General features: G+C 60.8%; 54 protein-coding genes (1 of these 54 only partly in view). 21 read left to right on the top strand and 33 right to left on the bottom strand.

Going from position 1 to position 56753, the window contains the following annotated elements:
* The 5 genes from ACP7BV_RS13080 to ACP7BV_RS13060 all read right to left on the bottom strand — a co-directional run.
* Positions 1-977, bottom strand: partial view of a methyl-accepting chemotaxis protein gene (locus ACP7BV_RS13080; RefSeq protein ID WP_426104293.1) — the beginning only. Its footprint begins 1414 nt before the window's first position; only the first 977 of its 2391 coding nucleotides appear in the window; it begins with the start codon at positions 975-977; its stop codon lies beyond the left edge, outside the window.
* A gap of 48 nt (positions 978-1025) precedes the next feature.
* Entirely contained in the window at positions 1026-1562 is a 537-nt protein-coding gene (locus ACP7BV_RS13075; RefSeq protein WP_426104291.1) for a chemotaxis protein CheW, read from the bottom strand.
* Between the two features lie 4 nt (positions 1563-1566).
* Positions 1567-1935, bottom strand: coding sequence for a response regulator (locus ACP7BV_RS13070; protein ID WP_426104290.1), 369 nt, complete (start codon positions 1933-1935; stop codon positions 1567-1569).
* Between the two features lie 14 nt (positions 1936-1949).
* Positions 1950-2348, bottom strand: coding sequence for a response regulator (locus ACP7BV_RS13065; RefSeq protein WP_426104320.1), 399 nt, complete (start codon positions 2346-2348; stop codon positions 1950-1952).
* Positions 2349-2452: 104 nt separating this feature from the next.
* Entirely contained in the window at positions 2453-2605 is a 153-nt protein-coding gene (locus tag ACP7BV_RS13060) for a rubredoxin (RefSeq protein ID WP_426104318.1), read from the bottom strand.
* A gap of 109 nt (positions 2606-2714) precedes the next feature.
* Between ACP7BV_RS13060 and thiD the strand changes: the two genes are divergently transcribed.
* Both thiD and hemL read left to right on the top strand, forming a co-directional pair.
* The gene (gene thiD, locus ACP7BV_RS13055; protein WP_426104289.1) at positions 2715-3551 is read left to right on the top strand and encodes a bifunctional hydroxymethylpyrimidine kinase/phosphomethylpyrimidine kinase; all 837 of its coding nucleotides are present in this window, start codon (positions 2715-2717) and stop codon (positions 3549-3551) included.
* Complete coding sequence (hemL, locus tag ACP7BV_RS13050) at positions 3548-4843, top strand: glutamate-1-semialdehyde 2,1-aminomutase (protein ID WP_426104287.1); 1296 nt, start codon at positions 3548-3550, stop codon at positions 4841-4843. The genes thiD and hemL overlap by 4 nt, the downstream gene beginning before the upstream one ends.
* 179 nt (positions 4844-5022) lie before the next feature.
* Here the strand turns inward: hemL and corA are convergent, their stop codons facing one another.
* The 10 genes from corA to ACP7BV_RS13000 form a co-directional block, all read right to left on the bottom strand.
* Positions 5023-5988 carry a magnesium/cobalt transporter CorA gene (corA, locus tag ACP7BV_RS13045; protein ID WP_426104286.1) on the bottom strand — a complete coding sequence of 322 codons (966 nt, stop codon included), beginning with the start codon at positions 5986-5988 and terminating at the stop codon, positions 5023-5025.
* Between the two features lie 83 nt (positions 5989-6071).
* Entirely contained in the window at positions 6072-6479 is a 408-nt protein-coding gene (locus tag ACP7BV_RS13040; RefSeq protein WP_426104285.1) for a hypothetical protein, read from the bottom strand.
* 20 nt (positions 6480-6499) lie between these two features.
* Positions 6500-7204, bottom strand: a complete 705-nt coding sequence (mtgA, locus tag ACP7BV_RS13035) for a monofunctional biosynthetic peptidoglycan transglycosylase (RefSeq protein ID WP_426104283.1) — start codon at positions 7202-7204, stop codon at positions 6500-6502.
* Entirely contained in the window at positions 7201-8025 is an 825-nt protein-coding gene (gene aroE, locus ACP7BV_RS13030) for a shikimate dehydrogenase (protein ID WP_426104282.1), read from the bottom strand. The genes mtgA and aroE overlap by 4 nt, the downstream gene beginning before the upstream one ends.
* A complete protein-coding gene (locus ACP7BV_RS13025; protein ID WP_426104280.1) occupies positions 8022-8903 on the bottom strand; it encodes a TonB C-terminal domain-containing protein in 882 nt (293 codons plus the stop codon). The genes aroE and ACP7BV_RS13025 overlap by 4 nt, the downstream gene beginning before the upstream one ends.
* Before the next feature lie 295 nt (positions 8904-9198).
* Complete coding sequence (locus ACP7BV_RS13020; RefSeq protein ID WP_426104279.1) at positions 9199-11223, bottom strand: ribonuclease catalytic domain-containing protein; 2025 nt, start codon at positions 11221-11223, stop codon at positions 9199-9201.
* A gap of 3 nt (positions 11224-11226) precedes the next feature.
* On the bottom strand, positions 11227-11817 hold the full coding sequence (locus ACP7BV_RS13015) for a chorismate--pyruvate lyase family protein (RefSeq protein WP_426104277.1): 591 nt from the start codon (positions 11815-11817) through the stop codon (positions 11227-11229).
* On the bottom strand, positions 11814-12395 hold the full coding sequence (locus tag ACP7BV_RS13010) for a YqiA/YcfP family alpha/beta fold hydrolase (RefSeq protein WP_426104276.1): 582 nt from the start codon (positions 12393-12395) through the stop codon (positions 11814-11816). Before ACP7BV_RS13010 ends, ACP7BV_RS13015 begins: the two co-directional genes overlap by 4 nt.
* Positions 12392-13768: a UDP-N-acetylmuramate:L-alanyl-gamma-D-glutamyl-meso-diaminopimelate ligase gene (gene mpl / locus ACP7BV_RS13005; protein ID WP_426104274.1), complete on the bottom strand. Its 1377-nt coding sequence runs from the start codon at positions 13766-13768 to the stop codon at positions 12392-12394. The genes ACP7BV_RS13010 and mpl overlap by 4 nt, the downstream gene beginning before the upstream one ends.
* A 35-nt stretch (positions 13769-13803) precedes the next feature.
* The gene (locus tag ACP7BV_RS13000; protein WP_426104273.1) at positions 13804-13932 is read right to left on the bottom strand and encodes a hypothetical protein; all 129 of its coding nucleotides are present in this window, start codon (positions 13930-13932) and stop codon (positions 13804-13806) included.
* Between ACP7BV_RS13000 and ACP7BV_RS12995 the strand changes: the two genes are divergently transcribed.
* The 8 genes from ACP7BV_RS12995 to ACP7BV_RS12960 all read left to right on the top strand — a co-directional run bounded on the left by ACP7BV_RS12995 (position 13931) and on the right by ACP7BV_RS12960 (position 20804).
* Positions 13931-14584: a hypothetical protein gene (locus tag ACP7BV_RS12995; protein ID WP_426104271.1), complete on the top strand. Its 654-nt coding sequence runs from the start codon at positions 13931-13933 to the stop codon at positions 14582-14584. The two genes, ACP7BV_RS13000 and ACP7BV_RS12995, sit on opposite strands and share 2 nt — an antisense overlap.
* The gene (locus ACP7BV_RS12990) at positions 14581-15153 is read left to right on the top strand and encodes a TlpA family protein disulfide reductase (protein WP_426104269.1); all 573 of its coding nucleotides are present in this window, start codon (positions 14581-14583) and stop codon (positions 15151-15153) included. The genes ACP7BV_RS12995 and ACP7BV_RS12990 overlap by 4 nt, the downstream gene beginning before the upstream one ends.
* Before the next feature lie 129 nt (positions 15154-15282).
* Positions 15283-15720 (top strand): type II 3-dehydroquinate dehydratase, encoded by a 438-nt coding sequence (gene aroQ, locus ACP7BV_RS12985; RefSeq protein ID WP_426104268.1) that lies wholly within the window; start codon positions 15283-15285, stop codon positions 15718-15720.
* A gap of 89 nt (positions 15721-15809) precedes the next feature.
* The gene (accB, locus tag ACP7BV_RS12980; protein WP_426104266.1) at positions 15810-16268 is read left to right on the top strand and encodes an acetyl-CoA carboxylase biotin carboxyl carrier protein; all 459 of its coding nucleotides are present in this window, start codon (positions 15810-15812) and stop codon (positions 16266-16268) included.
* A 9-nt stretch (positions 16269-16277) separates the two neighbouring features.
* Entirely contained in the window at positions 16278-17678 is a 1401-nt protein-coding gene (gene accC, locus ACP7BV_RS12975; RefSeq protein ID WP_426104265.1) for an acetyl-CoA carboxylase biotin carboxylase subunit, read from the top strand.
* Positions 17675-18622, top strand: coding sequence for a 50S ribosomal protein L11 methyltransferase (gene prmA, locus ACP7BV_RS12970; RefSeq protein ID WP_426104263.1), 948 nt, complete (start codon positions 17675-17677; stop codon positions 18620-18622). The genes accC and prmA overlap by 4 nt, the downstream gene beginning before the upstream one ends.
* A 4-nt stretch (positions 18623-18626) precedes the next feature.
* Complete coding sequence (locus ACP7BV_RS12965) at positions 18627-19856, top strand: DUF3426 domain-containing protein (protein ID WP_426104262.1); 1230 nt, start codon at positions 18627-18629, stop codon at positions 19854-19856.
* A 9-nt stretch (positions 19857-19865) separates the two neighbouring features.
* Positions 19866-20804 (top strand): carbohydrate kinase family protein, encoded by a 939-nt coding sequence (locus ACP7BV_RS12960; RefSeq protein WP_426104260.1) that lies wholly within the window; start codon positions 19866-19868, stop codon positions 20802-20804.
* 53 nt (positions 20805-20857) lie between these two features.
* On the opposite strand, the gene ACP7BV_RS12955 is transcribed toward ACP7BV_RS12960, so the two are convergent.
* Together ACP7BV_RS12955 and ACP7BV_RS12950 are read right to left on the bottom strand one after the other, a co-directional pair.
* Entirely contained in the window at positions 20858-21133 is a 276-nt protein-coding gene (locus ACP7BV_RS12955; RefSeq protein ID WP_426104316.1) for a DUF167 domain-containing protein, read from the bottom strand.
* A 17-nt stretch (positions 21134-21150) separates the two neighbouring features.
* Positions 21151-21684, bottom strand: coding sequence for a YggT family protein (locus ACP7BV_RS12950; RefSeq protein WP_426104258.1), 534 nt, complete (start codon positions 21682-21684; stop codon positions 21151-21153).
* A gap of 107 nt (positions 21685-21791) precedes the next feature.
* On the opposite strand from ACP7BV_RS12950, the gene ACP7BV_RS12945 reads away from it, so the two are divergent.
* Both ACP7BV_RS12945 and ACP7BV_RS12940 read left to right on the top strand, forming a co-directional pair.
* A complete protein-coding gene (locus tag ACP7BV_RS12945; protein WP_426104257.1) occupies positions 21792-21920 on the top strand; it encodes a hypothetical protein in 129 nt (42 codons plus the stop codon).
* 62 nt (positions 21921-21982) lie between these two features.
* On the top strand, positions 21983-22675 hold the full coding sequence (locus ACP7BV_RS12940; RefSeq protein ID WP_426104256.1) for a hypothetical protein: 693 nt from the start codon (positions 21983-21985) through the stop codon (positions 22673-22675).
* 619 nt (positions 22676-23294) lie between these two features.
* Here the strand turns inward: ACP7BV_RS12940 and ACP7BV_RS12935 are convergent.
* The 3 genes from ACP7BV_RS12935 to ACP7BV_RS12925 form a co-directional block, all read right to left on the bottom strand.
* Complete coding sequence (locus tag ACP7BV_RS12935) at positions 23295-23564, bottom strand: hypothetical protein (protein ID WP_426104255.1); 270 nt, start codon at positions 23562-23564, stop codon at positions 23295-23297.
* The gene (locus ACP7BV_RS12930) at positions 23561-23968 is read right to left on the bottom strand and encodes a hypothetical protein (RefSeq protein WP_426104253.1); all 408 of its coding nucleotides are present in this window, start codon (positions 23966-23968) and stop codon (positions 23561-23563) included. Before ACP7BV_RS12930 ends, ACP7BV_RS12935 begins: the two co-directional genes overlap by 4 nt.
* A 234-nt stretch (positions 23969-24202) precedes the next feature.
* Complete coding sequence (locus ACP7BV_RS12925) at positions 24203-25102, bottom strand: response regulator (RefSeq protein ID WP_426104314.1); 900 nt, start codon at positions 25100-25102, stop codon at positions 24203-24205.
* 90 nt (positions 25103-25192) lie between these two features.
* Here ACP7BV_RS12925 and ACP7BV_RS12920 point away from each other — a divergent pair, with 90 nt between their 5' ends.
* The 4 genes from ACP7BV_RS12920 to ACP7BV_RS12905 all read left to right on the top strand — a co-directional run bounded on the left by ACP7BV_RS12920 (position 25193) and on the right by ACP7BV_RS12905 (position 29058).
* A complete protein-coding gene (locus ACP7BV_RS12920; RefSeq protein WP_426104252.1) occupies positions 25193-25411 on the top strand; it encodes a hypothetical protein in 219 nt (72 codons plus the stop codon).
* Between the two features lie 144 nt (positions 25412-25555).
* Positions 25556-25705: a hypothetical protein gene (locus tag ACP7BV_RS12915; RefSeq protein ID WP_426104251.1), complete on the top strand. Its 150-nt coding sequence runs from the start codon at positions 25556-25558 to the stop codon at positions 25703-25705.
* A gap of 427 nt (positions 25706-26132) precedes the next feature.
* Positions 26133-27737, top strand: coding sequence for a chlorophyllase/cutinase-like alpha/beta fold protein (locus ACP7BV_RS12910; protein WP_426104250.1), 1605 nt, complete (start codon positions 26133-26135; stop codon positions 27735-27737).
* Between the two features lie 97 nt (positions 27738-27834).
* Positions 27835-29058, top strand: a complete 1224-nt coding sequence (locus ACP7BV_RS12905) for an alpha/beta hydrolase family protein (protein ID WP_426104249.1) — start codon at positions 27835-27837, stop codon at positions 29056-29058.
* Between the two features lie 866 nt (positions 29059-29924).
* On the opposite strand, the gene ACP7BV_RS12900 is transcribed toward ACP7BV_RS12905, so the two are convergent.
* From ACP7BV_RS12900 to ACP7BV_RS12880, 5 genes are all read right to left on the bottom strand, one after another.
* Positions 29925-32843 (bottom strand): EAL domain-containing protein, encoded by a 2919-nt coding sequence (locus ACP7BV_RS12900; RefSeq protein ID WP_426104248.1) that lies wholly within the window; start codon positions 32841-32843, stop codon positions 29925-29927.
* 471 nt (positions 32844-33314) lie between these two features.
* Positions 33315-33569, bottom strand: coding sequence for a hypothetical protein (locus ACP7BV_RS12895; RefSeq protein ID WP_426104246.1), 255 nt, complete (start codon positions 33567-33569; stop codon positions 33315-33317).
* 21 nt (positions 33570-33590) lie between these two features.
* On the bottom strand, positions 33591-35126 hold the full coding sequence (locus ACP7BV_RS12890; protein WP_426104245.1) for a DUF4331 domain-containing protein: 1536 nt from the start codon (positions 35124-35126) through the stop codon (positions 33591-33593).
* A 258-nt stretch (positions 35127-35384) separates the two neighbouring features.
* Entirely contained in the window at positions 35385-37922 is a 2538-nt protein-coding gene (locus ACP7BV_RS12885; RefSeq protein WP_426104244.1) for a YbcC family protein, read from the bottom strand.
* A gap of 21 nt (positions 37923-37943) precedes the next feature.
* Positions 37944-39509, bottom strand: coding sequence for an NADH-quinone oxidoreductase subunit L (locus ACP7BV_RS12880; protein ID WP_426104312.1), 1566 nt, complete (start codon positions 39507-39509; stop codon positions 37944-37946).
* Between the two features lie 98 nt (positions 39510-39607).
* Here ACP7BV_RS12880 and ACP7BV_RS12875 point away from each other — a divergent pair, with 98 nt between their 5' ends.
* Complete coding sequence (locus tag ACP7BV_RS12875) at positions 39608-40510, top strand: LysR family transcriptional regulator (RefSeq protein WP_426104242.1); 903 nt, start codon at positions 39608-39610, stop codon at positions 40508-40510.
* 162 nt (positions 40511-40672) lie between these two features.
* Here the strand turns inward: ACP7BV_RS12875 and ACP7BV_RS12870 are convergent, their stop codons facing one another.
* The 4 genes from ACP7BV_RS12870 to ACP7BV_RS12855 all read right to left on the bottom strand — a co-directional run bounded on the left by ACP7BV_RS12870 (position 40673) and on the right by ACP7BV_RS12855 (position 45421).
* A complete protein-coding gene (locus ACP7BV_RS12870) occupies positions 40673-41875 on the bottom strand; it encodes an ATP-binding protein (protein ID WP_426104240.1) in 1203 nt (400 codons plus the stop codon).
* A 428-nt stretch (positions 41876-42303) separates the two neighbouring features.
* Positions 42304-42771: a response regulator gene (locus ACP7BV_RS12865; RefSeq protein ID WP_426104239.1), complete on the bottom strand. Its 468-nt coding sequence runs from the start codon at positions 42769-42771 to the stop codon at positions 42304-42306.
* The gene (locus tag ACP7BV_RS12860) at positions 42768-44648 is read right to left on the bottom strand and encodes an ATP-binding protein (protein ID WP_426104237.1); all 1881 of its coding nucleotides are present in this window, start codon (positions 44646-44648) and stop codon (positions 42768-42770) included. The genes ACP7BV_RS12865 and ACP7BV_RS12860 overlap by 4 nt, the downstream gene beginning before the upstream one ends.
* Positions 44645-45421: a LuxR C-terminal-related transcriptional regulator gene (locus tag ACP7BV_RS12855; RefSeq protein WP_426104236.1), complete on the bottom strand. Its 777-nt coding sequence runs from the start codon at positions 45419-45421 to the stop codon at positions 44645-44647. The genes ACP7BV_RS12860 and ACP7BV_RS12855 overlap by 4 nt, the downstream gene beginning before the upstream one ends.
* 413 nt (positions 45422-45834) lie before the next feature.
* On the opposite strand from ACP7BV_RS12855, the gene ACP7BV_RS12850 reads away from it, so the two are divergent.
* Positions 45835-46254: a nuclear transport factor 2 family protein gene (locus tag ACP7BV_RS12850; RefSeq protein ID WP_426104235.1), complete on the top strand. Its 420-nt coding sequence runs from the start codon at positions 45835-45837 to the stop codon at positions 46252-46254.
* Positions 46255-46496: 242 nt separating this feature from the next.
* On the opposite strand, the gene ACP7BV_RS12845 is transcribed toward ACP7BV_RS12850, so the two are convergent.
* Together ACP7BV_RS12845 and ACP7BV_RS12840 are read right to left on the bottom strand one after the other, a co-directional pair.
* Positions 46497-47609, bottom strand: coding sequence for a ribonucleotide-diphosphate reductase subunit beta (locus ACP7BV_RS12845; RefSeq protein WP_426104234.1), 1113 nt, complete (start codon positions 47607-47609; stop codon positions 46497-46499).
* A 119-nt stretch (positions 47610-47728) separates the two neighbouring features.
* On the bottom strand, positions 47729-50635 hold the full coding sequence (locus tag ACP7BV_RS12840; RefSeq protein ID WP_426104310.1) for a ribonucleoside-diphosphate reductase subunit alpha: 2907 nt from the start codon (positions 50633-50635) through the stop codon (positions 47729-47731).
* A gap of 675 nt (positions 50636-51310) precedes the next feature.
* On the opposite strand from ACP7BV_RS12840, the gene tnpA reads away from it, so the two are divergent.
* The 3 genes from tnpA (at position 51311) to tnpC (ending at position 53640) form a co-directional block, all read left to right on the top strand.
* Positions 51311-51607 carry an IS66 family insertion sequence element accessory protein TnpA gene (gene tnpA / locus ACP7BV_RS12835; RefSeq protein ID WP_426104233.1) on the top strand — a complete coding sequence of 99 codons (297 nt, stop codon included), beginning with the start codon at positions 51311-51313 and terminating at the stop codon, positions 51605-51607.
* Positions 51607-51963, top strand: a complete 357-nt coding sequence (gene tnpB, locus ACP7BV_RS12830; RefSeq protein WP_426104232.1) for an IS66 family insertion sequence element accessory protein TnpB — start codon at positions 51607-51609, stop codon at positions 51961-51963. Before tnpA ends, tnpB begins: the two co-directional genes overlap by 1 nt.
* 69 nt (positions 51964-52032) lie before the next feature.
* On the top strand, positions 52033-53640 hold the full coding sequence (gene tnpC / locus ACP7BV_RS12825; RefSeq protein WP_426104230.1) for an IS66 family transposase: 1608 nt from the start codon (positions 52033-52035) through the stop codon (positions 53638-53640).
* 363 nt (positions 53641-54003) lie between these two features.
* On the opposite strand, the gene ACP7BV_RS12820 is transcribed toward tnpC, so the two are convergent.
* Positions 54004-54876 (bottom strand): CPBP family intramembrane glutamic endopeptidase, encoded by an 873-nt coding sequence (locus tag ACP7BV_RS12820; protein WP_426104228.1) that lies wholly within the window; start codon positions 54874-54876, stop codon positions 54004-54006.
* 468 nt (positions 54877-55344) lie between these two features.
* The gene (locus tag ACP7BV_RS12815; RefSeq protein ID WP_426104227.1) at positions 55345-56745 is read right to left on the bottom strand and encodes a sigma-54-dependent transcriptional regulator; all 1401 of its coding nucleotides are present in this window, start codon (positions 56743-56745) and stop codon (positions 55345-55347) included.
* Between the last annotated feature and the right edge of the window lie 8 nt (positions 56746-56753).

Here is a 56753-nt window from a genome sequence, read left to right as displayed (position 1 = left end):
TTCAAAAAGCCGTCGATGGTGGTGCGGAACGTGGTGGCGTCGCGGCCCAGCTGGAATGCCGTCTCGGGACGAATACCACCCGAAGTCAGGAACTCGCTGGCGCTGCGCGAGAGGCGCTGGGTCAGCATGGTCATGCGGCCGATGGCGGCCAGTTCGCGTGGCGTGGCGCCCTTCTGGACCTTTTGGTTCAGCAGTTCTTCGGTCATCGACAGCAGTTCCGGCGACAGGATGTCGAGTTGACGCAGGATCTTTTCAAAGCCGGTCAGCTCGGGCTTCATCTTCATGATGGTGCCGGCCGCGTTGTCGGTGCTGATCCACTTGCTGCGGGCGGCTCCCAGCATCTTCTTCATGCTGTTAGGGGCCGACGGCACGCTGGCGCCGCCGAATTTGCCGCCCTTTTCGAGCAGGTTCAAGTCGCTGTTGAGCATCGCGCGGCTCTCTTCAAGCTGCGCAAACGCTTCCGGGTTACCCTGGATCGCGTTAGGCGCCGCTTTACCGATTCGCTGCGAGTGCATCAGCGCGTCCGACGCAATCTGCGTCTGGTCGGACGAGGTGGCGTTGGCGCGGGCGTTCATCCACAGCGCCAGCACCGTCACCAAAACGCTCACGCCAAAGACGATGAACAGGATGCGCAGCTGGCGCGGCAGCGACAGCTCGCCGATGAAGGGCAGTTTGATGTCGGAGTCGCCGTCGTCGTCCAGGGTCACGGCGCTGCTGCCGAAGTGCGATGGCGCCTCGTCAACCGGAGCGGTGACGGTGTCGCCGAAGCCGCCATTCGCGTAGGCCGCGGGGGGCGCATCGTACGGCGCCGGCACCTGGGCCGGCACGTGCGCCAACCCGTGCGCCGCCTCGTGGCCCGGCTCGTCGCCGGAGCCCAGTTCAGGTCCGAATTCGGTGTCGGGGGCCGCCAGCACGCCCACATTGTCGTCACCACCCTTGGGGGCCAGCCCCAGCGAACTCTTCCAAGCAAATCCCATTACAGCTCCCAATCCCTAAGGTAGATATGGATACCACGCGTGCGTGGTTTAAAATCCGACGTGCAAAAAGCGTGTTTCGGCAACCAGCGCCGCCAAGTCGAGCGGCGTCCATTCGACGGCGTCGGCGTCGCGCAGCCGCTCGCCCGAGGTCTCCATGCCGGCCGCATGGCGCAGGCCGTACACGCGCGAGACCAACAGGGCGCAGTTGAAACCGAGACCGTTGGCAAACGTAATGAGGCGGCTGTCGGAACCGATCGCCGTCTCTGAATCCATCTGGTAGCGCGCCAGGTCGATCACGCTAATCAGGTTACCGCGCACATTGGCCAGGCCAAGGTACCAGCTCTGGGTCAGCGGGACGACCGTCACCGACGGCACCGGGACGATTTCGCCGACCTGCGTCAGGTCGAGCAGAAAGCGCTCGGGGCCCATTTGCACGCCGAGCTGGTTGACGCGGGCGCCGGCATTGTTGCGCGCCGCCTGCATGCGTTCGAGCAGCTGCACCTGGTACTGGCGCAAACGGGTACGCCGGCCGGCCCCATCGGACTGGACGGCTCTCTGTGGCGTGCTGTGGGCGGCAGCGCTCATGGGATCAGACGTTGAGTGCGGCGATTTTCGCCAGCAGCAGTTCAGGGTCGACCGGCTTGACCAGGTACTCGCGCGCGCCCTGGCGCAAGCCCCAGACGCGGTCCGTTTCCTGGTTTTTCGACGAGCAGATAATGATCGGCACGTCCGCCAGTTCCGGGTCTTTCGAGATGGCGCGCGTGACCTGGAAGCCGTTCGCTCCCGGCATCACCACGTCCATCAGGATCAGGTGCGGCTTGTCGGCCTTGATCTTGATGAAGGCTTCTTCGCCATTGTCGGCGGTGGTGACGGTAAAACCGTTCTTGACCAGGATGTCGGTCAGGTAGTAACGCTCTGTAGGAGAGTCGTCGACGATAAGAATTTTTGTAATGGCCACGGGGTTCTCCAGGATTATTTTGACGCGTCGGCGGTGTGCTCGCGCACAGCGGCCAGCAGGCTGTCTTTGCTAAAAGGTTTGGTAAGGTAGGCCGAGGAACCAACCATGGCGCCGCGGGCGCGGTCGAACAAGCCGTCTTTCGAGGAAAGCATCACGACCGGCGTGGCGTGAAACTTCGCGCTCTTTTTGATCAGGGCGCAGGTCTGGTAACCATCCAGGCGGGGCATCAAAATGTCGCAGAACACCAGCGCAGGATGGTGGTCGTTGATCTTGGCCAGAGCGTCGAAGCCATCGTCGGCCAGCACAACCTGATAGCCGGCCTGCGTGAGAAAAATCTCTGCGGAGCGACGAATCGTGCTGCTGTCGTCGATCACCATGATTTTCAAGACTGTGGTTTGCGGCGTCATTGTCATTTTCAGTTTACTCGGCGTGAAACTGAACGATACCATAGGGCAAGCAACTTGTGCGATATCTGTTGCATTCATTCAACTTCTGTATTAAAAACGCCGCGTTCCAATTAGATAACTGTCATTTCGAAATCGTCCTTGCGGGCGCCGCACTCCGGGCAGGTCCAGTTCATCGGCACATCTAGCCAGCGCGTTCCCGGCGCGATGCCTTCGTCGGGCAAGCCGTGTTCTTCCTCGTAGACCCAGCCGCAGATCAGGCACATCCAGGTCTGGAATGGGGTGGCGCGCGCGCCGCTGCTATCAATACTACTCACGTTGTCGTTCCTTCTATCTAGTAAAATGCGGGCAATCAGGTATCTTAATCTACCAGTCGTGCAAATCCAAACAACTCCCCTTATCCTTACATTCGGCGTCTCCGATCCGGTCGGCGCCATCGGCATCCAGGCCGACCTTGCCGCCTTTGGCGCGCTCGGTTGCCATGGCCTGTCGGTCACCACCGGCCTGTTGATCGCCGACAGCGCGCGCGTCGAAGACACTTTCGATATCGAAGCCGACTGGCTGGTCGACCAGGCCCGCCTGATCCTCGAAGACATGCCGGTGGCCGCCTTTAAGGTGGGCGCCCTGACCAGCATCGAGCAGGCCACGGCGATCGCCGAAATCGTCTCCGACTATCCGGACGTGCCGCTGATCCTCGATCCATTTTTGTCCAGCCTGCCAGACTCCGGCCTGTCCGACGACGACATGCTGATCGCGATTCGTCAGATCCTGGTGCCGCAAACGACGATTTTGTTATTGTCGCAAGTGGAGCTGGCGCGCATGGCCGAAACGTGGCGCGAAGGCGGCGCCGACATGTTGCTGGAAGACGTGGCCGAGCTGACCGGCGACGGCTGCGGCTACGTGCTCGTCACTTCAACCTGCCTGGCCGGCGGCGCCAACCCGGCCCTGCGCGCAAATACTTTGTTCAACGACGAGGGCGTGTGCGCCAGCTTCGAGTGGCGCCACCTGCCTGGCCCGTTCACGGGGGCCGGCAGCACCATGTCGGCGGCGATCGCCGCGTTCATGGCGCACGGTTTGGAACCAATGGACGCGGTCCGGCGCGCGCAGGAGTACACTGCCTCGGCACTGGCGCATGCCCAGCGTTTCGGCATGGGGCGCCTGATACCCAACAAATTTTTTGCCCATACTTTTCACGGATCGACTACGTCATGACCATTCCCGACACTTCCCGCAACGACACGCTGTTCGCGCGCGCCCAGAAGACGACGCCGGGCGGCGTCAACTCGCCCGTGCGCGCCTTTAAATCCGTGGGCGGCACGCCGCGCTTTATCACGCGCGCCGAGGGCCCCTACTTCTGGGACGCCGACGGCAAGCGCTATATCGACTACATCGGCTCGTGGGGCCCTGCCATCGTCGGCCACGCCCATCCCGAGGTGGTGACGGCGGTGCAGCAAGCGGCCGCGCGCGGCCTGTCGTTCGGCGCGCCGACCGAAGGCGAAGTGCTGATGGCCGAAGAAATCTGCCGCCTGGTGCCGTCGATCGAGCAGGTGCGGCTGGTCTCGTCCGGCACCGAGGCCACCATGAGCGCCCTGCGCCTGGCGCGCGGCGCCACGGGGCGCGACAAGATCGTCAAGTTCGAAGGCTGCTACCACGGCCACGCGGACTCGCTGCTGGTCAAGGCCGGCAGCGGCCTGCTCACCTTCGGCAACCCGACCTCGGCCGGCGTGCCGGAAGACTTTGTCAAGCACACGCTGGTGCTTGACTACAACAACGTGGCGCAGCTCGAAGACGCTTTTGAAACCATGGGCGAGACCATCGCCTGCGTGATCGTCGAGCCGGTGGCCGGCAACATGAACTTGATTCGCGCCACGCCCGAGTTTTTGCTCACCATGCGCGAGCTGTGCACGCGCCATGGCGCAATCCTGATCTTCGACGAAGTCATGTCCGGCTTTCGGGTGGCGCTGGGCGGCGCGCAAGCGCTGTACGACATCACGCCCGACCTGACGGCGCTGGGCAAGGTGATCGGCGGCGGCTTGCCGGTGGCCGCCTTTGGCGGGCGCGCGGAACTGATGCAGCACATGGCCCCGATCGGCGCGGTCTACCAGGCCGGCACCTTGTCGGGCAATCCGGTGGCGGTGGCGGCGGGCATGGCCACGCTCAAGCTGATCCAACAGGAAGGCTTTTACGAGCAGTTGACGGCGCAGACGGCCAAGCTGGCGGCCGGTCTGGCGGCGGCGGCGGCCGAGGCAGGCGTGACTTTCTGCGCCGATTCGGTGGGCGGCATGTTCGGGATTTACTTCAGCGAAGACGTGCCGGGCACCTATGCCGAGATGATGGCGGGCGACAAAACGCGCTTCAATGCGTTTTTCCACGCCATGCTCGACGAAGGCGTGTATTTTGCGCCGGCCGCGTTCGAAGCGGGGTTTGTCTCGGCGCAGCACGACGACGCGGTGATTGAAGAGACCATCGACGCGGCGCGCAGGGTGTTTGCGAAACTGAAATAAGGATCAAGATGGCGCCGTTGCAACAGTGTTGCGAGGGCGCCATCTGGTGTTAAATGACTAATGGAATGCGCAGCATGATATTGCCGAATAGCAATATTTAAAGCATTGAATGGCTCTGCAGATCCGCCCATCCTGAGGACGGACCCAGCTCCCCGCAATTTATTTTGCTGTGCCGGTAATTAGCGCAGCCAGCCCCGCCGGCGAAAATACCAGAACGGCGCAATGGCCGACGTCACCATCAACAGCAATGACAGCGGATAGCCGAAACGCCAGTCCAGCTCCGGCATGATCTTGAAATTCATACCGTACAAACTGGCGATCAGGGTCGGCGGCAGGAAGGCGACCGAGGCCACCGAGAACATCTTGATGATCTTGTTCTGGTTAATGTTGATAAAACCGACCGTGGCGTCCATCAGGAAGTTGATCTTGTCGAACAAAAAGGAAGTGTGGCCGTCGAGCGACTCAATGTCGCGCAAAATCTGGCGCGCTTCCTCGAACTGCTCGGCATTGAGCAAGCGGCCGCGCATCAGAAAGCTGACGGCGCGCCGCGTATCCATCATATTGCGCCGGATCCGGCCATTCAAATCCTCCTCGTGCGCGATCGAATTGAGGGCCGCCGCAGCGTCCTGGTCGGTAAATTCCTTTTGCAGCACACGCTGGCTGACGCCTTCCAGGCTCTCGTAAATACCTTCGAGCGCATCGGCCGAATACTCGGCGTCGGTGGCGTACAGGTCGAGCAGCACGTCCATGTAGTCGGCGATGGAACCGGGCCGCGAGCGTGCGCGCATGCGCACCAGCCGGAACACGGGCAAGTCGTCGGTATGGACCGAAAACAGCATTTTGCGGGCCAGGATGAAGGCGACCGTGACCACGCGCGACGGGCCGTCGTCTTCCTCCAGCAAAAAGTCGGTGCGCAGGTGCAAGTCGCCGTTTTCCGCTTCGTAGTAGCGGGCCGACGCTTCGATATCCTTGACTTCATCTTCGCCGGGCAAAATCACGCCGTAGATGGTCTTGACCCAGGCCCGCTCGTCGTCGTTCGGATCGGTCAGGTCGACCCATACCGGCGCGACGCTTTCCAGGTCTTCCCGGCTTTCGATCGGAACCTGGTTGAGACGGCCATTTTGTAAGACGAATACGTTGATCATGCGCTTTTCTCGGCCGGGATTCAAAACAGCGCAAGTGTACCCGTAAGCCCTGGGGCCGACCACCCCGAAACGAACATTTCGCTCTACTGCAACTGTTTTTCGATCATTTTGTCGATTGCCGCGTTGGACGTGGCGTGCCCGGCCGGCGTGACCGGCGCCTTGACTGCCTGCGCAACATTGCCTTCCCGGATGACGACCAGCTTGGTGCTCTTGTTGGTGTCGGGACAATCCGTGTTGGAAATGACCTTCTTGCCATGAATGACGCAGCTTTTCATGCGGCTGTCGACGCCGGTCACGCTGTCGCGGGCCGCTTGCAGCGCCTGTTGCGCGCCGCTGTCGGCAGCCAGTTTTTTTGCCTCGTCGGCGCCGGCGGCGAACAGGTTGCGCTCACCCTTCATCGACATCAGGGCGGCCATGGCCAGCGCCGCCGCAGCGGCCGAGATAATGGCGACCCAGTAAAGACTGAGCGCGCCGCGTTGACGATATAACATGGACAGCCTCTGCGATGAAGTTAAGGGAGTTCGGACGCAGCCATGCGCCGAACGATCAAATTGGTGCGCCGCGCCAGGTAGCTGGTATCGCGGTGCTTGTCGTAAAAGCGCGGATTGGGCAGCATTACCGCCAGCCTGGCCGCCTGCGCCGAGCCCAAGGCTGCGGCGCTGGTATGGTAGTAGTAGCGCGCCGCCGCTTCGGCGCCGAAAATGCCGCTGCCGTATTCCACCACGTTCAAGTACAGCTCCAGAATGCGGCGCTTGCTGAGCACTGATTCAAGCATGTAGGCGATGACCAGTTCCTGGCCCTTGCGAACATAGCTGCGCGAGCCGGACAAAAACAGGTTTTTGGCCAGCTGCTGGGTGATGGTGGAGCCGCCGCCCACCACCTTGTGGCGCTTGTTGTTGCGCTCGTAGGCTTTTTGCAGCGCTTCCCAGTCGACGCCGTCATGGTCGGCGAAATTGGCGTCTTCCGAGGCGATCACCGCGCGTTTCAGATTGGGCGAAATGCGCTCGTAGGCAACCCACTCGTACTTGAGCTGTGCGTTCGGGTTCTTTTCGCGCAGGGAGGCGAGCTGGTCGCTCATCATGTTGGTCTGATGCGGGTTGAACCGCGCATACCAGCACACCATCAGGAAAAAATAGAGCTGGACGGCAAATAGGATCAGCAACGTTCCCAGCAGCAGCATCAGGATCGGGCGGCGAGCGGGTTTGCCCCGGCTCATAGGGACGAGCGCATCTGTTCCAGGACCATGGCTGTCTCGGGGCGCACGCCGCGCCAGATGGCGAAAGCTTCCGCCGCCTGCTCAACGAGCATGCCCAAGCCGTCGCGCGCGGTGGCGCCGTGGGCGCTGGCAAAATCCATGAACACGGTCGGCTCTTTCCCGTACATCATGTCGAGCGCGAGCGTAGCGCTGGTAAATACCGTGGCGGGCAGCGGCGGCATGGCCGCGCTCAGGCTGGCCGAAGTGGCGTTGACCACCAGGTCGAACGGTCCGTCCAGATCGGCAAATTCGCAGGCCGACAGCAGGCCGCTCTGCCCCGCAAAATGCTGGACCAGCGCATCGGCCGTGGCGCGGGTACGATTGGCAATGACCAGCTGTGCGGGGCTTTCGCCCAGCAACGGCAGCATGGCGCCGCGCGCCGCGCCGCCCGCGCCCAGCAGCAGCACGCGCTTGCCGGCAATTGAAAAGAGCGCATTGCGCACGATATCGTTCACCAGGCCGGCGCCGTCGGTGTTGTCGCCGGCAATGGCGCCCTCGGTGAAGCTGAGCGTGTTGACGGCCCAGGCCGCCTGGGCGCGGGCGCTTAGCGTCGTCGCCAGCGCGGCCGCGTCGAGCTTGAAGGGAACGGTGACGTTGGCGCCCCGGCAGCCGGAGGCGATCAGCGCGGCGACTGTGGCGGCAAAACCGTCCAGCGGCGCCAGGCAGCGCTCGTACACCATATCCTGCCCCGTTTGCAGCGCAAACGCGGCGTGGATGGCCGGCGACTTGCTATGGGCGATCGGATTGCCGATGACGCAATAAGGGGCGATCTTCGGGCTCACTTGGCGCCACTCAATTCAGCCTCGAGCTTTTCTTCCCGGGTAAAGTTAAAGCGCGTGATGATGACCCACAGGTCATCCTTGTCGGTCGAGAGCATCTTGGGCGGGAAGCGGCCGAACGGGGCCGAGCGGCGCACGATGGCCAGCGCCGCTTTGTCGAGTTCGGCGTTGCCGGAGCTCTTTTCCACCCGCACGCCGCCATCCTTCATGTAGATGCTGCCATCCTGAAAGATGGGAATATAGACGACCAGCTCGCCGTACATTTTCTTGCCGTTTTTTTGGGGAAAGTTGAGCGTGCCGACTTCCTCGACCTTGCGCTGCATTTCCTTGTAATACTGGGCGTAACCGACTTCGCGCGTGCTCGGCGTGATGAACGTCTTGCGCGGACGCTTGTTCTGGTCCTCGATGCGCTGGTCGATTTCGGCGGCGGTGCGGGCGATGGCCTTGCTGCTGTCGAGCATATCGTTCCCGGTGCGGGCCGGGTCCGGCTTGTCTTTTTCGGTGATGCGCGCTGCGTTGAAGTTCGATGCGCGGCTGCGCGTGAGCAGGTTTTGCTGCTGCTCTTCGAGTTCGGCGACGCGGCGCTGGGTGGCTTTCACGGAGTCGCCCACCTCCATGCGGCGCATGTCCGGCAGCGGCGACTTGGAGCGGCCGGCGTCGGCCTGGCCGCCGCCGTCGAGATTGGCCTGGGCCAGCGCGTCCGCGTTGAGCGGCGCCTTGGCGTGCTTGGCGTTAACCAGGATGACTTCGAGGCCCGGGTCGGCCGGTTTCACCTCGAACACTTCAGGGGCGACGAAACGCACGGTCAACAAGGCAGCGTGCAGCGCAACGGAGGCTGCGACGGCGATAGTGAGCGGACTGAGTTGGCTAAAGTGCTTCACGCGATAACGGGAATGAACTGTTGTATCAAGGAACGGCCATTTTACATACTAATAGCCGGGATGGGGATGCTGTGTGGGCACAGTGGTGGGGGAAGGGGCGCCAGGGCTTTTTTAGACCGGGGTGACGGAGTGATATGGGGCCGGTGGCGACTTTTGGCGCAATGCGCTGGCGCTTTTCCGCCCTACGGTCCGAGGCAAACGTAACCGTTAGGGCGGAAAAGCGGCAGCGCATTGCGCCATGCGTCGTCCGTAGGGCGGAAAAACGAAGTGCATTCCGCCAAGCGTCGCCTGCGACCTACGGCGCTTCACCCTCCGGCTGAGGCGCAACCACCGCCACCACACCCTCGGCCTCGACCGCTTCCTCGGCCGCTGCCTGCCCGCTGTCTTCTTCCTCGTATTCCAGATCGGCGTCGGCCGCCGCGGCGGCCACTTCCAGCAAGCGCGCCTCGATCGTCAAGTCCACCTCGTCCCAGCGCAAGATATCGAGCTTGACCTGCGCCCCGCGCGCCACCGGCGGCATGCCCGGCAGCCGGACGATCAGTGGAATGTCGGCCAAACGCAGCACTTCATCTTTCAACACCACCGCCTCCACCTTCCGCTCATCTTGCTGCCCCAGCCAGCGCAGGCACCAGTAGCGCTCCATGTTTTGCTGATGGTCGTTGTAGGCGCCATACGCCGCGTCGAACGCCGACACGATCGCAAACAGGTTCGCGTCGCGCGGCTTGAACGGGGCCACCAGCGGCGCGGTCACGCCATGCCCGGCGCAGGCCAAAATCTGCCACTGGTTCACCAGGTCCGTGTAGCGGCGCAAGGGCGAGGTACTCCACGCGTACTGGTCCACGCCCAAACCCTGGTGCGGCGCGGCATGGGTCACCATGCGCACCTGCATCTTGGCCGCCCAGCCACCCACGCCTTGACCTTGCGAGCGGTAAATGCCCGGCACGCCGCTGTCGTGCATCAGCTTGCCCCAGGTGCTGTTGGCAAAAATCATCAGCTCGGCGACGATCTTGTCGAGCGGGGCGCCGCGCTTGCGCCGCACCACCGAGACCACGTCGTCATCCACATAAAAATTGAAGTCGACGCGATTGTTTTGCTCAGGCTTCAAGCCAAATTGCTCGCGCTTTTTCATGCGCCCCGCTTCCAGCTGCAAGGCCCATTGCCACAGCACGGCCAGCTCGGCCTTGTGCGGATACTCGCCTTCGCCGCTGGCCAGCGTCTCTTCATTAACCAGCTCGTCCAGGTCGTTATGGCGCAAATTGCTCTTGATCGGCACCATTTCAGCGCGCGTGACGGTCGACTTCACGCTCCAGTCGGCCGGGTCGAGCGTGGCATACAGGCACAGCGCCGGGCACGTCTTGCCCTCGGCCAGCGTAAAGGCATTCACGACTTCATCCGGCAACATGGTGATCTTGTCGCCCGGCATGTAGACGGTGGACATGCGGCTGCGCGCCATCTTGTCGACCGCGTCGTCCGGTTTGATGCCAAGACCGGGCGCGGCAATGTGGATGCCGACCCGGATCATGCCGTCGGGCAGCGTGACGACCGAGAAGGCATCGTCGATTTCGGTGGTGGTAACGTCGTCGATCGAGAACGCGGCCACGTCGGCCAGCGGCAAGCCGCCCGGCGTGGCGGGTACGGGCACGTTGGGGAAACCGGCGCCGCGCGGGAAATTGTCGAACAAAAAGCGCGCCATGTGCAACTCTTTAGCTGAAGCAATGGCGCCGGTGGCCAGCATCAGGCGCGGCGCGCTGGTGTGCAGTTCGTTGCAGGCCGCGTCCAGCGCCTTGTATTCGAGACTGTTCTTGTCCGGTTTAAACAGCAACTGGTGCACCAGCGGCGTCATCGCGTCGGGCATCTGGTTGTTTTTTAGCATCTCGACATAAGCATCCTGGATCAGCCCCTGCTGCCGTTTCTTTTCAATGCCGGCCTGCGCCGCGCGCAGCGACGCTTCCGGCGCGGCCTTGTAGCGCCCGCGTCCTTTTTTGTAAAAGTAGATCGGTGCGCCGTGCAGCGCCAGAATCAGCCCGGCAGCCTCGAACGGTTGCGGCGCATGGCCGAAGTATTCGGCGCCCAGCTCGGCAAAGCCAAACTCTTCCTGGCCCGCCACTTCCCACAGGAACTCGAAGTCCACGTCGGCGGCGATCGCCTTGGCCGCGTCCAGCAATTCCTGGGCGGGCGGCTTTTCATACTGGACCAGCACGTCTTTGACCTTGACCTTGGTGCGCTTGCCACTTGGCATTTCAACCTGATACGCCTCGCCAGCTTGCGACAGCACGGTGCCGACCTTGAAGTCGCCGGATTCTTCGAAAAATAGATTCATTGTTTACTTTGTGTTGTTACTTTGTTTGGTCGGTGTGCACGCTGCCAGTTCCAGGACCGCGGGCAAAAATACCTCGGTCACCAGCAGCGTTCCTCGATGGCGGCGATACAGGCAGCGCCGCGCAAAAAAAATCGTGTCTTCAGTTACGCCCAGCGCCGCGCGGGCGCGCTGCATCAGCGGGTGGCCGGCGCGGATGCGGGCAAATTCCAGTTCGCCCCGGACCACGCGCGGGTCATAAAACAAGGTGCTGCCAAGGGAGCGTTCGCCCAGCGCGTTGAACAATGGCCAGTCGGCGGCGGTGGCCGACATCGGCACCACCGTATGCGCGAACACCACCGGCGCGCCGTCGCAGCGCAGCAGCACTTCGCGCTCCCATACCCGCCCGGGGCGCTGCATGCCGATCGCGCGCGCCTCGTCGAACAGGCAGCGCGCGGTGCGCTGGTGCAGCCGCTGGACCCGGAAAGCAGTGCTGTGCGCGGTGAGGCGCGCGGTCAGCGAACCGCCGGCCGTCAGCCAGGCGCGCATCGCCCCCGGCGCATTGACGGCGTTAACGTGACCATGCCAGCGGGCCTGGCGCAGCGTGGCCACGCTCACAGGGTGGGGCCCATCGGCAGGCAGAATGCCAGCACCTCGTCGACATAGGCGGAAAACTCGGAAATGGCGTGGTCGCTCCCGTCGATCACGTGCCTGCGCGCGCCCTCGTAATGGGCCAGCATGGTGCGGTAGTCGAGCACTTCGTCGCCGCTCGCGGCCAGCAGGTAGTAGCGTTCAGGCTGCGTGATGCGTTCGACCTTGAGCGCGCGCAGCTCGTCAAAATATTCGGCCTTGAATTCGAACGGTTCGTCGGAGTGGTACTGCGTGGTGACCAGCGCATGGCCGTCCAGGCTTGCGAGCGGATCGACCGCGGGGTTGAGCAGCACCGCGCGGCAGCCCAGCTGCTCGGCCAGCCAGGTCGCGTAATAGCCGCCCAGCGACGAGCCGATGATCGAGAGCTGGTCGGCCTGCACCCCTTCGACCAGCTTCAAGGCCAGTGCGATGGCCGCCTTGGGGGACGCGGGCAGCTGCGGGCAGCGCAGTTCGGCGTCCAGCCCCATTTCCAGCATGCGCACGCCCACCACCCGCGCCTTCATCGACTTGGGCGAAGAACGAAAGCCGTGCAAATAAAGGATCATGTGGCCAGCGCTTCGAGCAGTTTCTGGTGGATGCCGCCAAAGCCGCCATTGCTCATGACCAGGATATGGTCGCCGGGGCGCGCCGCATCCAGAATGGCCTGCACCAGAAAGTCGATCTGGTCAAAACTGTGGGCGATGGCGCCCAGCGGTTTTAGCGCGTCGGCCAGGCTCCAGCCAAGCGCCTGCTGGCTGCCAAAGCCGAACACCAGGTCGGCGTCGCGCAGGCTGCCGGGCAGCGCATCTTTCATCGCGCCCAGCTTCATGGTGTTCGAGCGCGGCTCGAGCACCGCCAGGATACGCCCAGTGCCTTCGCCGCTGCCGAGCTTTTGGCGCAGGCCGCCCACGGTGGTAGCAATGGCCGTCGGGTGGTGCGCAAAGTCGTCGTAGACGGTGATGCCACCCACCACGCCGCGCACTTCCATGCGGCGCTTGACGGATTCAAAACGCGCCAGCGATTCGCAGGCCTGGGCCACCGGCACGCCCACGTGGCGCGCCGCCGCAATCGCCGCCAGCGCGTTCATGCGGTTATGCTTGCCGGTGAGGTCCCAGTTGACGGTGGCGACTGCCGCGCCGGCAAATTCGACGTCAAACCTGCCGCCCTGGTGTTCCGTCATGGTCCAGTTCACGCCGGCGCTGGCGCCAAAGGTTTCGGCCTCGCTCCACAGGCCGCGCTTCATGACGCGCCCGAGCGACGCTTCGTCGCCATTGACGATCAGGCGCCCGATGCCGGGCACGGTGCGCACCAGGTGGTGAAACTGGGTTTCGATGGCGCCGATGTCGGGGAAGATGTCGGCATGGTCGTATTCGAGGTTGTTCATGACGGCCGTCTTGGCGTGGTAATGAACAAACTTGCTGCGCTTGTCGAAAAACGCGGTGTCGTATTCGTCAGCCTCGATGACGAAAAAATCGGACGGCGCCTCGCCCTGCAGGCGCGCCGATATGCCAAAGTTCATCGGCACGCCGCCGATCAGGAAACCCGGCGCATAGCCTGCGTCTTCCAGTATCCACGCCAGCATGGCCGAGGTGGTGGTCTTGCCGTGGGTGCCGGCCACGGCCAGTACCCACTTGTCGCGCAGGATATGTTCGCCAATCCATTGGGGGCCAGACATATATGGCAAGCTGCGGTTGAGAATTTCCTCGATCAACGGATTGCCGCGCGAGACCACGTTACCGATAACATACAAGTCCGGGTTCAGCTTGGCCTGGTCGGCGCTAAAACCCTGGATCAGTTCGATGCCCTGGGCTTCGAGCTGGGTGCTCATCGGTGGGTAGACGTTGGCGTCGCAGCCAGTCACTTTGTGGCCCGCTTCCTTGGCCAGTACCGCCAGGCCACCCATGAAGGTGCCGCAGATGCCGAGTATATGAATATGCATGTGTAAACGCTGACCGAAAGAATGAATACGCGATTTTACCCGACGCCATGCGTTTTTCCATTCCAAGGTAATATCTCACGCATGATGTTCAAGCTCACGCCGCCCTGAATGACCACGCCCTTGCCCTTGCCCTTGCCCTTGCCCTTGCCCTTGCCCATGACCATGACCACCTCCATGCTGAACCCGACAGACGAGCTCGCCCAGTTGCGGGCACAGATCGCCGTCGCCGCGGCGCGCATGGTCGCCCAGGACGGCGCCGACTACGCGACTGCCAAGCGCAAGGCTGCCACGCAAGTGCTGGGCGACATGCAGGCCACGTCCGGCGTGCTGCCCGACAATACCGAAATCGAGGAAGAAGTACTGCGCTACCAGGCGCTGTTCCAGCTCGACACGCAACCGGCGCGCTTGCTGCGCCTGCGCACCATCGCGCTGCAAGTCATGGATGCGCTGGCCGAATTCAAACCGTATGTCACCGGCCCCGTATTGACGGGCAGCGCCGGCGAACACGACGACATCGCCTTGCAGTTGTTTGCCGACAGTGCCAAGGAAGTGCAGATTTTCCTGCTCGATAAAAAGGTCGATTTTGACTTGACGGAAACGCCGCATTTCAAAGGTGCGCGCTTCGAGCCGGTCGAAACCGTCAGCTTTTTGTGGCACAAGGAAGGCGTGCACGCCGAATTGTACGAACTGAACGACCTGCGCGGCGCCCTCAAGCCGCGCGCCGACGGCAAGCCGGCGCGCGCCGATGCGGCCGCACTGCGCGCCCTCATGCAGCAAGTTTCACCACCAGCAGCACCAACCCAGGAATCCGCATGACCCGAAATAACGTCCTTGTCTATAGTATCGTCGCGCTGGTCTTCGCCGGCCTCGGCGCCTACCTGGCCCTGCACCACGAAGCTGCCGCCCCGGCGCGCTCGCCCGCGCCGGCGCCAACTGCCGTTGCAGCGGCCGCGGCGACGACCCCGGTCGGCGCCCTGTTCGCCCAGTCCATGAACGATGCCAGCGGCGCCAGCCAATCTCTGGGCCAATGGAAAGGCAAGCCGCTGGTGGTCAATTTTTGGGCGCCGTGGTGCGCACCCTGCGTGCAGGAAATGCCCGAACTTGACCAGCTGGCCCTGGCCAGTGCCGCCCAAGGCATCAACGTGATCGGCATCGGCATCGATTCGCCTGCCAACATCGCCGAATTTGCCGGGAAGTTGAAAATTTCCTATCCCTTGTATGTGGCCGGCATGAGCGGCACGGACCTCTCGCGCCAGTTCGGCAACAGCAATGGCGGCCTGCCCTACACGGTGCTGATCGGCGCCGACGGCAAGGTCCTCAAGACCTATCTTGGCAAGCTCAAGTTCGACGAATTGAAGGCCGACCTGGCCAGGCTGAAGTCTTGACGGCGCCAAATGCACTATATAGAGTAGACTCCACCCTTTGAAAACCGACCCGGCGTTCGGTTTTTTTCGCTTGCCAATGGGAACCGTTGGCGGCAAAATGCGTGACTTTCGCGACGATCGATCCCAACAATGGCAAAAAAGCTCCTGCTGCTTAACGGTCCCAACCTGAATTTGCTGGGAACGCGCGAGCCTGCGGTGTACGGCACGCACACCCTGGCCGACATCGAACAAGCTGCGGCAGCCCAGGCTGAGGCGGCGGGCGCGACGCTATTGTGCTTTCAAAGCAACCACGAAGGCGCCCTGATCGACCGTATTCACGCCGCCAGGACCGAGGGCGTGGACGCGATTGTCATCAATCCGGGCGGACTGACCCATACCAGCGTCGCCTTGCGCGACGCCCTTGCCGGCGTCGCGATCCCGTTCGTCGAAGTCCATATTTCGAACATCTACCAACGCGAAGCGTTTCGCCACCACTCCTTTCTGTCGGAAATTGCCCAAGGCACCATCTGTGGACTGGGTACCGAAGGATATCGTTTTGCCATAGACTTCGCTTTGAAAAAGCGTTAATCTCCTGGCATCTTCAAGCATTTGCGCGGTTACGCTTTTATCCGCTGGCCGCATACTCTTAAAATCAAAATAATTCCAAGGGGTTTCACATGGATTTACGAAAACTCAAGACGCTGATCGACCTGGTCGCCGAGTCCGATATCGCTGAACTTGAAGTGACTGAAGGCGAAAGCAAAGTACGCATCGTCAAGTCGTCCGCCATGCCGCAAAACCAGATGGTGATGATGCAGCCGCAAGGCATGCAGCAGCACTACGCACCGTCGCACGCCCCCGCCCCTGCCGCAGCGCCCGTCGCCGTCGTCGCCGAGCCTACCGGCCATATCGTCAAGTCGCCGATGGTCGGTACCTTCTACCGTTCGTCCTCGCCTGGTTCCCCGGCGTTCGTCGATGTTGGATCCAATATCAAGGAAGGCGAAACCTTGTGCATCATTGAAGCGATGAAGCTGCTCAACGAAATCGACTCCGACGTTTCCGGCGTTGTGACCAAGATCCTGGTCGAAAACGGCCAGCCGGTCGAGTTCGGCCAGCCACTGTTTGTGATTGGCTGATCGACGACCATGTTTGAGAAAATCCTTATTGCCAATCGTGGCGAGATCGCGCTACGCATCCAGCGCGCCTGCCGCGAAATGGGTATCAAGACGGTGGTTGTCCACTCCGAAGCGGACAAGGACGCCAAGTACGTCAAGCTGGCCGACGAGTCGGTTTGCATTGGCCCGGCGTCGTCCGCCCTGTCCTACCTGAACATGCCCGCCATTATCAGCGCGGCCGAAGTGACCGACGCCGAAGCGATCCACCCCGGCTACGGCTTTTTGTCCGAGAACGCCGACTTTGCCGAACGGGTAGAAAAATCCGGCTTCGTGTTCATCGGCCCGCGCTCCGAATCGATCCGCCTGATGGGCGACAAGGTCTCGGCCAAGCAGGCGATGATCCGCGCGGGCGTACCGTGCGTGCCCGGCTCCGAAGGCGCGTTGCCGGACGACCCAAAGGAAATCATCACCACCGCGCGCAAGGTCGGCTATCCGGTCATCATCAAGGCGGCCGGCGGCGGCGGCGGACGCGGCATGCGCGTGGTGCATACCGAAGCGGCCTTGCTCAACGCGGTCGCGATGACCAAGACTGAAGCGGGCACGGCGTTCGGCAATCCAGAAGTGTATATGGAAAAGTACCTGGAAAATCCGCGCCACATCGAAATCCAGATCCTCGCCGACGAACACAAGAACGCCGTCTGGCTGGGCGAGCGCGACTGCTCGATGCAGCGCCGCCACCAGAAAGTGATCGAAGAAGCGCCGGCGCCGGGCATTCCGCGCAAGCTGATTGAAAAAATCGGCGACCGCTGCGCTGAAGCGTGCCGCAAGATCGGCTACCGCGGCGCCGGTACTTTCGAATTCCTGTACGAGAACAACGAGTTTTATTTCATCGAAATGAACACGCGCGTGCAGGTCGAGCACCCGGTGACGGAAATGATCACCGGCATTGACATCGTCCAGGAACAGATCCGCATTGCCTGCGGCGAAAAACTGCGTTTCCGCCAGCGCGACATCATGCTCTCGGGCCACGCCGTCGAGTGCCGCATCAATGCCGAAGACCCGTTCAAGTTCACCCCTTCGCCTGGTCGCATCGTTTCCTGGCACGCGCCGGGCGGCCCCGGCATTCGGGTCGACTCGCACGCTTACGCCGGTTATTACGTGCCGCCCCACTACGATTCGATGATCGGCAAAGTCATCGCTTACGGCGCCACGCGCGACCAGGCGATTCGCCGCATGCAAATTGCGCTGTCGGAAATGGTGGTTGAGGGTATCCTGACGAACATCCCGCTGCATCGCGAACTGATGATCGATGCGCGCTTCATCGAAGGCGGCACCAACATCCACTATCTTGAGCAAAAACTGGCCGACAAGCCGGACTTGCCGAAAGTGGGCGCCCTCGCCAACAAGTCGGAAAGCAAGGCACAGGCATGAGCTGGACGGAAGTCGTCATTGAAATTGCGCAAGGGCACGCCGAGGCATTGTCCGACGCCTTGATGGAAGCCGGCGCGTTGTCGGTGTCCGTGGAAGACGCCGACGAAGGCACCGACCAGGAAAAGCCGCTGTTCGGCGAACCTGGCATGGAGCCCAAAGAGGCGGCGTGGGAACACAGTCGCGTGGTCGCGCTGACCGACGTCGACGCCGACCAGGCCGCCATCGTGGCCGAGGCTGCGGCGGCCATCGGGCTGGCGGCGGCGCCCGCCTTTACGGTGCGCGACGTGTCCGACCAGGACTGGGTGCGCCTGACGCAATCGCAGTTCGCCCCTATCCACATTGGCAAGAATATCTGGGTCGTGCCGAGCTGGCACGAAGCACCCGACCCGAGTGCCATCATCCTGGAACTCGACCCGGGCCTGGCCTTTGGCACCGGCAGCCACCCGACCACGCGCTTGTGCATGGAATGGCTGGAGGCGCATCCCGCCCCCGGAAAAACCGTGCTCGACTACGGTTGCGGCTCCGGCATCCTGGCCATGGTCGCCAAAAAAATGGGCGCGGGCGACGTTGCCGGCGTCGATATCGATCCGCAGGCGATCGAGTCGGCCAACGACAATGCCGCGCGCAATCAGTGCGAGATCGACTTTTACCTGCCCAATGACTTTGCCGTCTCGGCCAAGGCCCAGCATGCAAGCGGACGCTTTGACATCGTGGTCGCCAACATTTTATCGAGCCCGCTCAAGGTGATGGCGCCGATGCTGGCGGGACGCGTGGCCCCGAACGGATCGCTGATCCTGTCCGGCGTGCTGGCGCGTCAGGCTGAAGAAGTGGCCGAAGCGTACGCGCCGTATATCAAGCTTGGCGTGTGGGCGGAGCAGGATGGCTGGGTTGCGCTGCACGGCCAGCTCGGCAGCGACACCGTCTCTCCCGCGCGCGGTCAGTAAAGGCATGGCGCTCGCCACAGTCTGCCCCCACTGCAAAACGACTTTCCGGGTCGCTGCCGACCAGTTGAAGTTACGTGGGGGCATAGTACGTTGTGGCACCTGCCGCGAGATTTTTGACGGCAATGCCTCGCTGGTCGACCTCGACGCGCCGCCTCCCAAGGGTATTGCCGCCATCCCCGACAGTATTCCGGACCCGGAAATTGCCTCGCCCGGGCCGGAAGACGATATGGCGCCCGAGACGATTTTTGCGTTCGAGGCCGAGCCCGAACCGGCCGAACCGAAACCGGAACCCGAAGCGCCGAGCGCCAGCGCCGCCTTCGACGAGCAAATCGCCGCCATCGAGGCCGCCACGCCCATCAAGCTGCCGCCAGGCTATGTGCTCGATTTCGATTTATCGGAGCCTGTTTCCGATCCCGTCTCTGAAACCAGCCTTGAAGCCGAGCTCGAAGATGAGCGCGATGATGACGGCCACGGGGACAATGCCGCGCCCGCTCCTTCCCTCGAATTATCGGTCGCCGACGATGGCGAGCTCTCAAGCGACGAACCGGAGGACTGGCCCTGCCCGGACGAACTGGAAAAGCCGGCAGCCGAACACGACCTCTATTTTGGCCCGCTGCCGCTGGTGCGCCCATCGGTCATCGCCCCTGACGAAGGACCGGTCAGCGAACTGCCCGCGCCCGAGCCGCGCGAGGTGCACCCCGAACCGGAGGCCGACGAGCCCGAATTCGTCCGTCTGCACCGCGAAAAGGAACAGGCCGCGCGCCGGCGCCGACTGACCATGGGCGCCGGCTCGGTCCTGCTGATGCTGGTCCTGCTCGCCCAGGGCGTATCCATTTTCCGCAACGTGCTGGCGGCGCGCTACCCGGCACTGACGCCGGCCTTGGCCGCCAGCTGCAAGCTGCTGCGCTGCAAGATCGAACTTCCCGCCCAGATTGAAACGATGGTGCTCGACACGGGCGAGCTGCAATCGCTCGGCGCCAACAAATTCCAGCTGACCACGCTGCTGCGCAATGAAGGCACGCTCACGCAAGCCTGGCCTTACCTCGAGCTCGAACTGACCGACGCTGCCGACAAGGCGCTGGTGCGGCGCGTGTTCACGCCGGCCCAGTTCCTGCCGGCCAGCGTGGCACCGGCCAAGGGCTTTGCCGGGCGCAGCGAGCAGCAGGTCAAGATCGTCTTTGAGCTCAAACAGCTGAAAGCTTCAGGCTTCCATATTGCAGTTTTTTATCCTTAAGGCTTTATCATGACCAAGACCACCTTGATCTGCGGCTCGCTCGCGTTCGACAAAATCATGCAATACAACGGTCGCTTTGGCGAAACCCTGCTGGCCGACCAGCTGCACAAGGTGAACGTCTCGTTCCTGGTGCCCACTCTGCGCACCGAATACGGCGGCTGCTCGGCCAACATTGCCTACAACCTCAAGATGCTGGGCGGCGAGCCCCTGATTATGGCCACCATCGGCCAGGATGGCGGCGAGTACCTCGAGCGATTCGAGACGATGGGCATTTCCACGCGCGGCATCCGCAAAATTGCGCATAGCTACACGGCCCAATGCTTCGTCACGGCCGACCTGGACAACAACCAGATCAATGCCTTCCACCCTGGTGCGATGCAGTTTTCGCATGAAAACAATGTCAGTGAACAGGGCGCGCTGCGGATCGCCATCATCGCCCCGGACGGGCGCGACGGCATGATCAAGCACGCTAAAGATTGCGCCGAGCAAAACGTGCCGTTCATGTTCGACCCGGGCCAGCAGTTGCCGATGTTTAGCGGCGACGAGCTGATCGCCTTCATCAACGAAGCCAGCTACGTCACGGCCAACGATTACGAATTCGAAATGCTGATGAGCCGCACCGGCCTGACGCTGCCCGATATTGCAGAGCGCCTGGAGGCGCTGATCATCACGCGCGGCGAAAAGGGGTCGGAAATTTACGTCAAGGGCGAGCGCCACGCGATCCCTTGCGTGCAGGCCGAGCAGATCGTCGACCCGACCGGCTGCGGCGACGCTTACCGTGCAGGACTGCTGTTTGGCATCGTCAACGGCTACGACTGGCCAACCACGGGCAAGCTGGCCAGCCTGATGGGTGCGATCAAGATCGCGCATCAGGGCGGGCAGAACCATGTGATAACGGCCGAGCAGATTGCCGACCGCTTCGAGGTGGAGTTCGGGTACCGCTACTAATCAAGCAGGCTGCGCACACCCCGCAGTGTGCGCGCCGCTGCACGGATACAGCGTTACACCAGCCGCTTTTCTACTTCATCGGGCGTCAACGTCGCCGAAATAATCTCAAGCAGTTTCTTCTTGGCGGTCAGCCCGTGCGTGATCGTGATCGCGCTCCTGGGTACATCCAGCGCCTTGGCCAGGTACTTGACCAGCGCTTCATTGGCCTTGCCTTCGATCAGTTGCGCCTGCAGCTTGAGCTTGAGCGCCTCGCCCAGCACGCCGATCACTTCTGTTCTGCTGGCATTTGGCGTGATCTGCACCGCCAGCCGGACCCCGCCGCGCAACACCGAACACCACGCCCGCGTCACTGATAGCCGAACAGCATGCGCAGCAAAATCTGGGCAATCTGGATCAGGATCAGCGCCACCAGCATCGACAGGTCCAGCCCGCCGAGCAGCGGCACCACGCGGCGCAGATGGCGCAGCAACGGCTCGTTCAGGGCGCGCACGAAGGGCGCCAGCGGCGCGTGCGGGTTAATCCAGCTAAACACCGCCTCGACGATCATCATGGCCATGAAGCCGTACAGGATCCACGTGAGGAAGCGGTACAGGGCCAGCTTGGCCACGTCCGGTCCCGTGGCTCCGGGCACCAGCAGGAAAATCGAGGTTGCCAGCGCCACGATCAGGAATGCCGCAATCAGACTGGCCCAGTCGTAACCGCCCATCCCTGGCACGATGCGGCGCAAGGGGCGCACGACCCAGTCGGTAAGGGTGAAGGTGAATTGCGACACCGACGGCGGCGGACGCACGCGGATTGCCTGCATCCAGAAGCGCAGCAGCAAGGCCCCGCCCAGGATGGTGGCAATCGCATCGACAATTAACTGAATAATACTGAGCACGAGGACTCCTTAAAAAAAACCGCTGCGTGACAAGCGTCACACAGCGGTATTTTGCCTTAACCAGGCACAAGCTGCCAATTACGGACGGCTGCTGGTCGGGAAAGGCCATGCTGCTGCTGGAGCCAACACAGTTTTCGCTGCCGGTGCCGGAGCTGGCGCGGCCGCTGCTGCTGGTGCAGGAGCTGCTGCTGGCTTCGGTGCTGGAGCTACCGCTTTTGGCGCCGCCGGCTTTTTAGGCGCAGCCGCTTTCTTCACGACTGGCACTGCTGGCTTGACTGCTACAGGCGCTGCTACCGGCTTGACGGCCGGCTTGGCTGCTGGCTGTGCAGCCTTAAGCGGCTTTTTTGCTGCTGGCTTAGCCGCCACCTTTTTTGCTGCTGGCTTTGCTGCTGCTTTCGCTGCTGGCTTTGCTGCTGCTTTAGTTACTGCTTTAGTTACTGCTGGTTTCTTCGCCGCTGGCTTGGCTGCTGCCTTTGCTGCTGGCTTTGCTGCTGCCTTTGCTGCTGGCTTTGCTGCTGGCTTTGCTACGGCCTTTTTGGCTGCTGGCTTGGCTGCTGGCTTGGCCGCTGCTTTTTTCGCTGCTGGCTTGGCTGCTGGCTTGGCTGCTGCTTTTTTGGCTGCTGGCTTCGCTGCTGCTTTTTTAGCGACTGGCTTTGCTGCCGCTTTTTTGGCTACTGGCTTGGCTGCTTTGGCTACTGGCTTGGCTGCCTTGGCTGCTGGCTTGGCTGCGGCTTTCTTTGCTGCTGGCTTGGCTGCTGCCTTCTTCGCTGCCGGCTTCGCTGCTGCCTTCTTCGCTGCTGGTTTCGCTGCTGGCTTCGCTGCCGCCTTCTTGGCTGCTGGCTTCGCTGCGGCTTTGGCGGCTGGCTTGGCTGCCGCTTTCGCTGCTGGCTTCGCTGCTGGTTTAGCGGCTACTTTCTTTGCTGGTTTGTCGGCAGCTGCTTTCGCGGCTGGCTTTTTTGCTGCTGGTTTCTTAGCGGCTGTTGCCATTTAAGTTCTCCTTCATCTGAGATGAGAAAAAAATCACGCTACAAGATTAAAACCCGTCCGGCCCGTAACTAGGCCAGGCGAATTATTCATCGGCACAAACGTGATCCTTGTTTATGCTAATGAATTCGGCGCCAGCTGAACTGCTGCAACTCCTCACTTTTGCAGCGCTTCAGCTACAGTCATTCCTGAAAACGGAACGACGAATACGGTCTTCCAGTGCGCTGCTCCCATCCCGACCCGCTTCAAACCCGAAAAGAAAAAGCCGCCATGCCTGAACAGGATCAGGCAGTGCGGCTTGTTTTTTTCGTAGAAGTTAAATGCATATCTGGTTGAATCAGCGTCCTATTTTTCATCGGTTTTCTGTCTCAGTTCGCGCCTTCAAAATGCGCGTTCACGTTTTGACAAATTCAATCACGTAAAGTACACGAAAACCTTGTCAGTGCGCAACAGGCGCGCGACGATTCATTTACTTTTTTTTGCGGCGAACGCGCCCAACGCACATAGGGTCTTCTTCAAGATGCATTTTGCGCGCGCCAATCGGCGCGTCAATGTAGCGTTGACGACGCGTTTTTGAAAACGATGACGCGCATTTTTTGTCGCATCACGGCCGCCGTTGCGCGCCGTTATTTTGCGAAGGCTTTGCGCTCATTGCACGCCGCCGCGCGGCCAACCCGGCCACGCAAAAAAACGCAGAGCCGCGCCGCGCCGCGCATGCAAACGTGGTCGGTGCGACGACCGACGGCGCACACCGCGCACCCGGTTTTTGTGCCGCGCCAACGGCGCCGATGCACGCACATCGCGCGCAAAAAAAAGATCACCGGGCGCGCATTCACTTTAGCGGCCGTCGAACGCCATCGCGCGGCCCGCAAATTTGCAATGCGTTGATTCGTCACGAAAAAATTTTCAGCACGCGTTTTTCGCCGCGCATTTTGAGTTCGCCAAACGTACGCGCATGCGCGTGCAGCGCAGTTGACGACGCGACCAAACTACTGCGCACGCCGACATCGCAAGGCGCAATTTTTGCGCTCAGCGGCGGCGCGTGCAGGCCCTCGACCTGGCTGCAAGACGTACGCGAACGCATTCCAATCATCGCCTGGCAAGCTGTTTTTGCGCGCCTCCAATGCACACGGCGCTCGTGCTTTGCGCCGCGATTTTGCGTGCCGCGCACGCATTCAAATGCCGCGTCGGCAAGCGCGCAAGGCGACTGGCAGCACGCGCCGACTGACAAAGATTGTCGTCCTTTGGCGAGCCTTGAATGCGTTCGCCCGCCCGAAATAAATCGCACGTCGCGCACCAAAAAAATATTTACCGACTAGATGATGATGACGAATTAAAGCGTTGGGATTTTTCCACAATTTGCGGCGAAGGTGCACGCCGTCGCACAAACCCCGCGCGGCCTAGACCCTACCCAGCAAAGCGCACGCCCACTTCCAGGCCGCTGCTGCCGGCCGATGCACCAAGCGAGATGGTCGCCCCGTTGCGCGCCGCCGCCCTTTCGGCAATGGTTAGTCACAGCCCGCTGCCCCGGTGGTCATTGCCCGGTATCCCCCCGCCCCACGCCGTCGCGCAAGCCCTGGCCGACATCGATTGTTCCGACCAGCTTGTCGAGCCGTGCGCACAACAGATGGGCATTGATCCGGATCGCCGCCAGCGGTGTCTTGAGTTCGTGCGCGACGTCCGACAGGAACTCGTGTTCGTGTTCGTGTTCGATGCGCAGGCGCAGGCGCGCCATCAAGCGGTTGATCGGCTCGATCAGCGGCGTCAATTCCCGGTAAGGTGAAGAGGGCAGCGCGCTCAGGTCGGCCCCGGCCCGGCTCTCGATTGCGGCGGCGATCACCCGCAAGGGTCCCAGGCCGATCCGGATCACGCCAAGGGCGATGATCAGCAAAAACGGCAGGCTGGCGATCGTGGGCGAGAGGAGGTAGCGCAGGCCGGAGCGCGTCAGCATCCACTCGTCGTCCACCTCGTGCATGCGCTCGAGCCGGATGCCGCTGGCCGCATCGCTCTCGCTCCAGCGCACCCAGCCGTGGACTTGGCGTCGTACAGCGCATTGACCAGGCCGACCAGCGTCATGCCCGGGATGACCAGCGCGAAGCCGACCATCGCGCCGCCCTCGCCCTGCGTGCGCCGCACCACAGCGCGCCAGCTGTTCGGAAATGTCGAATGGCTTGACCAGGTAGTCGTCAGCACCCGCATGAAAGCCGCGCAAGCGTTCCTCCAAGCCGTCGCGGGAGCTAAGGATGATGACGGGCAGCGCAGCCTTGGCGGGGCTGCCCGCCATCATCCTCAGTTCGCGCAGCAAGGCGATGCCGTCGACGTCCGGCAGCCCCAGGTCGCGCAGGACGGCGTCGAATTGCTCCACCTCGATACCCTCGCACACAGTGGCGCCCAGCCGCACCCAGACCACCGTGCGCCCTTCGTCCTGCCGCACGGTGAGCAAGGCACGCCCGACGCGCTGACAATTGCCGAAACCTGGTTCGACAGCTCGAAGTACTTTTTGGGCGACACGTTCGACTCAACGATGAACTACATCTTCAGGAACGCGGTGCTCGACTACGCCGCCGGGGCCGACGCCACAAGCGCCTACCAGAACCTGGAACTGATGCGCGAAGCCTATCCGCCGCAAGCTTTTTACGCGCTCATGAACCTGCTCTCGACGCACGACCAGGCGCGCTCACCGATCCGGCGACCGTCGCGCCGGCGCGGCGCCGTCTTGGCCTGGCCGTGTTCTTCCAAATGATGTTCCCCGGCGCGCCGGCCGTGTATCACGGCGACGAGGCGGGCCGACGCGCCACTGTTCATCGACAAAAACGTGATCGTATTGGCGCGCCGCGACGGCGCCACCTGGGCCATTTGCGCCGTCAACAACGCCAACAAGGCGTGAATGGTGCGCGCGCGCCTGCCGGCCGGAGCCCGCGCGGCGCAGTTTATCGACGCGCTCGACGGCACCGGCGCCGCGCCCAGGGACGGGTACCTGACGCTGTCCATTCCCGCCCTGTTCGGCACGGTAATGACCAGCAAAGCCCCCTTTTAAGTCCGGCCGCGGCCAATCGCAATCCCAAGGCCACAGCCATTTTGTTGAAGTACGTGAGGATATCCATAGTGAAAAAATAACAGCTTGGTGCCGTCCGCCTGGCGCCTGCGACCGATCGCCGCCGGCTGCTCCCTGTTTGCCTGGGACCAGCAATCAAGCGTCGCCGTGGCCGTCAATCGATTCAAGGAGAACATGACTCGTCGGTTCTATGGGTCGCCAGTGCTGCTGCACCGTCGCGCCTTTGGCAACAGCCTCAAAAGTGGGGAATACGGATAGGGAGCACAGCAGGAACGGATGCCGCCCCCGTTCCTTGTTGACAACATTGGGGGCGCGACTGATACTGTCCCGCTGTCATATGGGCCAAGTGCAGGCATGCAAGCGGGCGCGATCAGACGACTTCCTCCTCTAATTTTTTCTCAGGAATTGCATGCGTAAAATCCTATTATTCATATTGTGGGGCGCCAGCGCGCACTACTGCACCGCCGCCGAGGTCAGGTTTCCGGATGGCCAGGGAGCACACGGTGTCGGCCTGCGCGTCGTGCAGCAATACGACTACGCACGCGTCTACAAGGACAAGACCGATTTGACGAGCGGGACTGTTGCCAGCGGTGAGCGGGCACGCCCGCTGCAAACGTTGATCTGGTACCCGGCCAACAAGGTGGCCGGCACGCCGCTTCGCTATGACGATTACCTGCGCCTGGCGGCGACCGAAGTCCATTTTGGGCGCAGTGCTGCCGAGGTAGACCAGGCGGTCGCGGCAAATCTGGAAGAAAACTATGCAAACCTGAGCGATGCGCAAAAGCGCACCGAGCGCGCCAGGGCGATGTCGGCCGTTCGCGATGCCCCCGCCGCACCGGGAAAATTCCCGGTCGTGATTTACGCACCAGGATCAAGTTCGTCAGCGCACGAGAACGCCGATTTGTGCGAGTACCTCGCCAGCCACGGCTACCTGGTACTCGCCGCAGCGAGCACGGGCGTACACACCCGCAGCATCAATACCGATCTCGAAGGGGCCGAAGCGCAGGCGGCCGATATCTCGTTCTTGACGGGATTTGCCGGCACCCTCGCACAAGCCGACCGATCCCATCTGGCAGTGGTCGGCTATAGCTTCGGCGGATTGGCGAACGTGCTGGCAGCGGCAAAGGATGACCGCATCAACGCGCTGGTCGCGCTGGACGGCTCGGTGCGATATTTCCCGTCGATTGTCCAGGCGGCCGCGTATGCGACGCCGGAGCGGCTGGCCTTGCCCATGTTGTATCTGGGTGCGATACCGCAGACGGCGGAAGTCATGAACAGGAGCAAGCAGGTACCCACTTACAGCCTCATGAATCAGATGAAATACGCCGACCTTTACAACGCCACCATGTACACCATGGCCCACGCGGCGTTTCAGTCGGAATCGCTGCGCCTGGGACCGGAGCATCGATTCGGCGAGTACTCGCGCGACGAGGCTACGCTGGCGCACGGCTGGATGGGCCGATACGTGCATGCTTTCCTCGACGCCTACCTGAAAAACGATGCACCGGCGCGCAAATTCATGCACAGCACGCCCAGGGAAAACGGTGTACCGGCGCACCTGCTGTCACTCGACACACAAGGTGCGCAAGGAAATCCCCCCACCATGGCGACGCTGGCCAGTGCATTTGCGCTGCGCAAATACAAGAATTTGACGGATGTGTATGGCGAGATGACCAGGCGCGAAGTTACTTTCAAACCGGGCGAACGTGCTTTGATCTCCTGGGGCGAACCTTTTATGGAGCAAAAACGTTATCAGCCGGCCATCGAAATTTTCAAACTGGCGAACACACTGTATCCTGAGAGCGGGAGAGCTGCTTTTTACCTTGCCATGGCCTATGACAAAAACGACGACTATGCCTTCGCCATCGAAGCCTATCGGCGCGTGCTCGCTGTCTGGCCCGGCATGCCGGAGGCAACACAGAGTATTGGACGATTACAGGCGGCAGCCGCGTCGCGGAACGTGCCCGCTACCGCAGCGAACCGCAGTCGGACCGGATCGAACACCGGGCGTTGACTGGCGCGAAAGGGTCATTCGCTGGCAGCGCGGCGCCCTCGATCAGGTACACTGCGACGTCAACACTAGGTTATCGGACATGCTACGAGATAAAGCAATGCGTTTCCCGAAGGAGCTGGTCGTGGCCTGCATTCGCAGGTACCAGGCCTACATTTGCAGCCTTATGGAGTACCCGCTGAGCCACCGGCAATGCGGGGCGACTGCGCAGTGGAGCGGCACTGCGCCGGAGCATGTGCCGACAAATCACCGGGTGCTGCGCTTTATGCCCTGGGTGGGACAATTCTCGCACCAGCAATACAAGCGAAAGGCCGGCTGCCTTTATATTACCTCGCTCATCGCCACACTGTTATTAGCGGCGGGCGTTGCCGAAACCGCCTGCGCCGCCTCGGCAGCGCCGAGCGTACAAGAAGAAACGCTCAACTTCGGGATGTTTCCACATAGCCGATATACCCTGCTGCGAAATGGCGATCCGCCGGTTCGCTATTATCTCTCCCATGCGGCCAAAAAATCACCGCTGGTGCTCTTCATTCAAGGATCCGGCTGTACGCCGCCATTTACGAACGTCGAGAGCGGCAAGCCGGCGGTCGGCTTTCTTCCGTGGATACCGTGGCTGAAACAGGGCAGCGTGGTGCTGATGGCGGTCGAAAAACCTTACCAGCCGTCACTGTCAATTGATTCGCTCAAGGGCGCGGAAGACTGCCCCAAACAATTCAATGCTTATTTTTCCTATGACCAGTGGCTGACCGCCTTGAGGCTGGCCGTGCAACACGCGCTGACGCTGCCAAATGTGGATCCCCGACACGTGCTGATCATCGGCATATCGGAGGGTTCGACGATGGCAGCGGGCCTGGCGCGCGCGATTCCCGACGTAACACACGTTGCGTTGCTGGGTAGCAGCGGGCCAACCCAGTTGTACGACTTCGCCGCCAACATTTACCGGTTGAATGAAGACGATGGCGAAAAGCTGCGCCGCCTGCAGGAACTGGACGCAACCGTCAGTAACATCAACGCCGACTCCTCGAGTACCAGCAAATTTGCATGGGGCCACACCTATCTGCGCTGGAGCAGCTTCTTCGCGCAGTCTTCGGCTGACAACCTGTCGCATGCGCGGGCGCGGGTGTACTTGGGAAGCGGCATGCGTGACAACAGCACACCGATCCTGTCGACCGAAGTCATGTATGCCCAATTGCGTGCGCAAAATCGCGACGTGACTTTTCGCCGCGTGCCGCTCGGCGGGCACGGCGTGGTGCCCGACAACATGCCTTATGAAGAGTCTCTAAAGGAATTCGATGCGGTAAAAGCATGGTTCGAGCAGCGCTGAAATAGAAAATTCTATTCGGTGCACCATCTCCCTCTGTCAAGCCGGATGCCGATGGATTAAAAAAGTCTTCGTGAGCACTTGTGCTACATGCTTGACGACACGTAACTTGTGAACAGACTCAGCCTTGCTGGACGCCTGACTAGCGCGCTGCCGCATTTGCTAACGCCGGTCATGAGAAATGAAACTCTACGCCTATTTGTATCTATTCATGGAGATCAAAAGCCGAAAAATAGTGGGCTGGCAGGTCTACGAAACGGGAAACAGCGGCAAAGTAGCGCGGGAATGCGCGATATTTGTGCGCAGGAAAACATGTCGCAAAAAAAGAGGGTGTGGCACTGCCATTGCGGCACTCCGATGAAGGGCGCCGCCATGTTTGTAACGCTGCAAAAAATCGGTGTCGTCCTATCTCTCAGCCGGCCCGCGGCTCGGCACGTGCATAGGTTGGCACAACGAGGAACAACGAGGAACAACGTCACAGCCCTAGCCAATTCGTTACGAGGGCACAGCGTCACGCGGACTTGGACGGCGTGCTGCTGCGCAAACGCCCCGATCATGAAGCGGCCAAAAGCCATACGTCCGGAGCGCCGCAGTGGCGATAGGAGAAGCTGGGAACCAGTCAGGATCGTGCGCCTCGATCCGAAAAAAGTGCCGATGAGGCCATAAACAAACAGGGCAAAGAACTGCGCTCAAAAAAGCGGCGCCAAAATCCTGTTTTGGCGACAACCAGCTTACAACTTTCCGAAGTTGTCTGGGGCAGCACTCCTTTTGCAGCCTCGACCGCAACCGCACTCGCCGAGCTAATCCAACCGACGCACTCACTGGTCGATTACCCGCTTAAATTGCCCAATGTGCAGTTCATCGGCTGGTCAGGCCCGAACCGACGCGCATAGCAAGCGTTCAAATTCATCTGCCGGGACCGCTTTCGAGAACAGAAACCCTTGCCCGAAGTCGCATTGACCGTCCACCAGCAGCTTTTTCTGCTCCAATGTCTCGATGCCTTCGGCGATCACTTCCAGCCCGAGCTCATGCGCCATGGCGATGATCGATCTGACGATGGCCCGGTCACTCATGTCGAAGGCAATGTCGCGCACAAATGACTGGTCGATCTTGAGATAGTCAACCGAGAATTTTTTAAGATAGGCGATAGACGAATAGCCCGTGCCAAAATCGTCAATCGCCACCTTGATGCCGGCGTTATGATAGTGCAGCAGTTTGGCGGTCACAACGGGCGACGCATCGAGCAACAAGCCTTCCGTAATTTCCACCGACACGCTACTGCCCGTCAGCCCCAGCTCTCGCAAGTAATCCGGCCAGTTGATTTCGTTAAGCCGCGAAACAAACTGCACTGGCGACTTGTTGATGCTGACCGGGAAAGGCGCACCGGTATGTTTGCCCCACTGGCGAGAGCAACGTGCGGCCTGGCGAAATACCCAGTCGCCGATCTCGCTGATCAGTCCAGTCTCCTCCGCAAAACCGATAAAACGTAGAGGTTCAATCATGCCGCGCGTGGGATGCTGCCAGCGCAGCAGTGCCTCGGCCTTGACCAGCCGCCCGCTCATCAGGTCGATGATGGGCTGGTAATGCACGCGAAGCTGCTTGCGCGAAAGCGCATTGCGCAGGTCGCTGATCAGATGCAGCCGTTCATTGGCCTCGTGCTGCATGGACGGCGTAAAGTAACTGAAATGGTTACGTCCCTGGCTTTTCACCACGTACATCGCCTGGTCGGCATTGCGGATCAGGTTTTCGGCGTCAAGCGCATCGTTTGGATACAAGGTGATACCAATGCTGGCAGACAGGTACGCGACTTCGTTGCCCAATGTAAAAGGCCGGCAAAGCGTCTCGTTGATTTTTTGCGCTACCCGCTCCACGTGCATACCGCCGTCGAGTTCGGTGAGAATGGCGGTGAACTCATCCCCTCCCAGCCTGGCCACCGTGTCTGACTGACGCACGCAGTTGCGAATGCGGCTTGCCGCTTCCACCAGCACGTCGTCACCAATGGTGTGCCCGAGCAGGTCGTTGGATTCCTTAAACCTGTCCAGGTCGATAAACAGCAAGGCCAGCGGAAGGCCGGTGCGCTGAGCCTTGCAAATTTCATGATCGAGACGGTCGCGAAACAGGCGCCGGTTTGGCAGGCCGGTCAGCAGATCGAAGTTGGCATGCTCCCATACCACCTGCTCCGACCTGCGTTTTTCCGAAATGTCGGTGATGGTTCCCGTCATACGCTGCGGCAATTGGGTATGCATATGGCGCGCGACGACGGTTGCCCGGGCCTGCACCCAGCGCCATCCGCCATCAACAGTGCGTACCCGATATTCCATCCTGAACGCCGGTCGTGTGCCGTCAATGCAGGCCTGCAGCTCCGCCCTCAGCAAGCCGATGTCGTCGGCATGCACATGCCGTTCGATCCCCAGGAAAGGATCATCCGGCTGAGGCTCGCTGAGACACAGGATATGCATTGCCCGCGGCGAGTACACGATCTGGTTGCTCGCCAAATCCCAATCCCAGATGCCGTCGCCTGATCCTTCAATTGCCAGTTTCAATCGTTCGTTACTAATGAGCAGATCTTCTTGCGCACGCACCGCGTCGTCGATGTCGAGTGCGATGCCGACATGGCCAGCGTAGTCACCGGTGGCGGTGAACCAGGGCGCCGCGTGCGCCTCCATCCAGTGCCATGCGCCATCGACGAAGCGGATCCGCACCCGGCGTTGCGTCGGCTGTTGCGTCGCCACTGCATTGCGCATAGCATCCATCGCGGCAGCCCGGTCATCGGGGTGAACAATGAAGGCCCAACGATAGCCGAGCAGTTGATCCGGTGGAATGCCCAGCAGTACCTCGTGGCGCGGGTTGATATAGATCGCCGAACCTTTCTCGTCCAGTTGCCAGATCAGCGCGGAAGATGCCTCAGCCAGCGCGCGGAATTTTGCCTCGCTATCGGCTAGCGCGTCCTGGGCCAGCTTGCGGGCGGTGAGATCGACAGTGACCGCAAGGATGGTGAAGGTGCGCCCGGGCCCGTTCTCGAGTCCCGAGATGCTGCTGTTGGCCCATACGTACTCTCCGTCAGGGCGCACGTAGCGTTTGTCGATACTTTGCGGTTCTCCCGTCGCGATCACCTTGCCAAAGGTATGCCTCGTTTGCTCCACGTCTCCTGCATAGGTGATGTCCATGACGCTCGAGCCCACCAGCGCCTCGCGCGGGCGATCAAGCATTCGGCACAGGGAATCATTAACGCGGAGAAATTTTCCCTCCAATGAGAGGAGCGAGAGCCCCACTTGTGCATGGGTAAAAATGGCGGACAACTGGTGTTCGCTTTCGCGCAGGGAAGCTTCGGCAAGCACGCGATCGGTGGTCTCGACAAATACCGCCAACGCCCCGGCAACCTGTCCGGTTTCGTCGTGCAGCGGGGAATAGCTTCGGCTGAACCATGCGGTCCTCGTGCTGCCTTTGCTGCCGACCTCGAGCTGTACGTCGCGTTCAAAGCTGGCGCAGCCGTTGCGGGCGAGATAGATGCCGTCGCGAAAAGCCGGGCAATCGGGCCAGCTATCCTCGAGTACACAGCCGGTCCGCTGCTTGTCGCGTCCGGGCGATAGCGCCGAGCAGGTATCGTTGGCAATGACAATCGCATGACGTCCCCAGCACAGGATCGCCGGCAAGCTCATCTGCAAAACGATTTCAACCGCTGCGCGCAAGCTCTGCGGCCAAGTATGGATTGGCCCCAGACAAGTTGTAGTCCAGTCGTGCGACCGGATCCGTGTTGCCATCGCCCCGTGGTGTGTTGGCCAGTTCATCGACATCCTTAGGAAGTAGAAAAAGTCGCTTCCAGCTATCTGACTGGTGAAATCTCCGCTTTGCATTAAAAAAGCTGGAGCAATGACCGTACTTTGATCTAAATCAAACATTCACACGAGTGCGTATGTAGTGTGTGCGGTAGGACAGCTTGCTACTGGAATCAGTTGCGGCGCAGTGATTTTCTTGTGCACGCGTTTGCGCACAGAAAGCCTAGGCCGACGACATCTTGAAGTACGAGCCGCTGAGACTTTGTTCTACGCACTACGCACTACGCACTACGCACTGCGCACTGCGCGCCGTGGTCGCGGCGCAGGTCGCCTCCGGTACTCCTGCCGCTGCACTAATCGCCCCCGCAGCCAGCACCTTCGACAACGAACTGTTTTCCATAAGAACGGTTATGTTCAAAAGAACATAACCGCTTCACGGCATCCCTATTCCCAGCTTCCGGAGCGCTCTTGCGGCGTGTCGGGTCAGCGCAGCAGTTCAGGCTCGGTATCTTCCGGCGCGGTGGTGACGACGACATCGATCGTGTTCGCTTCGGTCGTCTCGGACGACGCCGAAACGATTGCAGAAACGGTCGCAAAGAAGGCGTCGCGCGCTGGTGTAGGGTTGTCGCCATCATCGTCGCTGTGATGGCCGCCGCAGCCTGACAGGGCGACGGCGGCGAGCAAGGCCAGTACGATGGCTGCTGCATGCCTTGCGCGGATGAAATTGAGTCGCTTCATGGTATCTCCTTGACGTTGGCATTACCGGCTTGCGTCTGGCTGCGAGCAGCTTGTGCATGCGTGACTTCCATTGCCTGGCAGCGGGGTGTTCAGGTAAGGGAACACGGTCTTGAAGTCGGCGGCTGTCTTGCGCACGCCATCGGTCAGCGGCAGACTGCCGGCCGGGGCGTCGGAAGGCTTGCAGCCCACTTTCAGTTTGTCGGTGTCGCCCGTCAGCACACACAGGCCGCCCATGGCAACGCGCAGCGAAAGGTCGACGACATCGTCTCCGGGCCGCCGCCCGTTCGGGAAACCGGCATTGTCACCGGCGGCAACCCCAAGCGGGTTCTGCGACGCCGCCCGGGTCGGTGCGATCAGCGTATTTAGGCGCAGCATTTCAGACGCGACAACATTGCCAGGCTGGTTAAGGTTTGGCAGGCCCTTCAGGAAAACGGTGACCAGGTCGGTGCGCGGGAAGTTGGTCGGCGCCTTGGCCGACGGGAACAGCTTCTCGACGACGGCCGGCAGCACCGGATTGGTGACGTAGTTGATGAACTGGGCGTCATCCTTCGGCCTGGAGGTGTTGAAACGGTCCTTGTCGTCCAGCCCGATGATCACTTCGTTCACCAGCGGCATACCCACGCGCGAAACCTGGCTCCATGCGCCGCCTTCCTTGACCGCATTGTTAATGCCTGGCCCCGGCGCCGGGTTGAGCAGACGGCCTTGGCGCATGCTGGCGGTAGTGTAGCCGCCAATGACCGGTTCCGTGCCGTGAGTCAAGCAGGCGATCGGCACTTCCATGGTGATGGTGCTGACATTCTTGCCTTCGAGGTCATTCCGGTTGCCATTGACCTGAGAGCCGAGAGGATCGAGGTTAAACAAGTCGAAGATTTTGCCGACCGCGATGTAGAACGGTTCCTTGCGCTGGCCGACGAAGACGCGGCCCGTGCCGCAGGCGCCCATTGCGATGTCATATATGTGCTGGTTCGCATAGGTTTCGTAAGCGGTGGCGCTGCCGAAGGTTTTGTCGCCGATGTTGTCGACCGGCTTGTCGAATTCGCTGGCGCCACCCGTGGCTGATATCAGCCGGGTGCGGTTGCCCCGGCGGCGATCGCCCGTGACCATGTCAATGCTATAAGTTTCACGCACGTTCAGCGAAGGCGGGTTGACGCCGGAAATCGTCGATGAATTGATTAACGGGATCAGCACGGACTTGCCGCCAATGTCCAGCGCCGTTTTTTTCGAGGTATTCTTGAAGCGGAACTGGAAAGTAATGTCTTCCTTTGCGTCGCCGTTGTTGTCGATGTGGATCTCATAGAGCGCGTTCTGGTCGAACTGATAGAAGTTCGGGCCGCCCTGCGGGTCTTGGAATGGGATGTAATTGGCGATCATCGTCACGTAAGCTTCGCGACCCGGAGCGTAGCTGCGGAACATGTAAAAGTCGGTACCATCAACTTTTGGGGCGTTGGTCAGGAAAGGCGCCTCGCGGTGGCTCGATGCCTCGGCTGGAGCATACGCGCCGGCAAGTACTAAGCTCGATAGCATCGCTGCCAGGCAATTACGTTTAAAATTTTTCATGATGTCTGATCCTGTCTCGTCAAAATGGTTGCTGGTGACACCATTTATACCGAATGATTCCAGGGTCTCATCTGACGCCACGCACCAGCGATCGATAATCTATGCCGTCTGTATCGACATCTGATCGAAATTGCTAACGACGTGATAAAAAATCGTATTCCCATCCAAACCGTCGTACTTAGCCACACCGGAAGTGTACGAAACTTACTGGAGCAGCCTTGATGGCCATACAACCAACACAGTCGGCGTGCCGCAACCTCAAGCCCCCTCAAAAAGGACTGCGGGCCAGTTCCCGTGCACATAGCGCACAAAGCCAGCGTGCTCGAAACGCCAAAGGTGAAGCCAGCCATTTTCCAGCAAGTGCTTCACGACTGCATGTTCACGAATGACTGCTTCAATGGCCGCCTGAGGCGCGTCGATGATCACGGTCAGCCTGAGCGGCTCATGCACCCAGCGTTCACCATCATGCAGCGACTGGCGGGAAAGGCCGATTCTCAAATCGCCGCCATTGCCCTCGAATACGCCGAGGTTTCCGCCCACGACGTTATGCAGCACCTTGTTTCCGCTGCCCAACCGGACCGGATCACAGGTGGACGCGTGGTACTGCCAGTTGATCCAGTGCGTCACTAACATCGGCGCGGTCATCAACAGCGCCAACACGCTCCCGTCAGCGTCTTGGCTGGCATCGTAGTCGTGCAGAAAACATCGCCCACCGAGCATGACTCCGCGGCTTCTGTGGCGTGGTGCAATTAAAAATGCCGCGTTGCCGGCAAGACCCCACTCCGGGCGCGTTTGCGCCCCGTCGTTGGCACGACGCCGCAACTGGCTCAAGAGAGCGTCGGAAGACGCAAGCGGATCTAGTCCAAGCTTGGGAGAGCGCTCTCGGCGCACTTGATCGCACGCCTGGGCAAATACGGCGCGCAGCTGTTCCCACCGGACGAGTGCTGCAGGAGGCAAGAGATCAAGGTCGAAGGCTTCGATTTCATCCGTGGTGGTGTTGTGCAGCGCCGCCATAAACACCGTGGTGTCGGGAATCGGAATGCACCTTAGTTGCAAACCTTCGCGCACTGAATGCTCGTTGAGCAACTGTGCCAAGCTACGCGCATTTACCTCGCCTGTCTGGCCACAACATGCACCGCACTCCAGCGCGGCGGCGTGGGCGTTGTTGGCGGACTGGCTGCCATGACCAATCAACAGGACCAGTGGTGCCAGTTGGTGCTCCAAGCCCATGGCATGGAGCACGCCGGCTGCCAGCGCGACCTTGGCATCCAAGTCTAGCCCGACGAGCTGCGGGCGGCACAGACGGCGATAGCGTAGTGGCAAGCCCTCCAGGTCGTCCCTGGGGCGGTCCTGCTTGCTGGGTAGAAGCCAATTGCCGAGTCTACCCAGGTAGCCGAGGCCCGCTGCCTCAACAAAAGAAAATGCTGCGCCCGGCCATCGGCTGCCAGAGAGCCACTGGTCGCTTAGACGGAGGCGAGCCTGGCGTGCGCGACCAGCGGTACTTTGTAGCGCAGCATCAGTTTCGCAGTTGGCATCACCCGGCTGCACGATGCAATCCGTCACCTCAAAGACCGGAGCGAGCAGGCCTGGCAATTGCGGTCGCCGTGCTTGCGTAGCCAAGGGCGTGTAGGCGACCGGCAGACCGAAAAACCCCGCAACCCCAAGGGTCTGGACAGCAGGCCACACCGTCTCCAGCGCGCGGCGCAAGGGCTCGCTACGAACGTCGATGCAAAAGGCCGCCTGTACTTCCACCTCTTGCTGTGCCATGGTTGAACTACTTGCTGAGAGCAGCCTTTGTGCCAAGGTGCGCTGGTAGCCAAGCTCCAGGGCCACTTGCCAAACCTCATCGATGAGTAGTGCTTGTTCGGCCTCTGCCAATAGTCGAGGGGCTTGACCCCATGCCTGTTGCAATACCGTGAACGCATGCTTGGCCGCGCTATCGTCCTTGCATTCCAGCAGCAGAGCGCCCCAGGCAAGGCGGATCGACAGCAGCTCACGCAAGTGCGCGTCCTGATGCCCCTCTAGTCCTGCCTGCCAGCCCAGATAGGCACACCAGGAAGCCCAGCCGTTGACGGTAAGCAGCACTGCCTCCAGGTAATCCGCCCATACCGTGTGCGGCAGGCCCAGACGCTTCAGCACCCAACGCTCTGCGTCCTGTGCGGTGGCAGGCAGCGCGTCGATTGCACGGTCAATATGGTGCAAGCCCATGAGCAGGCCAATGCCATGGTCGTGCTGCAGCGTGTCTCGCCAAAATGCATACAGGCCCCCGGTTCGTTCAGGCTGCCAGTCGGCCTGATGCTCATCAAAGAAAGCCGCGCAGGTCTGGCTTACCTGATGCGTGATGGCTTGGCGCCACGACAGCCGGGTATGGCGTAGCGGATCGCTGTCGAGCACATCAATCAGCAGCGGTAGCTGTTGCAACGCCACCCGCGATGACAAGGCATCTATACACTGGCGAGCGGTCAAGCCAATCGCCCTTGCCTCATCCAACTGGCGCAGCGCATGCTCCAGATCGGCGGGGCTGATTCGGCCCTCGCTCCAGGCGCGCCGTTGCTGCTCTCGCGGCGGGAAAACCTGGACACTGGCCAGGGCTGCCATGCGCGCGGCGACTTGCCGCACCGGCATGCCAACGCGTGACCAATGCGGGTTGACCGCGATGGCCCGGTCCAAGGGCCATGCGGGCGCGATCGCCTGGCAGGCTTGCGTGCAGGCTTGTTCGATCTGAGCATTCACCGCGTCGTCATGGCCGATGCCATGCGTGTCTGACTGGGCGAGAGGGGTCAAGGTATCCATCATGAAGTTCTCCTGTTTAACAGTTCAGCGCGGGACATCGGCCAGCGAAGCAGTGACGGCTTGACGGCCAGTGCTGTTGCGGGATTCAACCATCCAGCGCGAAGAGGAAAATTGCAAAGCCATCCGGGTGTAGGCCTCGTCCAAGTAGAAGCCGGCATAGCTCCAGCGCCGCCAGGTGAAGAACAGCCTTGGCCGTAGCTGCAGCAATGCTAGCCAAAAGTACAGCGCCACCATGCCCGACAGCGCAATGAGCCCAAGATTCCGATGGGGGTTATCCTGTATCCCAAGCGGCAGCGCATGCGCAACCATCGTGCCAGCGGTGAGGCCGATGACTATCAACAGACCGAACAGCGCCTGCCCAAAATGCGCAGGCAGACTGCCCGCCACAGCGCGAAGCCACAGCAATGGCGCCCAGGCCAGGCCCAGCACAACGCACCACCACCACGGCCATGCAGCATGACCTGATAGCAAGGACATCAGAAGTACGACCGAGATTGTCAGCGCCGGAGCTGCTACCAGACTGAAGGGGGTTGGCATCGAAGACTGATGCAATGCCTGCAGACGGGTCCGGCGCACGACCGTCGACGAGGACAGGAAAGCGTGGGCCTTGTAGAGTGAATGGCCGATGAGGTGCAGGGCGGCCAGTGTGTACAGTCCCAGCGCGCATTCGAGCAACATGAATCCCATCTGGGCCACGGTGGACCAAGCGAGTCGGACCTTGATGCTGATACGGGTCAACATCACCATGCCCGCCAACACAGCGGTGGAAAGGCCGAACGCCAGTAGCAGGGCGCGCGCCGGAGCAGCTTGTTCCAGCAGCGGTGCGAAGCGAATCAGCACGAAGCCGCCAAGATTGACCACGCCCGCGTGCAGCAAGGCCGACACCGGGGTCGGCGCTTCCATGACTTGGATCAGCCAACCATGCACCGGAAGCAATGCGGTACGCAGGACAACGGCCAATACTAGCGCCAGAGCGCTCAGTTGCAAGGAAGTGGACGTGCCCTCCCGCGCTATATGCGCCCATAGCGCCGATAATGAGCCGCTGCCAACTTCTACCCACGCCAGGACTGCAGCGATGAGCAGCAGTCCATCGGCCAGCCGGTCCGCTATTCGCTTTTTATGGGCCGCCAATTGGGCGAAGGCGCGATCCGGGTAAAAGCACAGCAGGTGCTGCAGGGCCACCCCTACCACTGCCCATGCGACGATCAGGATTAGCCAGTGGTCGGCCATCAAAAGCAGATGCACGCCAGCCACTACTGTGGCAAGTGCGGCAACATAGCTTTTCTGGCCCGTTTCCCCCTGCAAGTAGCGGGAAGAAAAGCTACCGATGATCGTGGCCAGAAATTGCACTAGCAGGGCCAGGATCAGACCGAAGGTCGATGTTTGCAAGACCGAAGGCCAGAGCGCGCCGGTAGGACCGGCGCAAACGAGAATAATCGTCAATGCCAGTGCGCCACCAGAGGTGACCTGAAAGATTCGCCACAACCTTGCTGTCGAGAACCGGTCCACCCGGGTCAGCAGCGCCGCTGTCAGCATGAAAGCGGCCGGCGCTAGCGCGCTGGTCGAGAAGAGGATGTGGGGAACATTCATGGCATTTTTTTCTTCAATTTTGATGGGAGGATGATGCTTGCGTTCATTCGTTCTGTAAAATACATTGATCAGAACGAATTGATACATAAAACAGAACGATGCAACTCGACCAACTTAATTTTCATCATCTTTTTTATTTTTGGCGCGTCGCCAAGTTGGGGCACCTGACCCGTGCGGCCGAGGAGTTGCATACTTCCCAATCGGCAATCTCAGCCCAGATTCGTCAGCTGGAAGAGCGCATCGGCGAAGATTTATTCATCCGTGAAGGTCGTCGTTTGACACTGACCGACACTGGACAGTTAGTGCTCGCCTACGCCGACAACATCTTCGGCCTTGGCCAGGAGATGCTGGGTCGCTTAGAGGGGCGATCGGTCGGAATCACTCGGCTTCGCGTGGGCAGCGTGGCCACGCTCTCACGCAACTACCAGGAGAACTGGATCCGGCCATTGCTCGCAAACCCTGCCATTGTGTTGACTTTGGAGTCTGGATTGCTGGAAGGGCTGATCGCGCGACTGGTTCAGCACCAGCTCGACGTGGTCCTCGCCAACGAAACCGTTCCAGTCCATCCAGACCGTCCGCTACATTGCCGCTTTCTTGGTAGCCAGTCGATCTCGGTGGTGGGGCCGGCGAGCCGCTGGAAATCGCAAAGCCTGCGCATTCCTGATGACCTCGACGGGGAAGACATCGCTCTGCCAGGTCTACGGCACGCCTCGCGCGCCCAATTCGATGCGCTGTGCGCGTCTTCAGGCGTGAGTCCTCGCATTCGAGCAGAGGTCGATGACATGGCCATGCTTCGCCTGATTGCGCGCGACAGTGGCTGGCTGACGGTGCTGCCAGAAGTCGTGGTGCAAGATGAGCTACGGGCCGGTGTTCTCGTGACCGTTGGGCATTCAACGATCTTGCAGGAGAGCTTTTACGCCATCACCACACCGCACCGTCATCGCATTGCATTGCTGGAGCAATTGCTGTCCCGTCCAGCAGAGAGTGCGGTTGGCATTTAATCACTTCGATTGCCAAACTGTTGAGGATTTCCCATAAACCCATGCCAATCGCTTGGCGTGCTCGAATCAACGCTTTCCGGGAGGGCCCCACACCGATCTGACACCGCCAATCAGGTACCATTTTCCCGCGCTATGCATACGCTAGCGACAACGCCGCAACTGTCAGCCCGTAGTTCCCACCACCGGCAACACGATGGTGAAGCGGCTGCCTTTGCCGGCACCCTCGCTGGCAGCGGAGATATGCCCACCGTGCCGTTCGCAAATTTCCTTGGTAATGGCCAGGCCGAGACCGACCCCGGCGCGCAGGCGCCCGGCGTGGGTGGCAAATTGACTGTACGGGTTGAAGAGCTGGCCCATGTGGGCCGAATCAATCCCGATTCCGTTGTCCTTGACAGCTACCGTGAGCCACTCGCCTTCAACCGTGGCCTTGATCGAGATGTGGCCCTCGTCGCCAGTAAAGGCACTGGCGTTGAGCATGACGTTGGCCAAAGCTTGCGCAGTGCGCTCGGGATCGCAAATGACGGTAGTTCCGCGGTCGTCGAAATGAACGGCCACCCGCTGCTTGCGCGTCTGCGCCTTGGGCAGGAGTTCATCGATCGCGCAGTCCAGCACGCCCAGTAGTGGGACGGCCCTCTTGACGATGGAGATCCCGTCCTGGGCGAGGTTGGATGCATCGAGTAGGTCAGAGACGAAGCGGGAGAGCTGCTTGACTTGACGCTCTACCATGTCGGCCATATGCAGGATGCGCCCATCAGACGAAGACTGGCGCATGACGCACGCGGCCGTAAGAATCGGCGCGAGCGGATTGCGCAGCTCGTGAGCGAGCAAGGAAAGGAAAGCATCCTTGCTGTCATCTCGGCGACGAATCTCGTGTGCGAGCTGATCGCGCTCCTCAAGATCGTCGAGCATGCAAAACGTGCCGCCGAGTGCACCGCTGGCAGGATCGCGCAGCGGCCTGGCGTGCGCCGCAACCCTGCGGTACTGTCCGTCCGGACGCTCGATCAACAGGTCTGGTAGGTCGACATCTTTCCCCGCTGCGGCGGCTTGGGCGCAAGGATAGCTTGAACGGGGAAGCGACTCACCGTCGAGGCCGCAGATAGCCACCGCGCCGCTCCACTGGAACAGATGAGTTGGGTTTGGCGCCCGGCCCCAAAGTTCAACCGCAGCGTGGTTATGCGCGACCACGGCTCCGGACCTGTCGCAACAATACGCCGGTGAAGGGATCTGTTCAATGTCGAACATCGGCAGGTGCGACAGGGCACGCCGGTCTATGCATCGCCGGTTGCCGTCCGGCGACGGCGGCGTCTCCGGCGTGTGTTGAATGGCTAAGAGGTAACTCTTGTCTGTGTGTGGCGTGGCGTCCAAAGTGATCTCCTGACGCCGATGCTATTGTCGAGCCTGGCGTCGCCTTGACGCTCAGTCTTGCCTTGGATGCGAGCAAAAAGGTCGCGAAAGCAAGCGGTAAATGGAGGAGTGTCACCCTTATTAGATCATGACGGGCCACACGCAAGTGTCGGTCAGCGTCTCGAGGCCGTGTAGGATTACACCTGATGCAACGCTTGTCTTTTTTGTCTAGTGTCAGCCAAGCTGCTTTGCCTTCAAGGCGGCATCTGGCAGTGTTAAGACCCCTTGCTCAGCTATGCGCGGCATTTTTGTTGCCATGCGCGCAATGGTCGCCTGGACCAGAAAAATAGGAGAGTCGCCTTCTGAAAACAAGTGCTCACCGACCAGGCGCGCAAGTGCAACACATCCTCGTTTCTTGCACTTGATTGCCGAATGATCTTGCCACGCGATTACGCGCCACTGCCGTAGGGCTTCATGATCGCAGTCTCGCTTGGCGCCAGTGCTTGCAGGCGCTTGTAGAGTGCCCGTGTCTCAAGCAAATTCCAAACGCGCAGCATGGCCTCGATCGTATCGAAGGGTTTGGTCAGAAAATCCTTCGCCCCCAGCGATAGCGCGCGGCGCTTGGCTTCGCCAGTGGCGTCAGCGGTAACGACCAGCACCGGCCGGAAGTCAAACGGGTCGCCGCGACGTTTTAAATGCTCCAGTACGGCATACCCGTCAAGCTCAGGCATCATCAGGTCTAGCACGATCAAATCGGGATCGAAAGCGGCATATAAATCCAGCGCCTTTTGCGCACTGGTGGTACCGACTACGTGCGTGAGCCCTTCGCCAGCCAGCAGGTCTTCCAGAAGCCGCAAGTTGGCTGGCTGGTCGTCGATGATGAGTACACGCGAAGAAAGCAAATCATCTTCGTTCATTGAAGAATCCTATCGAGTAGTTCAAAAAATTCCGGCACGTTCAGTGGACTTTTTAGGTAGCCGACCGCTGGCGTGGTGTGCGAATGTGCGCCTGCTCTGAGCATAACCAACGGCAGCCCCGCCAGGGTGGCATCGTTGCGCAGGGCCTCTAAGGTCTCTTGGTCGGCCGCATCCTGGGCCAGTAACAGGATATCTGGCGCGTGCTGCCGCGCCAGCGCTAACCCCTCGCTGGCGCCAGGCGCGGTCAGCAAATGCCAGTGAGTTCGCCTCATCATGAGCGTTTCGATCAACGCCAGGCTGGAACCATCGCTGTCGATACAAAGCACCGTACGTGATGGTTTGTTCGGCGCTTCAATACCGGGCGACTTAGCGGGTGGCACAGGCACCACCTTCTGTCCCGGCTGGGCTGAGCGTGGCAGAAAAAGCGTGAAAACGCTTCCTTCACCTGGCGCGCTGCTGGCAGCGATGCTGCCGCCCATGACCTCTGCAAGCGCGCGCGAGACGGCAAGACCTAAGCCGACGCCCTCGGTTGTACCACGCTCGGCGCCAAGACGGTCGAACGGCGTGAATAGCCGGTCCTGCATTTCCACGGCGATGCCGGCCCCATCGTCTTCAAAGGCAATGGCGACCAGGTCGTCTCTCGCAAGCGTTTTGATGCGCACTTGCCCCTGCACTGCGTTGTACTTGATCGCATTGGAGAGCAGGTTCAGCACGATCTGGGTAAAGCGCTGTCGGTCGGCCTGCACGGTGAGTGTTGCGCAATCGCATGGCGCAAGCAGGCGCACGCCATATTCGCTGGCCAGGGGCGTTAATAGGGCGAGTGCTTCCATTAACACTGGCGCCACGAGCACGGGAGTCGATGTAATCGCCAACTGCCCAGCCTCAATACGGGCGACGTCCAGCATGTCATTGATCAGTGACAGCAAATGTTTGCCGGCACGGAGGATTTGCCCCACATACTGCTGGTCCTGGCTCCCAGCGATTTCTGTCGTTGCCAGCAATTGCGCGAAACCGAGAATAGCATTGAGCGGGGTGCGCAGTTCATGGCTCGTGCGCGACATGAATTGCGTTTTTGCCAAGCTGGCCGCGTGGGCAGCGGTAGCGCGGTTGGCCAGCAGGAGACTAGCCTGATGCAGCCGATCCGCCAACAGCCCCAATTCGTCGCTGGCGACGCCGGGTGCAGTGAGTGGCTGGTCGTTGACCAAGCGTTCGGCGTTTTCCGTCGCCAACCTGACCCGCCGCACCACGCGCAGGGTAAATAGCAGCATCGCAAGCGCGCCAGCCAGGCCGACCAGGATGGTTGCCGCATTCATCAGAACGTTGCGGCGCAGGGCAGCTTGCACGGCGGCAGTACGCTGCTCGACAAGCAGCGACTCGCGCGCATTCATGGCGCCTATTCCATCACGCAGTTCGTTGAGAATCTGGCGCCCAGATGACAAGCTGGCGCGCAAGTTTTCGGGGTCATTGTTATATCGTCGACGCAAAACATCCAGGTCGGCCAGCTTGAGTCGCACGAATGGCAGCAGCAGTTGTAGACGCTCACGCTGTTCAGGGTCGCGAATATTTTTTTGCAAGCGCGCCATCGCACCCGGCAATTGCAACTCCGCCGCCCGGTAGGGATCGAGAAAATCGTCCACGCCGGTCAGCAGATAGCCTCTCACGCCCGTCGCCGCTTCGGCGACCAGCGACTGCAGCGACTCAATATCGCGCTGCACTTGCAATGTGCGCAGCATTTCTGCCGTGGCGTCGGCGGTCTGGCGTTCCAAGGTGTAGCTGGTGGCCACCGAGCCCAGCAGCATGGACAAGGACGCCAGGATGATGGCGCTACCCTTGACTGTCAGCGACCAGCTATCCCAGCGCAGGCCGGCCCGCGTCATCCACCATATCCGTGATCGACTGCGTAGACAGCTGCTTGGGTGCGGTCGCGCAGGTCGAGCTTGTGCAAAATGCGTTCGATATGCACTTTCACAGTGCCGGCGGCAATCCCAAGTTCCTGCGCCAGCGCTGCATTCGTCAAGCCCCGCGGCATCAAGGCGAATACCTGAAGCTCGCGCGAGGTCAATTGCTTTAGCTTGCCCGCCGATCCGTGAGCGGCGGTGCTCGACGCCGGCTTGCTGGCAGCGAGGTAGGCCGCCGCACACATCGTCCCTAACACTTGGAGCACGGCGAGGTCGTCGGCGGCCGGCGGCGACACCTGCCGCTCGCTCATCAGCACCAGTATGCCCACGTACTTGCCGTGGTAGCGCAACGGCACCAGAATTTCCAGACAAACTGCCTTGTCACGGCCGATTTTCAGCCGGCTATGAAGATCGTGTTGGATCAATGGCAGCGCATCTTCCTGCAATACCTTGTGCAAGGCGCCGCTGATGGGAAGGCAAGCGCCAATAGGCGGCACGGTCCCCTGCGCCGCATGCACATGCAGGCCATCATTTTGTTGATACAACAGCAAACCCTCATGCATCGACATGAACGCGAGCGCTTTTGCAAGTATCGCCTTCATTGCCGCGGCACTATCGCGCTCGTTGGCAAGCGCAATGCCAGTGTCCGTTAGCAAACGCAGTCGGGCCGCGCTGCCTTCAGCGTGCCGATAGCGACTACGGGTAGCCTTGGCGCTGCCAAGCGCATCGACGGGAGGAAGGGAGGTAGTCATGGTGCCTCTTCAGAGGCCCTCATTATATGCCACTCAGCATACGAAGAATGCGCCGATCAGCCGATTTCGCGTTGCGTAATAGTAAGGATACTTTGCTCATCGCCACTGATCACTGAATGACCGGAAACACAGTGCGCGATCCCGTGCAGCCTGGGGACGTAATCGTGCCGGGGTTCCGTGGCGATAGCCGATTTCCACTTTTGGAGGAGTAAATGAAGCAAATTTTGATGGTCGCCACCTAAGCCCCAGTTTTCTGCTGTCGACAATCGCGCCGGCCGATCTCGAGATCCACGGCGTTCGCGCAGACGTCGCTCCGAACGCGCTGTACTACGGCACCTAAGTATTTCTCCCATCAGCACAATTCATCAAGGACTATCATGCGCTACTTATGCCTTCTCCCTTTTGCCGCCTTTATGCTGGCAGCTAATGCCCAGGCCACGACGACCGAAGTCTGCCATTCGTCGACGGAAAAAGAAATTGCCGGCCTGTTTGACCGTTGGAACGCCTCGCTGCAAACCGGCGATCCGGAAAAAATCGTGGCCAACTACGCCAAGAAATCCGTGCTGCTGGCGACCGTCTCGAACAAGCCTCGCTTGACCCCGGACGAGAAGACGGACTACTTCGAGCACTTTGTAAAGGGAAAGCCAGTGGGCACCATCGACAGCCGAAACATCGAGCTCGGCTGCAACAGCGCGACCGATGCAGGCTTGTACACCTTTAAGTTCGGCGACGGCAAACAAGTGAAGGCGCGCTACACCTACACTTATAAATGGGATGGCAAACAGTGGCTGATCACCAGCCATCACTCGTCCAAAATGCCGGAGCAGAGCTGAGCTCGGCTTCGCAAAACTGTCTGACTCGTCGCAAGACGAAGCAGAAAGCATCGGTAAAGGCGCACACTCACGCAGTGTAGCGGCTCGGATTAATGCGATCGGCGACGCCGGCTCGGCCCAAACAAAAACGGCGCGTTTGCAAAGTCTTGCAAAAGCGCCGTTCTTAAGTTCAACGCACCCTCTGCTTCAAACGATGTGTCGCCAGTTCAGAGGTCTGTGTCGTTCGCCGCGAGGGCGAGCTGTTACTCCCAGTTCAACGCGCCACCGGTTTGATACTCCGTCACACGCGTCTCGAAGAAATTACGTTCCTTCTTCAAATCAATCATCTCGCTCATCCAAGGGAATGGATTTTCTTCCTGGGCAAACAACATATCCATGCCAATCTGCTGCGCGCGGCGGTTCGCGATAAAACGCAAATAACCCTTGAACATGGTCGCGTTCAAGCCCAGCACGCCGCGCGGCATGGTGTCTTCCGCGTACGCATACTCCAGGTCAACCGCTTGCAGGAACAGCGCCTTGATTTCTTCCTTGAACGCCGGCGTCCACAGCAGCGGGTTTTCCATCTTGATCGTGTTGATCAGGTCAATGCCGAAATTGCAATGCATCGACTCGTCGCGCAAGATGTACTGGTACTGCTCGGCCGCGCCCATCATCTTGTTCTGGCGGCCCAGCGCCAGGATCTGCGTAAAGCCCACGTAGAAAAACAAGCCTTCCATCAGGCAAGCGAACACGATGAGCGACTTCAACAGCTTCTGGTCGTTTTCAACGGTGCCGGTGGTAAAGGCCGGGTCGGTCAGCGTGTTGATGAACGGAATCAGGAACTCATCCTTGTCGCGGATCGACTTCACTTCGTTGTAGGCATTGAAGATTTCCGCTTCGTCCAGGCCGAGCGACTCGACGATGTACTGGTAGGCGTGGGTGTGGATCGCTTCCTCGAACGCCTGGCGCAGCAGGTACTGGCGGCATTCCGGCGCCGTGATGTGGCGGTAGGTGCCCAGCACGATGTTGTTGGCGGCGAGCGAGTCGGCGGTGACGAAAAATCCCAGGTTGCGCTTGACCAGGCGACGCTCGTCGTCGGTCAGGCCGTTCGGGTTCTTCCACAGCTCGATGTCGCGCTGCATGTTCACTTCCTGCGGCATCCAGTGATTGGCGCAGCCGGCCAGGTACTTGTCCCATGCCCATTTGTACTTAAACGGGACCAACTGGTTGACGTCGGTCTTGCCGTTGATGATGCGCTTGTCGTCGGCATGCACGCGCTTGGCGACAGCTTCGGCGGGCGCGGGAGCGTCGCCGGCGCTCATTGGCAGTGGTGGTGGCGCGCTCGGTGCGCTTGTTTCATCGTCCCAGGACAACATGGTGGTATTCCTTTAGTTCGTTCAAATCAAATGTCATTGGCTCTCATGGCGGATTGCATCCGCCCTACGGACCGTGGCTCTCGTAGGGCGGATGCCAATCCGCCATGCACAGTTGCCTCTTACTGGCAAGCTTCGCATTCTTCGAAACCATCATCACCCGGACGCAGGTAACACGCTTCACCGTCGGCTTCCGCCGTTGCTGTTGCCGCCGCCGCCGCTGCCGCCGCTGCACTGTCGGCCGCCACGCCCATCGCATGGGCCGACATGCCGCCGTCCACCGCCACCGCATTCAACGCGCCGGTCTTGGAGGTTGACTTTTCCATGTGGGTCGCGGCAATGGTGCGCAGGTAGTAGGTGGTCTTCAGGCCGCGCAGCCAGGCCAGCTTGTAGGTCTCGTCCAACTTTTTGCCCGATGCACCCGCCATGTAAATGTTCAGCGACTGCGCCTGGTCGATCCACTTCTGGCGGCGCGACGCCGCTTCCACCAGCCAGCTTGGCGAGACTTCAAACGCGGTAGCGTAAATCTCACGCAAGTCTTGCGGAATGCGGTCGATCTTGGCCAGCGAACCGTCGAAGTACTTCAGGTCGGAGATCATCACTTCATCCCACAGATCGCGCGCCTTGAGGTCGCGCACCAGGTAGGCATTGATCTCCGTAAATTCGCCCGACAGGTTCGACTTTACGTACAGGTTCTGGAAGGTCGGCTCGATACAGGCTGAGACGCCAATGATGTTCGAAATGGTCGCCGTTGGCGCAATCGCCACGCAATTCGAGTTGCGCATGCCGAATTGCTCGATGCGCTCGCGCACCAGGCTCCAGTCCATGGCCGACGAGCTGTCCACTTCCAGGTAGCCGCCGCGTTCCTCGGCCAGCAGCTTGACGGAGTCTTGCGGCAGGATGCCGCGGCTCCACAGCGAACCCTCGTAAGACGCGTAACGGCCGCGCTCTTCAGCCAGCTCGGTCGAGGCCAGGTAAGCGTAGTAGCAAACGGCTTCCATCGAACGGTCCGCGAACTCGACAGCCTGCATCGACGAGTAAGGAACGCGCATCATGTGCAGACAATCCTGGAAACCCATGATACCCAGGCCCACCGGACGGTGGCGCATGTTTGAATTGCGGGCCTTGTCGACAGCGTAATAGTTGATGTCGATGACATTGTCGAGCATGCGCATTGCGGTGCGGACGGTCTTTTGCAGCTTGACCGGGTCGAGCTTGCCTTCTTTCATGTGGGCCGGCATGTTCACCGAACCAAGGTTGCAGACGGCGATTTCATCCGGTCCCGTGTTCAGGGTAATCTCGGTGCACAGGTTCGAGCTGTGGACCACGCCCGTGTGCTGCTGCGGCGAACGGATGTTGCATGGGTCCTTGAAGGTGATCCACGGGTGGCCCGTTTCAAACAGCATCGACAGCATCTTGCGCCACAGGTCGAGCGCGGCTACTTTTTTGAATACGCGGATTTCCCCGGCTGCCGCTTTCGCTTCGTAGCCCAGGTAGGCGGTCTCGAACGCTTTGCCGACCTTGTCGTGCAAGTCCGTGCAGTCGGACGGCGAAAACAGCGTCCAGTCGCCCTTTTCCATCACGCGCTTCATGAACATGTCGGGAATCCAGTTGGCCGTGTTCATGTCGTGCGTGCGGCGGCGGTCGTCGCCCGTGTTCTTGCGCAGGTCGAGGAATTCCTCGATGTCCATGTGCCACGTTTCCAGGTAGGCGCACACGGCGCCCTTGCGCTTGCCGCCCTGGTTCACGGCGACGGCGGTGTCGTTGACCACTTTCAGGAACGGCACCACGCCTTGCGACTTGCCGTTGGTGCCCTTGATGTGGGCGCCCAGGGCGCGCACCGGCGTCCAGTCGTTGCCCAGGCCGCCGGCGAACTTGGCCAGCAGCGCGTTTTCCTTGATGGCGTCGTAGATGCCTTCCAGGTCGTCCGAGACCGTGGTCAGGTAGCACGACGACAATTGCGAGCGCAGCGTGCCCGCGTTGAACAGCGTCGGGGTCGAGCTCATGAAGTCGAACGACGACAGCAGGTTGTAGAACTCGACGGCGCGCGCTTCGCGGTTTTCTTCGCGCAGCGACAGGCCCATGGCCACCCGCATGTAGAAGGCCTGCGGCATTTCAATGCGCACGTCGCGCACGTGCAAAAAGTAGCGGTCGTACAGGGTCTGCAGGCCGATGTAGCCGAACTGCAGGTCGCGGTCGGCAACCAGTGCGCGGGCCAGCTTGGCCAGGTCGAAAGATGCCAGCACCGGGTCCAGCAGTTCATTCGCGATGCCCTTGGCGATGTACTGCGGGAAGTACTCCAGATAGTGCGCGGCCGCTTTCGCCTGCGGCACTTCCTGGCCAAAGACTTCCTTGCGGATCGTGTGCAGCAGGATGCGGGCGGTGACTTGCGAGTACGCCGGGTCTTTTTCCATCAGCGCGCGCGCGGCCAGGATGGCCGACTTGTGCAGCTCTTCGACCGGCACGCCGTCGTACAGGTTGCGTACGGTTTCGGCCAGGATGGCGTCGGCGTCGACGTGCTTTTCCAGGCCGACGCAGGCGGCGTTGATCAGGTCGCGCACTTGCTGCATGTCGAGCGCGCGGCGCACGCCATTGTCAAGCACGTGGATCTGCGGGGCGGCGATATCGCTGGCGCCCTGGGCTTCCTTTTGCAGGCGGCGCTCTTCCATGTGCTTGGCGCGGTACAGCACGTAGGCGCGCGCGACGTCATGCTCGCCCGAGCGCATCAGCGACAGTTCAACCTGGTCCTGCACGTCTTCGATATGGAAGGTGCCGCCCGATGGCTGGCGCCGCACGAGGGCGCTGACGACATTGTTGGTGAGCTGCTCGACCAGGTCGCGCACGCGCGCCGAGGCTGCGCCCTGGCCGCCGACCACGGCCAGAAACGCCTTGGTGACGGCGATGGCGATCTTGGATGGCTCGAACGCGACGACCGAGCCGTTGCGGCGGATGATGCGGTAGTCGCCGCTGGCGGCGATCGCCGCCGGGCTGTTTTCGACTGGTGCGGCAGCTCCAGGTGTGACGTGCATGGGATTGTTCGGTGATTCTTGGCTTGTCTGCATGAGACCTCCTGGAACGGCTGGCAGTTGTGCTGCGCCGATTGTTATATCAAGTGGGCTGCCCTCGGGCGCGCCCAGTTCTAAGACTGAAAAAGAAAAAAATGACCATCCTGCCTGGCGCGCCGGGCTGGAATTCATCGTCATTTTTTGGTAAATACTGCGCTCTTTTTGGGGCGTTCTTTAAAGAAAGCAGTCTTATGCATTTTGGCTGAAGTTCTCTTTGTACCACTACATCTAGTGCATTGATCAAATTTGAAGACTAATTGTAGTGGCTAGGCCGAACGCTTGCAATAGCTTTCTGGAATCACTAACCTAATTTTTTTGACATTTATTCGCGTGCGGGCCCTTGACATTTCCGAGTGCGGGCGCGAGGCGCATCAGGCGGTGAGCGGACACTAACGTCAGTGCCCAAATAGCGGGCAGCCGGGTGAAAAGGTAAGGCGAAAAGCGCCAGCGCATTACCCGAGCGGGATGAGCAGACGCGAGTCATGCACCTGCGCGCCCGAGATCCGGGCTACTAGCGGCGGCCCACGCTGGTCCACCAGCAGATGGTGTTTGCAGGGTAAGCGCGCTATTTACCCCACCTTCCATTGCTAATTTTCCGCACCCAGAATCGGGGCTCCATCAACTAAAGGAGTCACGAACATGCAAGAAGAAACGAAACAGACAATATGGACGACGCGCCTGCAGGATCACGCAGCGTCGGGTCAGCCAATTCGTTCCTGGTGCGCGGTCAATGGCGTAACCGAGGCGTCGTTTCACTACTGGCGCAAGCGGCTTTCGCCGGCACCAGCAACTTCCACAAAACTGATCGCGCTGCCGTTACTGGGAGGCCACGGTGAACAGGTATTGGAAGTCGAAACACCGACCGGCTACGTGATCAGGTTGCGCAGCCAGGCGCAAGTGGACTGGCTTGGCGCGGTTGTGATGGCGTTGCGCTGATGTGGGGTACACCGCAAGGCATGGTGTACCTCGCCACAGGTCATCACGACATGCGCAAGTCGATCAACGGACTGGCGCTGGTAGTGGCCGAGACGCTGGGACTCGATCCAGTCAGCCCGCACTGGTTCGTGTTCTGTAACCGCGCCCGCGATCGGATCAAGATCCTGCACTGGGACACGAACGGCTTCTGGCTGCACTTCCGCCGGCTGGAGGAAGGTCGCTTCCACTGGCCTGAGCACGCCGACGATGCACAGGCGCTGGCCGTGACGGCACGCCAGTTGCGCTGGCTGATCGACGGCTTGAAATGGCAGAACGCGGTGGCGCATCAGGCGATGACACCGCGTGCCATGTGCTAGCAAACTTTATTTCAAAAACATGCAAATGACGTAAACCCAAAACGGAAAATGGTTTGGTAAAGTTACTGCATGTACCCACCCGAGCAACTTGCCAGCCTGCCCCCCGAACTGCGCGCCTACATCCTGGCGCTGGAAGGTCGCGCCGCCGCCGATCAGAAACAGATCGGCGCGCTGCAGCAACGCGTCTCGTTCCTGGAAGACCAGTTTCGACTGGCGCAACTGAAGCGGTTCGCGCCATCGAGCGAAAAACTGGGCGCCCAGGGTTGCCTGTTCAACGAAGCCGAGCAGGACGCCATCGCCTTCCCGGAAAGTGAAGAGCCGGACGGGGCGGATACGCCCAAATCCCCATCCAAAAAGCGCGGCCGCCGGGCTTTGCCGGCGCACCTGCCGCGCAAACGCGTCGAACACGATTTGACCGAAGCGGAAAAGGTCTGCGCCTGCTGCCAAGGTGCCCTGCACCGCATGGGTGAAGAAACGAGCGAACAGCTCGACATCATTCCAGCGAAGGTCCAGGTGTTGCAGCATGTGCGGTTCAAGTATGCCTGCCGTCAGTGCGACCGCCACGGCGAATCAAGCAAAATCATCACCAGCCCCATGCCAGCCCAGCCCATCCCTGGCAGCAACGCCAGCGCCGGCACGGTGGCCACAGTCCTGACGGCAAAATACGCTGATGGGATGCCCCTGTATCGCCAGCACGACTGGCTGCTGCGCGGCGAAGTCGATGTCGCGCGCGGTACGCTGGCCCAATGGTGCATCAAGGCCGGCGTGCTACTCACGCCGCTGTACGCGGCGCTACGGCAGGAGTTGCTGACAAGCGCATTCATCCATGGCGACGAGACCACGCTGCAGGTGCTCAACGAAGCGGGCCGCAAAGCGCAAAACACATCGTATATGTGGGTCTACCGAACGGCCCTGTGCCACGAACGTCAAGTGGTGCTGTTCGAGTACCAGCCCGGACGTGGCCACGACCATCCAGAACGTTTCCTGCTCGGTTACGAGGGGGCAGTCATGACCGACGGTTACGCTGCCTGGCGCATGCTGCCAGGCATGAAGCATCTCGGCTGCATGGCACACGCGCGGCGCAAGTTCGACGAAGCATTCAAGGCGCAGAAAAACCCATCGGGGCGAGCAAAGGAAGTGCTCGACATGATCGGCAAGCTGTACCACATCGAGTCCACGGTGAGGAAAAAGCCGCCGCCGGAGGGCAGTACAGTGGTCGAAGAAATTTACCGCTGGAGACAAGAGAAAAGCCGTCCGATCCTGGACGCACTACACGCCTGGCTGGTCAAGAATCAGGCCGAGGTCATGCCGCAATCACTGATCGGCAAGGCGATCAGCTATGCCCTCGGGCAGTGGCTGTACCTCTATCGCTACATCGATGACGGCCGGGCGCCGATCGATAACAATTTGATTGAACGCGATATCCGTCCGTTTACCATCGGTCGCAAAAATTGGCTGTTCTCGAGTTCGGTTGCGGGCGCGGATGCAAGTGCCGTGATCTACAGCTTGATGCTGACCTGCCGCGCCTGCGACATCGAGCCCTACGCCTACCTGCGCCACGTGCTTACTGAACTGCCGCAGCGGCAACCGGGCGCTGACGTTACTGACCTGCTACCGTTCAACTTCGCGTCGCTGAATCATGATCGCTGCAGCCAACGGTCGTCAGCGGTGGGGTAAATATCGCGCTTACTTTGCAGGCGAGTTTGCCACGATCGGTCGGGTTACGGCCCGTATGCTCGCCACCCACAGCTGCCGGTGCGCTAGCGGCGTCACCGCTAGCTCGATCCACATGGACGTGCGCGCGAAGCCGTCGCGCCTTTCGGCGACCGTAGGTGGGCCGGGAGATGAGTTGCTATGAGCGACCGAAGGCCTTCAGGAAGAAGTGCTTCGGCCATGGCATCACTCCGCCTGTAAACACGGCGCATATCTTAATGCCCGGACTGAACCCGCGTGCGGCCGCCCTCGCCCCAAAGGCGTCATTGCTTTCTTGAAAGGTCGAACGTCTAGCACGGACCGGATGAAGCAAGACCTACGTATCGACTATGCAACGGACACGTAAGCGTTGCTGCTTTGAACGGAGCGCGCACGAATAATGAGGACGGCGAACCCAAGCAGAGCCAAGGTCAGGGCCACCACTGAACCCTCCGCCCCAAAGGATCCGCCACTGAGCCACGACGGTCCTGTCAGATGCCCTAGAATCAGGCCATCACCGTCGCTCGTGCCGGAGACCAGCGACGAGAACACCTGGCTTTGAACATAGTTCCAAGCAAAGTGGATCCCAATGCACAGCCACAACCTGCGCGTTGCCATGTACGCCGCCGCAAACATCATTCCAAAGGCTGTACATGTCAGTACTCCGATCGGATTGGCGCCGAGATTAGGCGCGTGAACCAAGCCGAAGAATACTGAGGAAATTGCCACACCCCAGACACTTCCAAGCGCCTTTTGCGAAATGCCGAAAACAATGCCACGCCCGACTATTTCCTCGAGCAGTGCAACTCCCAGGTAAAAAGGAACGATGCTTAGCATTGCAACAGTGGGTGCGCCGAAGCCGTCAATCCGGTACGCCCCCAAAGACCACAGCACACCAAACAACAGCACCTGCATTGCAAAGCCGATCAGCACGCCAAAGGCCAGTTCGCTTGACGCTCCGCGCATCGACAACTCCGTCACGGGTCGTCTCTCGACTCGAAGCACGAAGAACCGGTATGCTAAAAAAATGAGCACTGATGCGAGTACCATCGGCCAGACATGCGCGTAACGCGCTGGAAGCAGCGCGTGCGCAGTCTTCGTCACCAAGGGTGCTGGAAGCCACACCAGCAGCGACCCCAACAGAATGCGAACCACCGGATTTCCCAGCGCGCGCCTACTTAGCGAAACACTTTTGCTGGAGGATGCTTGCTTTTCATGCATAGTCAAAATGTTCCTGCCTTTCCAATAAGCGCAAAGTTTCGCGTCACCATATGGGCCACGCAATGCGCAGACTAATAGGTCCGCTGCAGCAGGGATAGCGTCACGCGACAGGCTGCGCCGCAACTAGGACGAGTTGCAAAAATCGGGGGTTAGTCTGTGCGCGGGGCTGGGATATGCAGTTGGTGCGGCTGAATGCAGATTCATTTGCAGCGAATGCTGGTTTGAGAGGGCTGTCGGTTGCAGGTATTGCTGGCCGATAATTGGCTGAAATGCAGGTCGATCCACTTAGCGTACTTTAAATTCCGTTTTCTGAGGCGTCCCCTTATTCATCAAATCCTTGAAAAATTCTGGCGACACCGTTCATGCCCATCACGAAAAACCAATGACCGGCCGATAGCAGACCGGCGGTATGGCTCGGTGCATGAGCTTGCGGCCATCAGGGCAAATAACAGGTTTTGTTGGGCCCTCTTACTCGGGCGCCTGGATCTCGAGCTTTTGCATCTGGTAGCGCAGCTGCCGGAAGCTGATCCCCAGCAGCACCGCCGCCTGGGTGCGGTTGAACTGCGTCTGGTTCAGCGCCCGGATGATGATGTCGCGCTCGATCTGGTTCAGGTAGTCCGGCAGACTGTTGGGCAGCGGCTCTTCGGCCACCGGCGCCGCTGGCGCAGGTTCGGCCGGCGCCGCCACTTCCACCGAGGCCTGGACCGGAACCGGAACCGGCACAGCCACCCGCGCACCCTTGAGCGACAAGTCGCACACTTCAATCACGCCGCCATCGGCAAACGCGAGCGCGCGCTCGAGGATATTTTCCAGCTCGCGCACATTGCCCGGAAACGAATAGGCCCGCAGCGCGTCCAGCACGCCCGCCCCCAGCACCGCCTTCTGGCTTGGTCCCGCCAGGCGCGCCAGCACCGCCTCGGCCAGTACGCCCAGGTCGTCGACCCGCTCGCGCAGCGGCGGCACGCTCAGTTCAATCACATTCAAGCGGTAAAACAGATCTTGCCTGAACTTGCCGGTCTCGACGCAGTGCGCCAGATTCTGGTGTGTGGCGCTGATGATGCGCACGTCGACCGGCTCTTCGGCGGTGGCGCCGATCTTGCGCACCCGCCGTTCCTGGATCGCGCGCAGCAGCTTGACCTGCATCGCCAGCGGCAGGTCGGCCACTTCGTCGAGCAGCAGCGTGCCGCCATTGGCCGCCTGGAAAAATCCTTCCCGGTCATCCGCCGCGCCCGTAAACGCGCCCTTGCGGTAGCCGAAAAACTCCGCCTCCATCAGCGCCTCGGGAATCGCGCCGCAGTTCACCGCAATGAACGGCTTGGCGGCGCGCGAACTTTGCGCGTGAATTTCGCGCGCGGCCAATTCTTTGCCGCTGCCCGATTCGCCCGTGATGGCGATCGGCGCCATCGAACGCGCCAGGCGGGCGATCTGGTCGCGCAGCGCCTGCACCATGGCCGACTCGCCAATCAGGCGCCGCGGGGCGCCCTCGCTCGCCGCGCCCGGTCCCGCCAGGCGCAGGGCCGACTGCACCATGATGCGCAGCTCGTCCAGCACGACCGGTTTGCACACATAATCGAAGGCGCCAGCCTTGAGCGCAATGACGGCATTGTCGGCGCTGCCGTAGGCGGTCACCACGGCCACCGGGATGTGGCGGTTGGACGCGGCCAGCTCGCGCACCAGCTCCAAGCCCAGACCGTCAGGCAAGCGCATGTCGGTGAGCACCAGGCCATAATCGCCGCCGGCCAGGAAAGCGCGCGCATCCTTGAGCGTGGCGGCGCTGTCAACGTCCAGGCCCATGCGCACCAGCGTAATTTCGAGCAGCTCGCGCAAATCGGCTTCGTCGTCGACGATCAGTACCCGGGGTGAACTCATTGAATGCC

The sequence above is a fragment of the Massilia sp. TSP1-1-2 genome (genome assembly GCF_049896185.1).
Taxonomy (GTDB): Bacteria; Pseudomonadota; Gammaproteobacteria; order Burkholderiales; family Burkholderiaceae_D; genus Telluria_A.
This window is presented reverse-complemented; position numbering and strand designations above follow the sequence as displayed.

Bases quoted from the DNA above. Each gene is read 5' to 3' on its own strand.
- ACP7BV_RS13000 (WP_426104273.1), bottom strand. From the start codon at position 13,932: ATGGTCATGGGCAAGGGCAAGGGCAAGGGCAAGGGCAAGGGCAAGGGC.
- accC (WP_426104265.1), top strand. From the start codon at position 16,278: ATGTTTGAGAAAATCCTTATTGCCAATCGTGGCGAGATCGCGCTACGC.
- aroQ (WP_426104268.1), top strand. From the start codon at position 15,283: ATGGCAAAAAAGCTCCTGCTGCTTAACGGTCCCAACCTGAATTTGCTG.
- ACP7BV_RS12915 (WP_426104251.1), top strand. From the start codon at position 25,556: ATGGTGCGCGCGCGCCTGCCGGCCGGAGCCCGCGCGGCGCAGTTTATC.
- prmA (WP_426104263.1), top strand. From the start codon at position 17,675: ATGAGCTGGACGGAAGTCGTCATTGAAATTGCGCAAGGGCACGCCGAG.
- ACP7BV_RS12900 (WP_426104248.1), bottom strand. From the start codon at position 32,843: ATGAACTGGCCAACACACCACGGGGCGATGGCAACACGGATCCGGTCG.
- ACP7BV_RS12905 (WP_426104249.1), top strand. From the start codon at position 27,835: ATGCGTTTCCCGAAGGAGCTGGTCGTGGCCTGCATTCGCAGGTACCAG.
- ACP7BV_RS12855 (WP_426104236.1), bottom strand. From the start codon at position 45,421: ATGACTACCTCCCTTCCTCCCGTCGATGCGCTTGGCAGCGCCAAGGCT.
- ACP7BV_RS12875 (WP_426104242.1), top strand. From the start codon at position 39,608: ATGCAACTCGACCAACTTAATTTTCATCATCTTTTTTATTTTTGGCGC.
- accB (WP_426104266.1), top strand. From the start codon at position 15,810: ATGGATTTACGAAAACTCAAGACGCTGATCGACCTGGTCGCCGAGTCC.
- ACP7BV_RS12960 (WP_426104260.1), top strand. From the start codon at position 19,866: ATGACCAAGACCACCTTGATCTGCGGCTCGCTCGCGTTCGACAAAATC.
- corA (WP_426104286.1), bottom strand. From the start codon at position 5,988: ATGATCAACGTATTCGTCTTACAAAATGGCCGTCTCAACCAGGTTCCG.
- mpl (WP_426104274.1), bottom strand. From the start codon at position 13,768: ATGCATATTCATATACTCGGCATCTGCGGCACCTTCATGGGTGGCCTG.
- ACP7BV_RS13075 (WP_426104291.1), bottom strand. From the start codon at position 1,562: ATGAGCGCTGCCGCCCACAGCACGCCACAGAGAGCCGTCCAGTCCGAT.
- ACP7BV_RS12995 (WP_426104271.1), top strand. From the start codon at position 13,931: ATGACCACCTCCATGCTGAACCCGACAGACGAGCTCGCCCAGTTGCGG.
- ACP7BV_RS12820 (WP_426104228.1), bottom strand. From the start codon at position 54,876: ATGCATGAAAAGCAAGCATCCTCCAGCAAAAGTGTTTCGCTAAGTAGG.
- ACP7BV_RS12885 (WP_426104244.1), bottom strand. From the start codon at position 37,922: ATGATGGATACCTTGACCCCTCTCGCCCAGTCAGACACGCATGGCATC.
- mtgA (WP_426104283.1), bottom strand. From the start codon at position 7,204: ATGAGCCGGGGCAAACCCGCTCGCCGCCCGATCCTGATGCTGCTGCTG.
- ACP7BV_RS13010 (WP_426104276.1), bottom strand. From the start codon at position 12,395: ATGATCCTTTATTTGCACGGCTTTCGTTCTTCGCCCAAGTCGATGAAG.
- tnpC (WP_426104230.1), top strand. From the start codon at position 52,033: ATGTACCCACCCGAGCAACTTGCCAGCCTGCCCCCCGAACTGCGCGCC.
- ACP7BV_RS13020 (WP_426104279.1), bottom strand. From the start codon at position 11,223: ATGAATCTATTTTTCGAAGAATCCGGCGACTTCAAGGTCGGCACCGTG.
- ACP7BV_RS12880 (WP_426104312.1), bottom strand. From the start codon at position 39,509: ATGAATGTTCCCCACATCCTCTTCTCGACCAGCGCGCTAGCGCCGGCC.
- ACP7BV_RS13065 (WP_426104320.1), bottom strand. From the start codon at position 2,348: ATGACAATGACGCCGCAAACCACAGTCTTGAAAATCATGGTGATCGAC.
- ACP7BV_RS12890 (WP_426104245.1), bottom strand. From the start codon at position 35,126: ATGAAAAATTTTAAACGTAATTGCCTGGCAGCGATGCTATCGAGCTTA.
- tnpB (WP_426104232.1), top strand. From the start codon at position 51,607: ATGTGGGGTACACCGCAAGGCATGGTGTACCTCGCCACAGGTCATCAC.
- ACP7BV_RS12910 (WP_426104250.1), top strand. From the start codon at position 26,133: ATGCGTAAAATCCTATTATTCATATTGTGGGGCGCCAGCGCGCACTAC.
- ACP7BV_RS12865 (WP_426104239.1), bottom strand. From the start codon at position 42,771: ATGAACGAAGATGATTTGCTTTCTTCGCGTGTACTCATCATCGACGAC.
- ACP7BV_RS12860 (WP_426104237.1), bottom strand. From the start codon at position 44,648: ATGACGCGGGCCGGCCTGCGCTGGGATAGCTGGTCGCTGACAGTCAAG.
- ACP7BV_RS13040 (WP_426104285.1), bottom strand. From the start codon at position 6,479: ATGTTATATCGTCAACGCGGCGCGCTCAGTCTTTACTGGGTCGCCATT.
- ACP7BV_RS12990 (WP_426104269.1), top strand. From the start codon at position 14,581: ATGACCCGAAATAACGTCCTTGTCTATAGTATCGTCGCGCTGGTCTTC.
- tnpA (WP_426104233.1), top strand. From the start codon at position 51,311: ATGCAAGAAGAAACGAAACAGACAATATGGACGACGCGCCTGCAGGAT.
- ACP7BV_RS12840 (WP_426104310.1), bottom strand. From the start codon at position 50,635: ATGCACGTCACACCTGGAGCTGCCGCACCAGTCGAAAACAGCCCGGCG.
- ACP7BV_RS12945 (WP_426104257.1), top strand. From the start codon at position 21,792: ATGCTGCTGCTGGAGCCAACACAGTTTTCGCTGCCGGTGCCGGAGCTG.
- ACP7BV_RS13060 (WP_426104318.1), bottom strand. From the start codon at position 2,605: ATGTGCCTGATCTGCGGCTGGGTCTACGAGGAAGAACACGGCTTGCCC.
- ACP7BV_RS12815 (WP_426104227.1), bottom strand. From the start codon at position 56,745: ATGAGTTCACCCCGGGTACTGATCGTCGACGACGAAGCCGATTTGCGC.
- hemL (WP_426104287.1), top strand. From the start codon at position 3,548: ATGACCATTCCCGACACTTCCCGCAACGACACGCTGTTCGCGCGCGCC.
- ACP7BV_RS12965 (WP_426104262.1), top strand. From the start codon at position 18,627: ATGGCGCTCGCCACAGTCTGCCCCCACTGCAAAACGACTTTCCGGGTC.
- ACP7BV_RS12920 (WP_426104252.1), top strand. From the start codon at position 25,193: ATGAACTACATCTTCAGGAACGCGGTGCTCGACTACGCCGCCGGGGCC.
- ACP7BV_RS12850 (WP_426104235.1), top strand. From the start codon at position 45,835: ATGCTGGCAGCTAATGCCCAGGCCACGACGACCGAAGTCTGCCATTCG.
- ACP7BV_RS12845 (WP_426104234.1), bottom strand. From the start codon at position 47,609: ATGTTGTCCTGGGACGATGAAACAAGCGCACCGAGCGCGCCACCACCA.
- ACP7BV_RS12895 (WP_426104246.1), bottom strand. From the start codon at position 33,569: ATGAAGCGACTCAATTTCATCCGCGCAAGGCATGCAGCAGCCATCGTA.